The following is a 56,511-nucleotide window of genomic DNA, read 5'->3' as shown; positions in this document are numbered from 1 at the left end:
CGGCGAGCAACTGCCGGTCACCGCCGATGTAACGGGAGACGGTGGCCTTGGAAACGCCAGCGACACGCGCTACTTCGCTGATGGTGACCCGTTCGCGGGCATGGGCAGGCGCGTCGGTCATGGGCTGTCCTTATGATTGTTGTGATAGCGATGAAACCGGTTTCAATACAGCAAAATCGCACGCGTTCGTCAACATGCCGTTGGTCGGGAGTGCGATATTCATGCGTAGTAAATGCAATAAGAATACGCTTTAACTAACTGATACATATAGAAATGTTAACGCGAAACCCTGTGGGAGCGGTTCACCCGCGAATGCGATGTTGAATGTGCCGACGCATTCGCGGGTGAACCCGCTCCCACAGTGGATTGGGGGTGCAGACAGAGGGATGCAGTTAACGGAGGGCTTTCACGTCACTGGCGGTGACGGCATCCCCTTGGTTACCCCAACTGGTGCGAATGAAGTTCACCACCTCGGCAACCTCCTGGTCACTCAGGCGCCAACCGAACGCCGGCATGGTGAAGTTCGACGGTGCCGCGTGCGTCGCCGGCACTGTGCCCCCCGCCAAGACCACGTGGATCAGCGATGTGGCATCCGCCGTCTGCACCACCGGGTTGCCGGCCAGGGCCGGGAACACGCGGGTATAGCCCTGGCCATCGGTACGGTGGCAGGCCGCGCAGTTGTCGATGTACACCGCCGCCCCGGGCTTGCTGTCGTCGCCCTTCCACAGCGCATCCGCCACCTGTTTGTCGTACACGTGCGGCTGGTCGTCAGGGTTGCTCGGCGGCAACGTCTTCAGGTAGCGGGCGATAGCGGTCAGGTCGGCGTCGCTCATGTGTTGCATGCTGTGCTCGACCACGTCGCTCATGCCACCGAACACGGCGCTGCGGTCGCTACGGCCAGTCTTGAGAAACTGCACCAGCTGCTCTTCGCTCCAGCTACCCAGGCCGTCCTTGTGGTCGCCACGCAGGTTCTTGGCAATCCAGCCTTCCAGCGGTGCACTGCCAGCCAGGAACTGCTCGCCATCCTGTGGGCTCAGTGCCTTTTCCTGCATGGTCAGCGCCCGCGGCGTATGGCACGCGCCACAGTGCCCCAGGCCCTCGACCAGGTAGGCACCGCGGTTGACCACCGGGTCGGCAGCCGCCGACGCCTGCCAGGGCTTGGCCTCTGGCGCGAACAACCCGCGCCAGACCGCCAGCGGCCAGCGCATGCTCAGCGGCCAGGGGATGTCGGTGGCCTTGTTCGGCTGCTCGATCGGCTCCACGCCCTTCATGAAGTAGGCATACAGCGCCTGCATGTCCTGCTCGCTGACGCGCGCATAGGACGGGTATGGCATGGCCGGATACAGGGTGCTGCCGTCCTTGCCGATGCCCTTGCGCACCGCCTGGTCGAAGTCTTCGAAGCTGTACTGGCCGATACCACTGGCCGCCGGGGTGATGTTGGTGGAGTACACCGTGCCGATCGGTGTCTCCATCGGCAGCCCACCGGCGAACGGCTTGCCGCCCTTGGCGGTATGGCAGGCGACGCAGTCGCCGGCGCGGGCCAGGTACTCGCCCTGGCGCACCTGCGCATCGTCGTTCGGCGCAGCCTGTGCAGCCACGCTGGCACCCAGCAGGGTTGCGATCAACATTGTCTTCATGCGCATCGCTCCTCAAGCCTGGACCAGCGGGCCAGGGTTTTTCAGGTACTGCTCGCGGATGGCGCGGGCCGACCAGTAGGTCAGCGCAGCCACCAGCCCGGTCGGGTTGTAGCCCAGCCCCTGGGGGAACGCCGAAGCCCCCGGAACGAACACGTTGTGCACGTCCCAGCTTTGCAGATAGCGGTTCAACGCACTGGTTTTCGGGTCGGTGCCCATGATCGCGCCGCCGTTCAGGTGGGTGGTCTGGTAGCTGGCGGTGTTGAAGTGGTCCTTGACCTTCTTGCCCAGCACGGCAATGGTCTTGGGGTTCATCGCCTGGGCGATCTTGCTCAGCTTGTCGACCATGAACTGGTTCATCCTGATGTCGTTTTCCTGCCAGTCGAAGGTCATGCGCAGCAGTGGTTGGCCGTAGGCGTCGCGGTAGGTCGGGTCGAGGTCCAGGTAATTGCCACGGTAGGACTGGTGGGCGCCGTGGGCGTCCATCGACACCTGGTGGGTGTAGTAATCGGCGGTGGCCTTCTTCCAGGCGCTGCCCCAGGCCGGTGTGCCAGGCGGGGTGGCGCCGCCGGCAATCGGCCGTGTACCGGCCTGGTTCACCCACATCGGCGAGCCACCGACGAAGCCGTGCGGGCCATGGTCGAAGTTGTCGGCGTTGAAGTCATCGATGGCAATGCCGTTGCCACCGGCACCGATGAAGTTGTTGGTGTAGGTGTCCTTGTCGAAGAACGCCTTGACCGTGCCCATGTTCTGGTAGGCGAAGTTACGCCCGACCACGCCTTCGTTCTTGATGGGGTCGTACGGTTTGCCGATGCCGGACAACAGCATCAGGCGCACGTTGTTGAACTGGAACGCCGCCAGGATCACCAGGTCCGCCGGCTGCTCCACTTCCCGCCCCTGGGCGTCGATGTAGGTCACCCCGGTGGCCTTGCGCTTGCTGTCGTCCAGGTTCACCCGCAGCACATGGGCATTGGGCCGCAATTCGAAGTTCGGCACCTGGCGCAGCGCCGGCAGGATGTTCACGTTGGGCGAGGCCTTGGAGTACATGTAGCACACGTAGCCGCTGCAGAAACCGCAGAAGTTGCACGGCCCCATCTGCGCCCCGTACGGGTTGGTGTACGAGCCGGAGGTGTTGGCCGACGGCAGGTTGTAGGGCTTGTAGCCCAGGCCGGCCGCCGCTTTTTCGAACAGCCTGGCCGACACCACGTTTTTCTGCGAAGGCAGCGGGAACGGGCTGGAACGGTCCGGCGCATAGGGGTTGCCGCCCTTCCCTTCGCCAACGACCTGACCGTTGACGGTCCAGGCCTGGCCAGAGGTACCGAATACCTTTTCGGCAAAGTCGAAGTGCGGTTCCAGATCCTCGTAGCTGACCCCGAAGTCCTGGATCGTCATGTCTTCGGGGATGAACTTGCGCCCGTAGCGTTCTTCGTAGTGGCTGCGCATGCGCAGCTCCATCGGGTCTACCCGGAAGTGCACGCCAGACCAGTGCAGGCCTGCGCCACCTACACCTTTGCCCGGCAGGAAGGCACCGAGCTGGCGATTGGGCAGTGCCACGTCGTTCATGCCGTGGCGGATGGTGACGGTTTCTTTCGACACATCGACGAACAGCTTCTTGCGCACGCTGTAGGTCAGCTCGTCGATCACCTGCGGGTAGCTGCCTTCCGGGTAGGTGTCCTGCATCGGCCCCCGCTCCAGGGCCACCACCTGCAGCCCGGCCTCGGTCAGTTCCTTGGCCATGATCGCGCCGGCCCAGCCGAAGCCCACGATTACCGCGTCCACTTTCTTCATCACGGTCGCCATGCCTCAGGCCCTCTCGCCACGGATCGAAACAGCCGGGAACGGGTAAGGCTCGTTGCGCTCGACCCAATCCATGAAATCGGCGCGGGCGCCGGGGAAGCCGATCTGGGTCCAGCCGACCATGCCTTTGTTGCCGCCATGGATCGGGTCGCAGAAGAACCCTTCACGGGTGTTCTGCACCAGCAAGCTGAAGAACACCTTGGCCGGCACGGTGTCGAAAACCAGCTCTCCAGCCTCGACCTTGCTGAGAATATGGTCCCGGGTAGCGCTATCTTGCGCAGCAAAAACTTGCCCGGAATTGGCCTTGCACCAGCCGTCCACGGCGGCGATGCCCAGGCGGTAGATCTGTTGCGGGCTGAGTTGCAGCTGGTAACCCAGTTCGGGCGCGGCGTCGGCCTTGAACGGGCCCTGCATGTACCACTGCGCGCCGGTTGCGTAGGGGGTGTTCATCTGCCGGTCGATGAATTCGGCAGCGCCGGCTTCAAGTGCACCAGGACCAAGCTCGTCGGCCGGGATGATGCGCGAGACGGCGGCCTGCACGAAGGCCCACTCCTCGGCAGTGAAGAACGTCGGCTGGTAGTTGCCCGCTGGCGGTGTGGCCGGCACTTTTGGCTCGTGTTGCGGGGCCGCAAGCAGCTGACTGGCACCCATGCCAAGCCCCGTGCTGGCCACGGTGACCACAGGGATCAAGGTCAAGGTCTTGCGCAAAAAGTCCCTGCGCGGGTTGTCTGGGGCATGGTCAGGCATTGCGAATCCTCATCGGCTGTGTGCGGCCTTGAAAAGCGCCATCTGATTTTCAATAGGGAGGGTGGTCTTGATAGGCCATCAAGAAAACAGCCGAATAATTTAGCGTGTTCAGAAATGTTTTGAAACCGGTTTCATGCTTGACGGCTCTACCGTAAGCCAGACCGAACCACTGCGGTAAATCGCATCCGGCCAAGGCAATTTTCACATCCAGGTCACTCTGCGCTGACATCCCGCTCCCTAAAGTGCCGACGCTCGCGAATGGAACGAGCTGACTGGAGTGGCAACATGCTGCAAGGCATCATCGACAAAACCCCGGCCCTGAGGCTGTACCAAACCTTTCGCCTGCCTTCGCGCGGCGTCCTGATCGCAGCACTGTGCATGCTGTTGGCAGTGACCGTGACGGCGGCCTGGGCCCATGCCCGCTTTGCCACCCCCAATCTTGGCAACACACACCATCCGCAACACAGCGAACTCCAGGCCAACTGGTCGAAAGGTTCGGTGATTGTCGTGCTTCGCCATGCCGAGCGCTGTGACCGCTCCCGCGGAGCCTGTCTGGGTGACCCAACCGGTATAACGGTCGCGGGCAGCCGGGTGGCCGCCGATGTAGGTCGCGGCCTGCAACGCCTTGGCCTGGGCAAAGCCGATGTATGGGCCAGCCCCGAGGTGCGTACCCAGCAAACCGCACATGCCATGTTCGGCAAAACCATCACCACGCAGGGCTGGCTCAAGCAGTGTGATGGCCAGTTTGCCGAGACCGCCTTTGCCCACAAGCGAAACGGCCACAACCTGGTGCTGGTCAGCCATAGTGGGTGCATGGAACAGCTGGAGCGCACGCTTGATGTGCCTGGTAGCGCGCGCTCGAACGGCTATGCCAGCGCCCTGTTCATCACTCAGGGCAGCGATGGCAAAGAGAAGCTGCTAGGCCAGATGGCTGCCAGTGAATGGAGCAAACTCGTCGACGCCATGGAACTCTGAACATGCCGCCCCGTACCGCCTACTACCGCAACAACCTGCTGCTGCCTCTGTTGCTGGCCGCTATCGTGTTCATGGCTTTCGACCTCACAGAGCTCGATCGCTGGATCAGCAACCTGCTACTGGACCCGGCGACCGGCCAGTTCCCGCTGTTGCACAACCAGTGGTTCGAGAAAGTCACCCACAAGTGGCCACGGATACTGCCGGATTGGACCGGTGAACTGGCGGTCATCGGCAGCTTGCTGTCGTTCATCTGGCCTCGCTTGGCCAACCGTCCGCAACCGGGCCTGACACGGTTTCTGGAAAATGCCCGAATCGCACCGGCCCTACGCTTTACCACCAACCACCGCCGCGACCTGCTGTTCGTGGTGGTGGCGTTCGCCCTGAGCACCACGGTGATTCACTACCTTAAAAGCCATACCAGTGTGTATTGCCCGGTGGAAACCACGCTGTATGGCGGTACGCAGGCCCAGGTCGAATGGTTCGAAAACTTCTCCTGGTGGGGCAAGGCCGGTGATGGCCGCTGCTGGCCGGGTGGTCATGCTTCCAGCGGGTTTACCTTGTTGGCGCTGTATTTCGTGGCATTGCGTTATCGCTGGGCACATGCCCGCAAGCTACTGGTGGCGATTCTGCTGATCGGGTTCGTATACGGCACTACCCGGGTGTTGCAGGGCTGGCACTACATGTCCCATACGTTCTGGGCCGGTATTTTTGTCTGGTTTACCACCTGGATAACAGCATTATTCTTCTATGGGCGCATCGCTTTGCAAGCGCCTGTGGGAGCGGGCATGCCCGCGAAGAATCCAGCGCGGTGTATGGCACCGGCTTCGCCGGTGCTCGCGAGCATGCCCGCTTGTGCAAAACCTCAGAATTCGAACGTGTAACCCACGATCACCCGGTTTTCATCCGCCGCATCGGCAAAGTTCGAACGCATGCTCGCGTTGCGCCAGCGCAGCGACACATTCCTCAATGGGCCCGACTGCACCACGTAGGCGATATCCGTGGTCCGCTCCCATTCCTGCCCTTCCCCACCTTGGGCTGCCAGCGCCCTGCCCTTGGCGCTGGCGATGCGCTGCGGATCTACCTGGTCGCCCTTCACATATCGCACGTTGAAGGTAAGCCCGGGGATGCCCAAAGCGGCGAAGTTGTAGTCATAGCGCAGCATCCAGGCCCGTTCCTTGGCCAGGGCGAAGGTGCTGACCTGCTGCTCGCTGAACAGGTAGGTATCGGTGCCACCCACGTAGGCATACGCCGTATCGCCGCGGCCCTTCTGATAACCACCACTGAACGTGTGGCCCTGAACGGTATAACCGAAGTTGGTGCTGAGCGTCTGGTTGTCGACCTCGCCAAGCAATGCACGTCCCTGCTCGCGTGCATTGAACCATCGCCACTCGCTGAATACTTCCCCAAGCCCCAGGGCGGCCTTGAACTTGAACCCTGCAAAGTCGCGGTGGAACAGGTCCTCGAGTTCACTGGCGTGCAAGCTCAGCGTCAGGTTGGCCAACAGCTGATAATCGACCCCGGCGTAGTACAACCGGTCACTGGTGACCGTTGCCGAATAGGCCCCCTGTTGCGCCATGGCGGTCAGGTCCTCATAGTCGGTGGAATCGCGCAGCTTGGTGGCATCCACCTGCATCAGGGTGAACGTAAACCGGTCCAGATCCTTGCTGGCCAGGTGCGCGCCGTTGAACCACTGGGGAAACAGGCGGCTGTTGTTGGACGCCAGCAACGGCAACTGCGGGCTCAGGCTACCCACTTTCAACTCGGTCTGCGCCAGCCTGGCCTTGAAGGTGGCCACGGCCTTGGCGTAGGCATCCGCAGCACGTTTGTCGCTGCCGCGCGGCAACAGGCCGGTGCCGCTACGGTCCGGCGAAGAATCGAGCTTGAGCCCCAGCATGCCGGCCGCATCCAGGCCGAGCCCGATCACCCCCTCGGTATAACCGGACTGTACGCGCAGCATGAAGCCCTGGGCCCATTCGCCACGCCGGGATTGCGTGGCGCTGGCGCCGTGAAAGTCGCGGTCGAAATAGAAATTGCGCAGTTCCAGGCTGCCGCTGCCGTCATCGATAAAGGCAGCCTGAGCGGATTGCCAGGCGCAGCAAAGCGCCGCGAGCATCAGCGATGCTCGCCGGGAGAGAATTATCATGGGTGTGCCTTGTTCTTTTTGTTGTTCGAAGACTCAGCGCCAATCAGCTTCTGGGGTTGCGCACGTAGCGCATCACCACCAGGCAGGCGATCAGGATCAGCGGTGCGATGGACAGCATGCCCATGTAGGTGCTGCCGGTGACATCGTTGATCTTGCCCACCATCACCGGTGCGACGATGCCGCTCAGTTGCCCGACCGAGTTGATTGCCGCAGTACCGGTGGCTATCGCAAGGCCCGAGAAGGTCGACTGCGGGATGGTCCAGAAGATCGGGATGGCAATGAAGGTGCCAGCGGTCGCCAGCACCAGCGCAGCCATCATTGCCAGGGACGAATCGGAATACAGGCACGCCAGCAGATAGCCAACGGCAGCGGCGAACAGGCAGTACACCAGGTAGCGCTTGCGTTCGCCGGTGCGGTCGGAGCGACGCGTCAGCAACACCATGCCGATGCAGGCCACCGCGTAGGGCAATGCCGACAGCACGCCGACCCAGAGCATGTCCTGCACCCCCGAGGACTTGATCAGGTGCGGCATCCAGAAGTTCAGGCCATAGGACGCGGTTTTGACCACGTAGTAGATGAACGCCATGATCGCCACTTCACGGGTCAGCAGCACCCGCCAGATCGAGCCGAGCACAGGCTTTTCGGTACGTTTGTCCTGGGCGAGGTTTTCCGCCAGCAAGTCCTTCTCGTCGCGGCTCAGCCATTTCGCGGTTTCAATGTCGCGGTCCAGCTTCCACAGCACCAGCAGGCCCAGCACCACGCACGGCAGGCCGGACATCAGGAACAACCAGTGCCAGCCGGCCAGGCCCAGCACGCCGTCCATCGTCCCCAGCAGGAAACCCGCCGCCGGGCCACCCACCGCGCCAGCCAACGGTACGGCCAGGAACCACAGGCCATTCATCTTCGCCAGGTGCTTGCGGGGAAACCAGCAGGCCAGGTAGAACAGGATCGCCGGCCCGAAGCCGGCCTCCATCACGCCGATCAGAAAGCGCAGGAAGTAGAGGGTGTACTGGGTATAGGCAAATACCAGCGCAGCCGTCGCCAGGCCCCAGGACACCATGATCCGGCAGATCCATGCCGGAGCTCCATAGCGTTTCAGCCCCAGGCTGCTGGGCACTTCGAAGAGTACGTAACCAACGAAGAACATGCTCGCGGCCAGGCCATAGGCGGCATCGCCAAGGCCTAGTTCCTGCTGCATCTGGGCCTTGGCGAAACTGATGTTGATGCGGTCGAAATAAGAGAACAGGAAGCAGATGATGGCCAGCGGCATGATGCGCCAGGCCACGCGACGGTACAGCAGCAGTTCATTGATGTGGCTGTCGTTGCGCTCACGCGCCAGTTGGCCGGTCATGGCAACCATGGTGGATCTCCATTCTTGTAATTATTGGAGAGCAGCGACGCCTCTGCCGGCGCCGCTTGCAGGTTTTTCAGCTGATGCGGACCAGTTTTTCCTTGAAGGCCTGGCCTTTGCCGACGTACTCGGCGGCGTTGCGCTGCATGCCGGCGATGGCCTCAGGGCTCAGTTCACGCACCACCTTGGCAGGGGCTCCCAGAATCAGCGAGTTGTCGGGGAATACCTTGCCCTCGGTGACGATGGCGCCGGCCCCGACCAGGCAATTCTTGCCGATGACCGCGCCATTGAGCACCACCGCCTGGATACCGATCAGCGCCCCATCGCCAATGCTGCAGCCATGCAGCATCGCCTGGTGGCCGATGGTCACACCCTGCCCCACGGTCAGCGCAAAGCCCGGGTCGGCATGCAGCACCGCGCCTTCCTGCACGTTGCTGTGCTGGCCGATGCGGATCGGTTCGTTATCCCCACGCAGCACCGCCTGCGGCCATACACTGACGCCCTGCTCGAGGGTAACGTCGCCAATCACGCTGGCATCTTCGGCGACGAAGGTGTCCGGGTGCAGGTTGGGCGTGAGCCTGTCGTATTGGTAGATCGCCATTTCAACCCCGCCTCAGGCCGCGTCGTCGGTTTTCAGCACACCGGCTGCGCACAGCTCGGCAATGTGCGCATCGCTGTAGCCCAGGTCGCGCATCACCTGACGGGTGTGCTCGCCAATGCGAGCGATCGCCCGGCGTGGCTGCAGGCGCTGGCCGTCCAGTGACAGCGGCAGCAAGGGCATCGGCGTGTGGCTGCCGTCTTCCAGTTGCAAGTCGGCCATTCCGCCGCTCTGCTGCAGGTGCAGATCGTCGAACAGTTCTTCCGGGCGGCGGATCGGTGCAAAAGGAATGCCGTTGGCTTCCAGTTGCAGCGCCAGTTGCCCCGCGTCCAATGGCGCGAACACCTCGGCCAGGTGCGCCAGCAGCCGTGGCCGTTGCAACACGCGGTCGTTGTTGCTGGCCAGCGTCGGGTCATCGAGCAGGGCCATCTGCCCCAGCACCTGGCACAAGGCATGCCACTGCCCTTCTCCGGTGGCAGCGACGAACATCTGCTCGCCGCCAGCAAAGGTGAACACGTCATAGATGGCCCAGGCGCTGATGCGATTGGGCATCGGCGCTGCAGCCTCGCCGGTGACGACGTACTGCTGCATGTGCTGGGCCGCGAGCAGGACGCAGTTCTCGTACAGGGCGCTTTGCACCTCGCGGCCGGTGCCAGTGGTGTGGCGCTCGTTGAGTGCAGCCAGCACGCCAATGGCACCGAACATGCCACCCATGATGTCGTTCACCGAGCTGCCCGCGCGCAGCGGGCGGCCCACTGGCCCGGTCATGTACGCCAGGCCGGCCATCATCTGCACTACCTCGTCCAACGCCAGGCGGTTGTCGTAGGGGCCGCTGAGGAAGCCCTTGTGCGAGGCATAGATCAGCCGCGGGTTGCGCTGGCGCAGCGTTGCGTAGTCCAGGCCCAGCTTGTGCATACGCCCAGGCTTGAAGTTCTCGATGAACACGTCGGCGGTGTCGACCAGTTGCAGCACGGCGTCGCGGCCTTCCGCCGTTTCGACATCGACGGCGATGCATTGCTTGTTGCGGTTGAAGGTGCGAAAGAAGCCCGCCCCCGCGCCCAGCAAGCGGCGCGTGCCGTCACCGCGCACGGGTTCGATCTTGATCACTTCGGCGCCAAGGTCACCGAGGATCATGCCGCAGGTAGGCCCCATGACCATGTGCGAAATCTCGACGACACGGATGCCGTCCAAGGGAAGTCTGGACATCGTGCTACTCCTCGTTCGAGCAGGTCAGGCGTGGCGGGCAGCGCCAGGGAAGTTCAGCGGCAATCCGGCGCGGGCGATGCAGCCGTACAGGGACTCGCCCGGCAGCGCTTCGCTCAGCAGCCGGCGTGATTCGATCAGTGCAGGCAGGTCGATATCGGTGTCGTAGCCCATACTCTGCAGCATGAACACCAGGTCTTCGGTGACCGTGTTGCCGGATGCGCCCGGGGCGAACGGGCAACCACCCAGGCCGGCCAGCGAGGCGTCGAGCTCGCGAATGCCCTGCTGCACGGCAACCAGGCTGTTGGCCAGGGCCAGGCCGCGGGTATCGTGAAAGTGCGCGGCCTTCAGCCGCTCACCGGCAATTGCCCGCACGGCCTGGATCACCGTCGCCACCTGGCCCGGGTTGGCGTAGCCGGTGGTGTCGCCCAGCGAGACCAGGTCGCAGCCCGCTTCGATCACCTGGTGAGTGAGCGCACAGAGGTCGGCCAGAGGCACCTCCCCCTGGCGCGTGCAGCCGAAGGCGACCGACATGCCGGCCATGACCTGCACGTCGTGCAGGCCCATCTCGGTCCGCAATTGGCACATACGCCCCAGCTCCTCGACCATTTCCATGGGCGTGCGGCGTACATTGGCCATGCTGTGCGCCATGCTGACGGAGACGGGGGCAACGATGCGATGAGCGCCGGACTCGAGCGCGTCCCTGGCCCCACGCAGGTTCGGCGCCAATGCGGTGACTTGCAGGCCCGGGTATGTGAGGGCGTGAGCCACTACTTCGCGGGCATCGGCCATTTGTGGCAGCAAGCGCGCCGGCACGAACGAAGCAACTTCCATGTGGCGCACGCCAGCGGCGTAGGCGGCATCGATCCAGCGGCACTTGGCGGCTGTCGGCATGATCGCCTGCAGACTCTGCAGACCATCGCGCATGCCGACTTCGTTGATTGTTATTGTTGTCATCACGGTCTCTCTTTCTCAAGCGTTGCGCCAGACTAAGAGCTGGACGGCGAGCAGAAAAGACGTGTTTCACGGCCTGATCCATCGTCAGCCACGATGGATCAGACCGCCGCCTGCCAAGCCGGTGCGCGCAGCAGCAGGTGGTCCAGCAGGCGCCGCGCCGAAAGCGACAGCGTGTGCCGATCGCGCATGCAGATGACGAACTCGCCCAGTGCCCAGTCGTCGGTCAGCGGTATAACCCGCAGGTCGAACAGCGCCGCATAGCGGGCCACGGCTTCCTGAGGGAACACTGCCAGGCCCAGGCCGAACTGCACCAGGCGGTACGCCGCGTCGAACGACGACACGTAACAGCGAAAGCGCAGCTCATGGCCCGACTGTCCGGCGCTTTTACGCATGAAGGTGTTAAGGGTGGCGAATGCCGACAGGCCCAGGTGGTCGTAGCCCAGGGTTTCCTCAAAGGCAATCTGGCTGCGCCCTGCCAAGGGATGGTCAGCGGCGACGACCACGGCCAGGTGGTCTTGGCGGTACGGCACGAACTCCAGGTCGCCCACCGCCATGGATTTGCGGCAGATGCCCAGGTCTGCGCTGCCCTCAGCCACACCGCGTACCACGTCGGGGCTGAAGCGCTCTTCGATATCGGCCTGGATGAGCGGGTGTTCCAGCATGAACGCCGACAGTTCCTCAGGCAGAAACTCCATGATCGACGAGACATTGGCCAGCACCCGCACATGGCCGCGCGCGCCTTCGGCGTACTCGCTCAGCTCGCTGTCCAGGCGTTCCATGGCCCGGACCATTTCCCGGGCATGGCGCAGCAGAGCCAGCCCTGCCGGGGTCGGCTCCACACCGCGTTTGCTGCGTTTGAGCAAGGCAGTGCCAAAGCGTGCCTCGATGTCGGAAATACGTTTGCTGACCGCAGACGGCGCCATGAACGCGCGCTCGCCGGCGCGGGCGATGGTGCCTTCCTCACAGACGACGATGAACAGGTTCAGGGACAAGTGGTCGAGGGGCTGCATTGCTGGGCTTGCCTGAGAGGATGGAAAGGCCGGTGCAATTTAGCATGGGCGCGCAGGCTTGACTCGCAGACACCGGCGAAGCCGCACAGGAATTCCGTTCACACAGATGTCACGAATGGGTCGGTACCACCTGCCCCACTCCCCAACCTTGGGGGCACGGCGCCCAACGTCAAACGCCTCCCAATACCCTTGCAGGAGAATTGGATCCCTTGCCCTGCAAGGGCTACAGCACTTTTTTTCCGGCTTGGCACGCCTATTGCCGATCTCCTGCCAGACGCCCCAAGTCCATGGGCCCGTTTGCAGGAGGAAATGACTCATGCACCGACCGATACCCCACCCGCTGGCAGTGGCGATTTTCGCCGGCATGCTCCAGCTCCCGGCGCAGGCTGCCTTGAACGCTGTCGATCCAGGCGCCTATGTGCCCGCCAACGGCGGCTTCCCCGCCTGGTACCAGGACAGCCACGGTCGTACCCTCGACCTGTGCCTGACCAAGGCAGTCAGCTCGCGGGTACCTGGCGCGCCCGGCGCACCGTCGTACATGTGCACGCTGCTGCCTACCCCCGGCGTGTTCGACGATACCCAACCCATCGTCTTCCCCACCAACTTCCCTGACGAGGCGTTCTGGTTCACCGCCGACGCCGCCATCGTCGACGCCACTCGCGGCATCGATCTCAGCTTCGGCACCGCGATCGAAGCGGCATTTGCTGCCGAAGAACCGGTCGACGGCGACCAGGTCAGCTTCGCCCGGGTGCGTATCCGGGTCGACGTACCAACCGCCGGCACCTACGTGGTCACTCACCCCTACGGCGTTGAAGTGTTCGACGTACCTGCGGCCGGGCGCCGGGCGATCAACATGACCCGCGACATCGGCATTGCCGGCGCAGGTGATTTCACCGGTGCCCTGAAAGGCGATGTCGGGCCGTTCCTGCGCAGTGTCAACGGCCCCTACACCGAAGGCAGCGAGCGTTTCATCGGCGACCCGAACCTGGAAGAACGGGTGACCGGCAGCCCGTTCAACACCAATTACGTGCGCATCGAAGGCCCCGGCGGCATCGACCTGCGCACCGAGCTGTTCGCGGTTTCGGGCAAGCTTTCCGCAGTGGCCCTGCCAACCCCGCTGATGCCGCAACGCACTACCTACTCGCGGCATACCGAGAACGGCGACCTGCGCGCCCAGCAGGACATCTTCGTGATGGCCCCGCCGCCACCGGCCAGCGTCACCCTGACCAGCCAGACACCCAACCTGAACCTCACCGAGGCCAACGGTACCGGCGCCTGGTACGCCCAGTCGGTGCTCGACCCGGCCGCCGGGACGATCCTGACGCTGACCGCCGACAACAGCGTGGCGATCCCCACCAGCAGCCTGACCACCGCCAACGTGCCGCTGACCGACCTGGTCACCATCACCCAGGCCCAGTACCGCCTGTCCACCGGCGAGCTGACCCTGGTGGCCAGCACCAGCGACGAAACCACGCCGCCAGTGCTCACCGCACATACCGGCAACGGCGCGCTGATCGGCAACCTGAGCGGCACGGGTGCCGTGAAGACGCTGAGCACCAGCCTGTCGCCGATCCCGCCGGCCAAGGTGCAGGTCACCAGTGCCAATGGCGGTAGCGACACCGAAGACGTGGTGCTGGTGCCATGAACAGACAAAGGCTCAGCCTTCAAGGAGGCAGCATGAACACTTGGTCGCGCCGTGCGCTGTTGGCCGCCGGTTTCTCTCTTACCGTTACCAGCGCCGCGTTTGCCGCGCTGTCCGATGTCGACCCGGGGCCCTACACCTTCGCCACTGGTGGCTATCCGATGTGGTACAAGGACAGCCTCGACCAGTCCCTGGAGCTGTGCCAGTCCCGTGCCACCAGTACGCGAGCACCCGGCGCGCCAGGGGCACCCGCCTACATGTGTACCTTGTTGCCCGAGCCGGGCATCTATGACGATGCCCTGCCGTTGGTGTTCCCGGACAACTGGCCGCCAGAGATGTTCTGGTTCCTGGCTGAAACCGACATTCCGCAGGTCGGCAACAGCGGCTACGAGCTGGAGGTCTATGTAGCCGGGGTGGAGGCAGCCTTTGCCGCCGAAAACCCGGTTGATGGTGACCAGCAGAGCTTCGCCCGCATCCGCATCCGTGCTTCGGTCCCAAGTACTGGTACCTACACCATCACCCACCCTTACGGGGTGGAGACGGTCAACGTCACCACGGCTGGGCGCCGGGCGATCAACATCACCCGGGACATAGGCATTGGTGCTCCTGGCAACTTCCGGGGAGCGCTGGCGGGGGCGATCGGCCCTTGGCTGAAAGGTGTTGGCGGGCCTTACACCGCGGTCAACCCCGATACCGGCGCCATCGAAACCTACATCGGCGACCCCAATATCACCGAAGCGGTGACCGGCAGCCCCTTCAATACCAACTTCGTGCGCATTCAAGGCCCCGCTGGCACCATCCAGACCAACACCTTCACTGTTTCAGGCAAAGTACTGGACCAGCGTGCCCAGACCCCGGTCAGCCTGGAACGCGCCACCTACTCGCGCAATGCCACCGGCACCCGCACGGAAGTGTTCGCCAAGGCGCCCAGCGCAGCCAGCCTGTGCATGCGCAATGGCATCGCCCTGGTCGGCACCCCGCCTTCGCCGTGCCAGTACACCCTCACCGCCGACAACAACGGGCTGTTCTTCCACCAGCAGTTCGGCCAGGAAGCACCGCCTGCAGTGGTGGTGGTCACCGCCAGCAACAGCGCCGGCGGCACCCAGCCGACCGCGCTGTCGAGCAAGCTCACCGACGTGGTCAAGGTGAGCACCGCACGCTACGACTGGGCCAACAAGCGCCTGCTGATCGAGGCCAGTTCCAGTGATGAGGTGGCGATCCCCGACCTGCTCGCCCAGGGCTACGGTCGCCTGTCCAAGGCAGGCACGCTGCAGAGCCTGACCGTAAACGACGTGCCGCAGCCACCGGCCACGATCACGGTCAAGTCGGCACGTGGCGGCAGCGATATCGAACCGGTGGTCGTGGTCGGCAACGCACCGGTCGAGGCGGCCAACCAGCCACCGCTGGCCCAGGCCGACATCGGCAGCACCAGCGTCGGCATCCCGATCACCCTCAACCTGCTGCAGAACGACAGCGACCCGGACGGCAACGTACCGCTGACCATCAGCGACCTGACCCAGCCCGGTACCGGCCTTGGCGGCGTGGTGATGAACGGCACCACCTCGGTCACCTACACCCCGCCAGCCGGGGCCACGCAACCCGTGGTGGCCACCTTCAGCTACCGGGCGGTGGACGCCAAGGGCCTGAAGTCGGCACCGGCTACTGTCACCATCAACGTAGCGCCCAACCGGGCACCGACCGCCAACCCGGAAACCGTCGCCACCCTGGGCGTGCCATTGACCATCAACGTGCTGGCCAACGACACCGATCCGGAAGGCAACGTGCCGCTGACTGTCCCCGCTACCTCCCTCACCCAGCCGGCTACCGGTCGGGGCACAGTCAGCACCGACGGCACCACGGTGACCTACACCCCACCGGCCACGGTGACCACCGCCTTCACCACCACCTTCACCTACCAGGCTCGTGACTCGCTGGGGGCGCTGTCCAACCCCACCACCGTCACCGTCAACGTGTCGCCACGGCCAGCCGCCGAAACCTTCGCGGTCACGGCAGCCACGGTCACGGCACGCTCCAACAACCGTTACAACTGGGACCTCAGCGGTACCTCGTCGGTCACCACCGGCAACACCGTCACCGTGCGGGTTACCACCACTACCGGCGTGCAGACCCTTGGCACCGCCACGGTAGCGCTGACCGGCCGCTGGCGCCTGGCGGTGAGCAATAGCACCACGATCATCCCGACTGCGGCACCGACGGCGACGATCACCACCAGCCAAGGCACCACACGCACCGTCAACGTAACCGTGCAGTAAAGGCCGGAGGTTGCAATGAAACGCCTGTACCCCCTGCTGCTCGGCCTGGCCCTGGTGGGCCAGGCCTGCTGGGCCGACGACCTGCTGGACAATGCCGACCTCGCGCCCGGCAACGACCTCGGCGACCCGGTGATCATCCGCCTGCTGCCGGCCGGCGCCGGCCAGGCTGCGGTGATCGAGCAGCAAGGCGCGGGCAACCGCGCTGCACTCGACCAGAACGGCCAAGCCCTGCTGGGCCGCATCGTCCAGGCCGGTGGCGCGCAGGAAGCGTACATCTTGCAGGAAGGTAGTGACCTGATGGCGATCATCAGCCAACAGGGAAATGGCAACAGCGCGTCGATCCGCCAGAGCGGCAGCAGCAACAGCGCGGCCATCGAGCAGATCGGCAACGACAACAGCGCCAGCATCGTGCAGTCCGGCACAGGCCTCAACAGCTCCGTGACCCAGGCCGGCAATGGCCAGCACGTTCAGATCACCCAATACCGATAGCCCTGGAGGCACCCCCATGTACAAGCTCGCTCCGTTAAGTGCCGCTATCGTCCTGGCCCTTGCAGGTCAGGCCATGGCTGCTGACAGCACCTCGTCCCAGACCCAGGACGGCAAGGAAAACATCGCCGAAGTCAGCCAGTCCCTGGCGCCATTAGCCTCGGCCACCCAGACCCAGACCGGCAAGGGCAACAACCACCTGGCGGTGCAATCAGATAGCACCAGCAATATCCAGCAGAGCGCCAACGGCCAGTACAACGCCGGCTACGCCGACCAACTGTTCGAGAACGGCAGCCAGATCACCCAGCACGCCAGCGGCAGCTACAACGATGCCTTCGTCAGCCAGTCGCTGGGCCTGGGCAACCAGTCGCTGCAAACCCAGCAAGGCGCCGAAAACACCTCGACCGTGTGGCAGGACAGCCAGGAAGGCAGCAAGGCCACCACCTGGCAATCCGGCCAGCGCAACGAGGCCTTCATCGAGCAGACCTTTGGTGGCAGCAACAACAGCAGCAGCATCAACCAGACCGGCCAGGACAACTACGCCGCCGCCGAGCACCTGGGCTACGTCGATGGCGATATCCAGGTCTATCAGGATGGCAAAGGCAACTGGGCGTATGGCGACCAGCGCGACGGCACCGGCGGCACCATCGGCATAGGCCAGTACGGTGGCGGCAACTCGGTGGAAGTGTGGCAGGACAACCAGACTGCCAGCCAGGCATCGGTAACCCAGTCCGGCCAGCTGAACGAAGGCTATATCGACCAGAGCTTCGGCATGAACAACAAGGTCAGCCTGTCGCAACAGGGCACGGCCAACGCCAGCTGGTCGGACCAGTTCGAGACCAACAACTCGACCACCACCATCACCCAGACCGGTAGCAACAACCTGCATTTCACCTACCAGAACGGTGAAAACCTCAACCTGACCATCAACACCAAGGGCAATGGCAACAGCGTCACTGCCAGCAACTGGAAAGGCGCCAAGATGGGCGGCCAGTTCGGTACCAACCAGAACGCCACCATCAACCAGAACGGCAATGGCAACGGCGCCAACCTGACCCAGAACGGTGACAACCAGCTGGCCACGCTGACCCAGAAAGGCACCGGCAACCAGATGGAGACCAAGCAGGCCGACATGAACAACGAGCTGTACTTCGAACAGAACGGCACTGACAACATCCTGATCGCCGACCAGCGTGGCACCGAAAACTATGCCTACGGCAACAGCCAGGGCACCGGCAACGTCATCAACCTGGACCAGTCCGGCTACAGCAACCAGAGCTACACCAACCAGCTGTACGGTGGCGGCAACGAAGCCACCATCAAGCAGGTTGACAGTTACAACGTCGCCTACGTGACCCAGGGAGGCCAGGGCAACAAGGCGTACGTCGACCAGAGCGGTGTCACCCAGACCGCGACCATCAGCCAGCTGGGCAGCGCGAACGTGGCCACCGTGACCCAGCAGTAGATCGCTCCCCCCTTGGACCGCGGTGCTCCTCTCCCTGGTGCCGCGGTTCCTTTTTATTCCTGTCAGAACCCCTTTTTCTTGCCGACCTGTTCGCGGGCACGCCCGCTCCCACAGGTGCTCCACCGCCGTCAGAGCCTGCGCCCCCCTGTGGGAGCGGGCATGCCCGCGAATAGGCCAAGCCTGCCAAGCGCATTACAATGGTCCACACCCCAACCGATGCCTGCCCCATGATCCAGTCCGACCTCGACCTGTTCGGCCCCCAGCCGCAACGCCTGGCCAGCGACACCGTGCTGCTGCCCGACTTCGCCCTGGCCGAGATCGAGCCTCTGCTCGATGCCCTGCGCCCGGTGCTGCGTGCCGCGCCGTTCCGGCACATGCAAACCCCGGGCGGCCTGCGCATGGCGGTAGGGTTGACCAACTGCGGCACGCTGGGTTGGGTCAGTGACGAACACGGCTACCGCTACAGCCCCTGCGACCCGCTCAGCGGCAAACCCTGGCCCGCCCTGCCCCCCGTGTTGCTCGAGCTGGCCAACCGCGCCGCGGCCATGGCCGGGTTCGACGGCTTCGTGCCGGATGCCTGCCTGGTCAACCATTACCTGCCGGGCGCCCGCCTGAGCCTGCACCAGGACCGCGACGAGCAGGACTTCGGCCAACCGATCGTGTCGGTGTCGCTGGGCTTGCCGGCGGTGTTCCTGTTCGGTGGCCTGCAGCGCGCCGACAAGACCCAGCGCATCCCACTGAGCCATGGCGATGTGCTGGTCTGGGGTGGCGAGGACCGCTTGCGCTTTCACGGCGTGCTCCCGATCAAGCCCGGCGTGCATCCGCGCCTGGGTGAACGGCGGATAAACCTGACCTTGCGCAAGGCCGGTGGCTGAATCGGACCAACGGCCCGTCACCCGGCGCAAACAGGATGAACGCGCATGAAACACGTTGAACATCTTGGCCAGGCAAGCTTCAAACGATATGCCATGCCCTCTTCAGCCTGGAGCCCGCCATGCCCTGCCAACCTTGTTCCCCTCCCCCTCACAGCGGAGCCGCGCGCCCATGAAAATGCCCTGCCGCGCGCCCAATTCCTCACTGCAACTCGATTACGTACGCGACACCCTGTTCGGCCCGGTGGCACAAAGCGTGGAATGCCAGTGCCAACTCGCTGCCCTCAACCTGCAAGGCCGCCCGGGCCTGCGCCTGCACATCTGCCCGCCGCTGCCCGACAAGGTCGACCGCGCTCACAGCGTGGCCTTCGTCTGGGACGGGCGCAGCTACCACGGAGTGGTCCGCGACCAGGGCAAGTGCGGTGATGGCGGCCTCAACCTGCTGCTGGAACTGCTGTAAGACGATCAACGGCGATCACCCCGGCTGAACCCAGCGGGCGCGGCACGTCTCCATAGCAAAAGGGCCCACATCTGCCGGAGAACGCGGAGAACGCCAATGAACAGTCCGTTGCTCAAGCTCTTCACTCACCCCGCCGACGCCTGGCTGGATATTCGCCGGGCCGAGGAAGACCACCCGCAGCAATATCTGCCGCGCCTGCTAGCCCTGGCACTGATCCCCGCCGTGTGTTTGTTCGTCGGCACCACCACCTTCGGCTGGAGCCTGGCGGCCGAGGAACGGGTGCGCCTGAGCATGGCCAGCGCCGCGCAACTGGCTGGCCTGCTCTATGCCACAACGGTCGTCGGGGTGATGTTGATGGGCACGATGATCCGCTGGATGTCGCGCGGTTTCGATGCGCAGCCCAGCCTCAACCAGTGCATCGGCTTTGCCGCCTACTGCGCCACGCCATGGTTCTTTGCCGGGGTGGTCGGCCTGCTGCCGATCCGCTGGCTGGCGCTGGCGGCGCTGGTGGCAGCCTCGGCCTATGCCAGTGTGTTGCTGTATGGCGGGTTGCAGACCTTCCTGCGCCTGAAGAAGGAACAGGCCATGCTATTCGCGACCTGCGTGTGGGGGGTGGGGTTGCTGCTGCTGGTGACCATCCTGGTGGCGATGATCCTGTTCTGGTTCAACGGCCTGATGCCGGAATATGTGCGCCCGGCCAGCCTGGGCTGACCGGGGCGCGACAGGCGCCTCAGGCAATCGCCTTGAGTGGCGCCGGGTGGCTGTCACGCAGCGCGTGCAGCTGCCCCACCAGGTTGACCAGGTCGCGGCAACTGTTGAGGCTTTGCAGCGGGACCCCGCTCAGGGTCACGCCCTCGTCGAGACTCTGGCCCTGACCCAGGCGGATGGTCAGGTTGGCGCCGTCCGTGCAGCTGACTTCGCAACGGTCGGGCAGGCAGGCCTGCTCGATCATCTGCCGCATTTCTAGCATCGAAACTCCTATCAACGACATGGTACGACCCTCTCTTTGGGATGGCCTGTTGTGTGAGTACGCCTTTGTCGGGCGAGGCGCCAATTGATATTGCGCATGCCGGGGCAGGCGTCCATGCGCCTTGGCAATGATCATGCAGGGAATCCTCTAGCACCTTAGTGGAAGATTGCCTGCGCAGTTCGAGTGTTCGAACGCAATGGCAAACTTAGCGACGAGCGGTGCCGGCAGGCCCCAGCGATGCCCACAGATGCTGCGCCGCATAGGCTCGCCACGGTCGCCAGGCCAGGGCTCGTTGCGCCAGTTGGGCGTCGTCGCCTTCAAGCAGGCGCAACGCCTTGACCAGCGCCACGTCGCCCAGCGGCAAGGCATCGGCCGCGCCGGCCTGGCGCAACGCCAGGTAGTGCGCGCTCCAGGGGCCGATCCCCTTGAGTTGGCACAGGTTGCGCAGCAGTTGATCCAGCACTTGCCCGGGGCGTAGCAGCCGGGGCTCGGCCAGCAAGGCACTGGCCAGCGTGCCCAGGGTGGCGGCGCGCGCCCGCGGCATGCCCATATCCTCGAACTGGGCAGCCGCCAATACCGGCAGCGCCGGAAACACGTGGCTCAGGCCCGGTGCGGGCCAGCGCAGGGGCACGCCGTGGCGTTGCACCAGGCGGCCGGCCAGGGTCATGGCCCCGGCCACACTGACCTGCTGGCCCAGCACAGTGCGCATGGCCTGCTCGCAGGCGTCCCAGCCTTGTGGCACGCGCAGGCCTGGGCGCTCCTGTAGCAGGCGGGCCATCAGCGGATCGCGGGACAGTTCGGCATTGATGCGCGCGGGGTCGGCATCAAGGTCGAAGACCCGCCTCAGCCTGGCGGTCAGGCCGGGTAGCGCGTGGGCCGGGACGCCCTCAAGGCGGACCCGCAGGTACTGGCTACCCGAAGGTGTGGCGTGCAAGACGGCGTGGCGGCCGGCAATTACCAGGGTACGGCGGTAGGTGCCGTCGAGGCAGGTCTCGATGCCGGGGATGCAGCGGGCAGCGAGGAAGGCCAGGGTCGAGGGCCAGTGGTAAGGGGCGCGGTAGCGCAGCCACAAGGTGTGGTGGCCGGGGGTGGGCAATGATCGGCGCACGGCGTGCAAGGGGGTGAGCTTGGGCATGGCTGCATCATGCCAGCAAATGTAATACCTGTACCGGCCCTATCGCCGGCAAGCCAGCTCCCACAGGTACAGCGACAATCTCGAGAGCATCGCTGTACCTGTGGGAGCTGGCTTGCCGGCGATAGGGCCGGACAAGCCATTCAATCAACCAGGATCAATGCGCCGCACCGTCCCGTGCATCCTGCATCTGCCCGAACCGCCCGGCATGGAAATCGTCGAACGACTCGGCAATTTCTGCCTGACTGTTCATCACGAACGGGCCATAGCCCACGATCGGCTCGTCGATCGGCTCACCGCTGAGCAGCAGCAGGCTGGCACCTTCCAGCGCTTCGACGGCAACATCCTCACCGCCGCGGTCAAGCAACACCAGGCTGGATGGGCCGGCTTCGCGCTCGCCGTTGATCCGCACATTGCCGCGCAACACCACCAGCGCCGCATTGCGCCCGGCGGCAACCGGCAGCTGCAAGGTTGCACCGGCATTCAGGCGCATGTCCCAGACATCCATGGCGGTAAAGGTTCGCGCCGGCCCCGAATGCCCACGATATTCACCTGCAATCACCCGCAGGCTGCCGCCCTCGCCGTCCAGCGCCACCACCGGGATGTCCTCGGCCAGCAGCGTCTGGTAGCCAGCCGCTGCGCGCTTGTCGCGTGCCGGCAGGTTGACCCACAGCTGTACCATCTCCAGCGTACCGCCAGTGCGGGCGAAGCCTGGGGAGTGGAACTCTTCATGGATGATGCCGTTGGCAGCAGTCATCCACTGCACGTCACCGGGGCCGATCAAGCCGCCAGCGCCGGTAGAGTCGCGGTGCTCCAGTTCGCCCTGGTAAACGATGGTCACGGTCTCGAAGCCGCGGTGCGGGTGCTGGCCAACGCCGCGCCGCGCACTGGTCGGGGTGAAGTCATGAGGGCCGGCATAGTCCAGCAGCAGGAACGGGCTGATCTTGCTGGCCAGGTTGTCGTAGGTGAACAGGCTGCGCACCGGGAAACCATCACCTACCCAGTGGGCGTGGGGGCTGCGGTGAATACCCAGAATCGTTTTCATGAGAAGGCTCCTCTCTTGGTTGAGATAACCTTATCAATGATGCCAATCAGGCGGTAGCAGGCTTGTTTGGCATTCATCGTTCCACCCATGGAACAGTCAGCCTTGCAAGAAACCGAGCACCTGTTCGGCAGCAATGACCGGGTCTTCCTGCATGAAACAATGCCCACCTGCAACTTGCCTGGCGGTCACCTGAGGGTTGAGCGCCGCCAGGCGGCTCACCGAATGGGGCACGAAGGGGTAGGTGTGCTCGCCGTACAGCACCCGCGTGGGCGTGCGGATCGCCGTCAGGCTTGCCCACATGCGCTTGGGGAAGGAACTGAAGATTTCCACTTCGCGGCTGGGCCGGCACTTGAGCACCACCGCTTCGCCACAGTCGCCGATGGCATGCTCGACGTAGGCCCGCAGCGCCGCATCGGTCCACCCCTTGAAGATACCCCGCCCATGCAGCGAAGCCAGGGCTGCCTCGCGGTCGGGCCAGTGGCTGCGACGGCTGGCGGCCTTGCGCGCCAGGGCGTGACGCTGATGCAAGCCGACCAGGGCTGCCACCCCCATCACACCCAGCATGCGCCGGCTGAACAGTACCGGGTCGAGCAGCACGGCACGCGTGAACAGTTGCGGTTCACTGGCCAGGATCAGGCCGGTGAGCACGCCACCGAAACTGTGCCCGACGGCAAAGCGCGGTACGTCGCCATACTCGCCCCGCCCGGCTGCGAAAGCCTCCACCGCCAGCGCAGCGGTGCGGTTCCAGCCACGAAACACCCCGCCATGGTCGCTGTCACCATGGCCCTGGACATCGCTGAGCCACAGGTCGAAATGTTCGCCCAGGCGCATCAGCAATGGCTGGTAGGCAAGGCAGCAGAAGCCGTTGCCGTGCAGAAAATGCAGCAGCGGCTTGCCACTGGCCGGGGTTCGCCAGCCACGCAGGGTGAAGCCTTCGGCGCATTCGTGGGACCAGGGGATCAACTGCATCGGCTTGCTGTACTCGCGGGGTCAGGAAAACGCCGATTCTACAAACAGCAGCGGGTACAGTGAAATCACCAGCAACAAGGCCATCAGGACATTGAACAGCATCAGCCAGCGCGGGTTCTGCAACAGGTTGCGCAGGGCGCTGCCGAACATCACCCACACCCCCACGCTGGGCAGGTTGACCAGGGCAAACAAGGCGGCGATGACAATGACGTTGGTCACATAGCCTTGCGCCGGCGTGTAGGTGGTGATTGCACCGACTGCCATCACCCAGGCCTTGGGGTTGACCCACTGGAATGCCGCCGCCCCCCAGAAGCCCAGCGGTTTGCGGGCACTGGACGAGGCTGTGCCGACCGGCCCGGAGGTGGCGATCTTCCAGGCCAGGTACAGCAGGTAGGCGGCACCGGTGTAACGCAATACCGTATACAGCGCCGGCCAGGCTTTGAACACCTCGCCCAGGCCCAGGCCGACAGCCAGCACCATAACCATGAAACCGACGCTGATCCCCATGGCGTGCGGGATGGAGCGGCGCACACCGAAGTTGACGCCCGAGGCCAGCAGCATGGTGTTGTTGGGGCCAGGAGTGATGGAAGACACGAAGGCGAACAGCACGAAGGCGGTCAGCAGGTCGGAAGAGGCAAGCATGGCGGGCAATCCACTTTTTTTTATGGGTGCTGTCACACTAACGGAGTCGCCCTCCTCTGCGACCGATACAGTTTCACTAAATTGTGTAGATACACATCGCTGTACCGCTACCATCAGATCAAGGAAGCCGTCCCATGAGCCTCACCATCCGTCCTGCCGTTCGCGCCGACGCCGAGCAGATACTTGCCTTCATCACCGAACTGGCAGAGTACGAACGCGCCCGCCACGAGGTAATCGCGAGCGTTGCCGATATCGAGCACAGCCTTTTTGGCGAGGGCAGCACCGTGCATAGCCTGATGTGCGAGCGCGATGGCCGGGCAATCGGTTTTGCCGTGTATTTCTACAGCTACTCTACCTGGCTCGGGCGCAACGGCATCTACCTGGAAGACCTGTACATAACGCCCGAGCAGCGCGGCGACGGTGCCGGGCGGCAATTGCTGCGGCACATCGCCCGCGAGGCGGTGGCGAAGAATTGCGGGCGGCTGGAATGGAGCGTGCTGGACTGGAACGAGCCGGCGATCGGCTTTTATCAGAAGCTGGGCGCCGAAGCACAGGATGAGTGGGTGCGCTACCGGCTGGATGGGGAGAAACTGGCGGCGTTTGCCCGGGGCTGACCGGGGCCGCTTTGCGGCCCTTCGCGGGCTTGCCCGCTCCCACAGGAACCGCGTATTTTCTGAGCCTAGCGCTAAACCTGTGGGAGCGGGCAAGCCCGCGAAGGGCTGCAAAGCAGCCCCAATAAAGCCGGCAAACGTTATCTGACCGGCATAAGGGCAAGCCCGCTCTCTTTGCACATAACTCAGCCGCTCCCACAGAGTACCCGCAGCGCCCGCAAACTCGATTCTGGCAATTGACGGCAGCCCCGCCCCATGGTCTCCTTATGCCTTGCGTTCAGGTGCCCCCGATGGGGGTGAAACGGGAAACCGGTGCGTCACAGGCCCTCCAGCAGGGCCGGACAAGGCCGGTGCTGCCCCCGCAACGGTAAGCGAGCGAAGCGTCTGTACCACTGTGCCCGATCACCCGGCATGGGAAGGTGACGCCTTCCAGGAGCCTGGCTCCTCCTCGCAAGCCCGGAGACCGGCCTGGCGTTCATGAACACCCCGCGGTGGGCGGGCGCTGTTGCATTCCCCTGGGCTGCCACGCTCGGGGCTGCCGCGCTTGCCCGTTGCCCACAAAAAGCAGAGGAACGCGTCATGCCCGTCACCAGCGCCAAGCAACACAGCATCACCACCCCCGTCACCCTCAGCCAGCGTGTCGTCATCGCCGTCGGCGCCAGCCTGCTTGGCCTGTGCCTGGTGTATTTCGCCGGCTTCTCGCACATCGAAGCCGTGCACAACGCCGCGCACGACACCCGCCACAGCGCCGCCTTCCCCTGCCACTGAGTACGCCCGATGATCACACGCATTGCCCGTACCGCGGGCTTCAGCGGGTTACTGGCGGCCTTGCTGCTGACCTTGCTGCAAAGCTTCTGGGTCGCCCCGCTGATCCTCGAGGCAGAAACCTACGAATCCTCGACCCCGGTCGCCCAGCACGAGCATGCCGGCGAAGTGGCCGCCCATGAACACAGCGCCGAAGCCTGGTCGCCGGAAGACGGCTGGCAGCGGGTGCTGTCCACCACTGGCGGCAACCTGGTGGTCGCGGTCGGCTTCGCCCTGATCCTCACCGCCCTGTACAGCCTGCGCGAACCCAAGCGTGCCGGCACCGGCGCACTGTGGGGCCTGGCCGGCTTCGCCGTGTTCTGCCTGGCCCCGACCCTGGGCCTGCCGCCGGAACTGCCAGGTACTGCAGCCGCCGACCTGGGGCAACGCCAGGCCTGGTGGATCGGCACCGCCAGCGCCACCGCGCTGGGCCTTGCACTGCTGGTGTTCGCCCGCCACTGGGCGCTGAAGGCGCTGGGCGCCGTGCTGCTGGTCATTCCCCATGTGATCGGTGCGCCGCAACCCGAGGTGCACGAGAGCCTGGCCCCCGCCGCACTGGAAACCCAGTTCAAAGTGGCCTCCTGGCTGACCAACGCCGCCTTCTGGCTGGCCCTGGGCCTGCTCAGCGCCTGGCTGTTCCGGCGCTCCAGCCAGGCCTGATGCCTGCCTTTTACGCCGGCTTCGGCTGCCGCCGGGGTTGCCCGGCGGATACGCTGGAAACCTTGCTACGCCAGGCCCTGGCCAACCAGGGCCTGGCGTTGGCCGGCCTGCACGGTATCGCCAGCATCAGCCTGAAGGCCGACGAACCCGGCTTGCAGCAACTGGCCGAACGCCTCGGCGTGCCCTTGGTGTTGTACGATACCGCGCAGTTGCAACCCTACGAACTCCAGCTCAGCCACCGCTCCGCCGCTGCCCATGCCCACTGCGGCTGCTGGGGCGTGGCGGAGAGCGCGGCACTGGCCCTGGCCAGCCAGCGGCTCGGCACGGCCAGGTTGCTGCTGACGCGCCAGGTACTGGGCCCGGCTACCCTCGCCCTGGCCTGTTGAACGTTTCCCCTCTTTCCTGCAAGGACTTTCCATGACGGTCTACTTCATCGGCGCCGGCCCCGGCGACCCGGAACTGATCACAATCAAGGGCCAACGGCTGATCCGCCAGTGCCCGGTGATCATCTATGCCGGTTCGCTGGTGCCGGCCGCCGTGCTCGAGGGCCACCAGGCCGAGACCGTGATCAACAGTGCCGAACTGCACCTGGAACAGATCATCGCCGCCATGCGCAGTGCGCATGAGCAAGGCCTGGATGTGGCCCGGGTACACAGTGGCGATCCCAGCCTGTACGGCGCCATCGGCGAGCAGATCCGCCATCTGCAGGCGCTGGGCATCGATTACCAGATCATTCCCGGGGTCACCGCCACGGCGGCCAGCGCCGCCCTGCTCGGCTGCGAACTGACCCTGCCCCAGGTAGCGCAGACCGTTATCCTTACCCGCTATGGCGACAGTTCGCCGATGCCGCCCGGCGAGCAACTTGGCGACCTGGCGCGCCACGGCAGCACCCTGGCAATTCACCTGGGGGTCAAGCACCTGTCGCGAATCGTCGAAGAACTGCTGCCGCACTACGGCGCGCACTGCCCGGTGGCGGTGGTGCATCGCGCCACCTGGCCGGACCAGGACTGGGTGCGCGGCACCCTCGGCGATATCGTCGAACGCGTCGCGGCCAAGGGCTTCCGGCGCACGGCGCTGATCCTGGTCGGCCATGTGCTGGGCGACACACCGTTTGCCGAATCGGCCTTGTACCGCGCCGGGCATGCCCACCTCTATCGCCCTGGCGACTGAGCATTGCCAGGTTCGCCACGGGCGTAGCAGACTCCGGTTTCCCGCCTGCAAACAGGAGTCATGCCCATGCTGGACCTACGCCCAAACTGCGAGTGCTGCGATACCGACCTGCCGGGTGACAGCCCCGATGCGCTGATCTGCTCCTTCGAATGCACCTTCTGCCGTACCTGCGCCGAAACCCGTTTCCAGGGCCGCTGCCCGAACTGCACCGGCCAGTTGCTGGCACGCCCGACACGGGTCGGCCAGGCGCTGGCCAACAACCCTGCCTCGACCCAGCGCGTGAGCAAAGCACACTCCGCCTGCGCGTAAGCTACTTCAAAACATTCAAAAAACAGACATCGCCGCTTTGCCAGGGTGATGTCTTTCCTATTTTTTGTAGGACTTTTCAACAACAAGTGCGGAGACTTTCAACACTTCTATACTCGGCATTACCAAATTTCGGGAATGGTCGTATCGTGCAGCGCTTCCGATAACCCCACTTGCAGACGTATTCCTGAGTGATCCAGGAAGCGGACCACATCCTGACAGGAGTTTTCTTCATGACTACCGTGCTGATCGTCGACGACCACCCCATCGTCCGGTTGTCCTTGCGCATGTTGCTCGAACGCGAGCGCTTCCGTGTCGTCGGCGAGGTCGCCAATGGCAGCGAGGTGGCGCAAGTAGCCCGAGACCTGCGCCCGGACGTGGTGATTCTCGACATCGGCCTGCCCGGCCTGGATGGCATGGAAGTGATCAAGCGCCTGCAATGCCTGGAGCCGGCGCCCAAGATCATGGTGCTGACCGGTCAGGCCACCGACCTGTATGTGCGGCGCTGTCTGGATGCCGGCATCGGCGCTTTCGTCACCAAGGAAGAAGACCACGAAGCGTTGCTGTTTGCCCTGAAGGCCCTGGTCAAGGGCTACTCGACCTTTCCGCAGATGTCGGTCAACAGCAACTCGCTGGAAAGCGAGCCGGTGCGCCTTGCGAGCCTGTCCAACCGGGAAATGGAAGTGCTGCGACGCCTGGCGCGCGGCGAGAACAACAAGAATATCGGCACCTGCATGAACCTCAGTGCCAAGACCATCAGCACCTACCGGGGCCGCATCATGGAAAAGCTCAAGACCGAATCGCTGGTTGAGATGGTCGACCTGGCCAAGCGCAACAGCGTCTATTGAGCGCTCGGTGGCAATGAAGCGCCTGCTGGCAAGCGCCCTTCTGGTCATCGGCCTGGCCAGTTCCGGCGCGCTGCTGGCCAACAGCGAACCCCGCCAGTTGCTGGCACGCTCGGTCAGCGCCGCCGCCCCGCTGGCGCTGTCCAGCGAAGAGCGGCAATGGCTCCAGCAACGCCAGCACCTGGTGCTTGGCAGCTCGCGGCCCGACTACCCACCGCTGGAAATCAATGTCAGCCAGCGCGACTATGAAGGCCTCAGCGCCGATTACGCTGGCATCATCGCTGAACAGCTGGGCACCACCATCGAAGTACGACGCTACGACAGCCGCCACGAAGCCATCGCTGCGCTACGCGACGGCCGTATCGACCTGCTGGGCAGCTCCAACGCCTTCGAGGCAGCGGATGCCCAGCTCAGCCTCAGTGCGAGCTACGCCGACGACCTGCCGGTCATCGTCACCCGCGAGGGGCACAGCTTGAAGAGCACCCCCGACCTCGCCGGCCTGCGCCTGGCCATGGTCGATCATTACCTGCCGGCCAGCAGCGTCCGCAGCCTGTACCCCAAGGCGCAACTGAGCCTGTATCGCTCGACCCTGGCCGGGCTGGCCGCCGTCGAACTGGGCGAGGCCGACGCCTACCTGGGCGATGCCATCAGTACCGACTTCGCGATTGGCAAGAGTTACCAGGGCACACTGAAGATCGACCACTTCTGCCAGGTTGCCCCCGGGGCGTTTGCCTTTGCCCTGGCCAATGACAACCCGCGTCTGCGCCAGTTGGTCGACAAGGCGCTGGCGCGCATCAGCGAAAGCGAACGCCTGAACATCCTGCGCCGCTGGAGCAGTGGCAACACCAGCCTGCTGCTGCAACGCCACCTCACCGCCCTGACCGCCGAAGAAGAAGCCTGGATCGCCGCCAACCCCAGCATCAGCGTGCTGGTCAACACATCGCTGGCACCACTGACCTTCAATGACGCCCAGCACCGCCCCAGCGGCATTACCCTCGACCTGCTCAAGCAGATCTCGCTGCGCACAGGGCTGCATTTCAAGCCGGTCGAAAGCCCGTCGGCGCAGGCAATGGTCGAGCGCCTGGCGCGCGGTGATGCGCAGATGATCGGCGCATTGGGCTATAGCGCGGACCGTTCGAAACAACTGCGCTATACCCGCCCCTACCTGGTCAGCCCGCGGGTGCTGGTCACCCGTGGCGACAATGCATTACCGGCGCAGGCCATGGCGCTGGATGGCCAGCGCATCGCCCTGGTGCGCGGCTCGCCGCAACGGGCCGTGCTGCAACAACGCTACCCGCAGGCCAGGATGGTCGAAGTGGACAACCCGCTCGGCCTGATGGAAGCCGTGGCCAACGGTGCCGCCGACGTTGCCTTGAGCAGCCATATCAATGCCGCCTACTACATCAGCCATGTGTTCAAGGACCGCCTGCGCATTGCCAGCGTGCTCGACGACGACCCGGCCATCGCCGCCTTCGCCGTGGCCGCCGACCAGCCGCAGCTGCAGGCAATCCTCGACAAGGCGCTGCTGAGCATTCCACCCGAAGAGCTGGACCAGTTGATCAACCGCTGGCGCACCACCACCCTGGTGAGTGACAGCCCTTGGCGCGACTACCGCACCCTGGCCTTGCAGGTGCTGGTGCTGTCGGCCTTGCTGCTGGCCGGGGTGGTGTTCTGGAACAGCTACCTGCGCAAACTGATCAACCAGCGCACCGAGGCCCAGCATGCACTGCAAGCGCAGCTGGCGCTCAGCCGCGGCCTGCTCGAGCAACTGCGCCAGGCCAAGGACGACGCCGAACAGGCCAGCCAGACCAAAAGCACCTTCCTGGCCACCATGAGCCATGAAATCCGTACCCCGATGAATGCCGTGATCGGCCTGCTGGAGTTGGCCCTGGAAGACAGCCGCGGCGGCCGTTGCGACACCCAGACCTTGCAGACCGCCCACGATTCGGCCATCGGCCTGCTTGAGCTGATTGGCGATATTCTCGACATTTCCCGCATCGAATCCGGGCACATCACCCTGCAGCCGGTGCCCACCAACCTGGTCGAACTGGTACGCGCCACCGTACGGGTGTTCGAAGGCAATGCACGGGCCAAAGGCCTGCACTTGCACAGCGAGCTGCCCGCTGCGCCGGCCTGGGTACTGGCTGATCCGCTGCGCCTCAAACAGGTCTTGTCCAACCTGATCAGCAACGCCATCAAGTTCACCGACCGCGGCGAAGTCCAGGCCAGCCTGCTGCTCTCGCCCGCCAACAATGACAGCCTGGCAGTGGAACTGAATGTGCGAGACACCGGTATCGGCATCGGCCCAGCCGACCAGGCCCGGCTGTTCAATGCCTTCGTCCAGGCCGACGGCCCCCGGGCACGCCAGGGTGCCGGCCTGGGGCTGGTCATCAGCCGCACCCTGGCCGAGTTGATGGGCGGCACCTTGAACCTGCAGAGCGTCGAAGGCGTAGGTACCAAGGTGCAGGTCTGCGTGCGGCTGCCCGCGTGCGCAGCACCGGTACAGGTCGAACAGCACGCCCCGGAGCTGGAAAGCAGCAGCGGCCCGCTGAACATACTGGTGGTCGACGACTACCCCGCCAACCTGCTGCTGCTGGAGCGGCAGCTGCATACCCTGGGGCATCGGGTGACGCTGGCGGAGAACGGGGAAATCGCGCTGGCACGCTGGCAGGCAGCGCGCTTCGACCTGGTGATCACCGACTGCAGCATGCCGGTCATGGACGGCCACGAACTGACCCGCCGCATCCGCAGCCTCGAGGGCGAACGCGGCCTGGCGGCATGCCGCATTCTCGGCGTCACCGCCAACGCCCAGGCCGAGGAGCGTACCCGCTGCCTGGCCAGCGGCATGGACGAATGCCTGTTCAAACCCATTGGCCTGCGTACGCTCAAGGCCCACCTGCCCCACGCTCACCCCCGGCAACAGCCGCCAGCGCGCCGCGACAGCGGGTTCAACCTTGGCGAACTGCGGCACCTGACCCAGGACGACGAACAGCTGACGCGGAATCTGCTGGAACAGCTGGCACAAAGCGTCAGCGAAGACCTTGCGACCTTGCGCGCACTGGCAGCCGATGCCCCCGGCGAGGCTGTGCGCGCCCTGGCTCACCGGATCAAGGGCGGGGCGAAGATGCTCAAGGTACGCACACTGGTCCACGATTGCGAAGCCATCGAACAGGCCCACGGCCAAGGCCTGCCAACGGTTGACCTGCGCCTGCAATTGCAGGCCAGCCTGGAGACCCTGCTGGACGAGTTGGGCGATGCGCTCAATGCAATTGCAGCGTCGAACTGATCTGGCTGATGGCGTTTACCACGTGCCGTGAACCCTGCTGGATTTCCATGATCACCGTGCCGGCCTCATTGGCCAGCGCCACGCCATGATCGGTGCGTTTCAGGCTTGACTGCATGCTGGCCACGGCCAACAGCGACAGGTCGTGGTTCTGCCGCACCACGTCGACGATTTCCACGGTGGCCTTGCTGGTTCGCGCCGCCAGGCTGCGCACCTCGTCGGCCACCACGGCAAAACCGCGCCCGTGCTCGCCGGCGCGGGCCGCCTCGATGGCTGCGTTCAAAGCCAACAGGTTGGTCTGGTCGGCAATGCCACGGATGGTCAGCACTATCTGCCCGATTACATCCGACTGCTTGCTCACCGCATCGATACTGCGTGCCGCGTCGTTGAGTTCATGGGAAATCTGCTCGATCACCTGTACCGCCTGCTGTACCACCTCGGTGCCCTTGCGCGCGCAGGCATCGGTCTGTACCGAACTGGCATGGGCAGCATCGGCCGCGCTTTGCTGGGTGCTGACCTGGCGGGTGATGTCGCTGGCGAACTTCACTACCTTGTACAAGCGGCCCTTGCTGTCGAAGATCGGGTTGTAGGAGGCCTCCAGGTAGACCGTCTGGCCATGTTTGTCGACACGCTCGAAACGGTGCGAGTGGTACTCGCCGCGGTTGAGCGATGCCCAGAACTCGCGGTACTCGGCCGATTCGCGCTCATGCGCCAGGCAGAACAGCCCGTGATGGCGACCGACCACCTCGTCCAGGCGATAGCCCATGGTGTCGAGGAAGTTCTGGTTGGCCTTGATCACCCGGCCTTGCGGGGTGAATTCGATCACCGCCATGGAGCGGCTGATGGCCTTGAGCAGGCTTTCGCTCTCGTGCTCCTCCATCACCCGCTGGCTGATGTCGGAAGCCACCTTGATCACGCTGGTGACCTGGAGCTGCTCGTCCAGTACCGGCATGTAGCTGGCTTCCAGCCAGACTTCGCGGCCGGCCTTGTCGATGCGCTCGAAGGTACCGCTGATGGCCTTGCCCTGCCCCAGTTCACGCCACAGTTGCTGGTATTCGGCGCTTTTCGCGTAGCCAGGGTCGCAGAACAGCCGGTGGTGCTTGCCGCGCAACTCCTCGGCGCTGTAGCCCATGGCCTGGCAGAAGCGCTCATTGGCATCGAGGATCGTGCCGTCGGGGGTGAACTCGATCATTGCCATGGAGCGGCTGATCGCCGCCAGCTTGGCCTGCAAGCTGGCCAAGGCCTCATGACTGCGCTGGATCTCGACCAGATCGGACTTGCGGTGGAAATCGAACATGACGCCGGGCTCCTGTATGCGCGGTGTCCTGAGCATAGATCGCCGTTAGCGCCATGCAAGCACAGTGCTATCACCTTGTAATTAATGCATTCATAGTACGAAGCGCGCTTCTTGACCAGGATGGGCAAGCGCCCGGGCTCAGGAACTCTCCCGCACCATCAACTCGAAGCCCAGGTCCTGCTGCGCATTCGGCACCCGCTTGCCATCGAGCAACGCCAGCAACGCCTGCGCAGCACCGCGCCCCACGGCGGCCCGAGGCGTGCGAATCGAGGTCAGCCGCGGCACCATGTGCGCCGAAGCCGGCAGGTCGTTGAAACCGACCATCGCCACCTGCCGCGGCACCTCCACCCCTTGGCGCAATGCCTGCAGCACCGCGCCCTGGGCCAGGTCGTCGTTGCAGAAGAAGATACCGTCAACATCTGGCGCCTGTTGCAGCAGCTGGCTGAACAACGCGCTGCCCAGGGCAATGGAAGAAGGCTCCGGCGCCAGCACTTCCAGCTCGGCCGCCTGCAAGCCGGCCTCGGCCAATGCCTGGCGGAACCCTTCGGCACGCTGCATCACCCGCGGGTCGAGCTGCGCGGCAATGAACGCCAGGCGCTTGCGCCCGCGCTCGATCAGGTGGCGGGCCGCGGCGCGCCCGGCCTGCTGCTGCGAGAAACCGACCGACAACGCCCCGGCCTCGCCATTCAGTTCCATCATGTGCACACAGGGCACACCACTGGCCGCCAGCATCTGCCGCGATGCCTCGCTGCGCTCGAAACCGGTCAGCAGCATGCCGCAGGGCTGGTAGGCCAGGTAGTTGCGGATCAGGTTCTCTTCTTCGGCAAGATCGTAGTGATAGTTGCCGATCAGCACCTCGAGCCCGCGCGGGCGCATGACCTCATGAATGGCTTCCAGCGTATCGATGAACAGCTGGTTGGACAGCGACGGGATCAACACCACCACCGACTGGCTGCGCGCCGACGCCAGGGCACGGGCCGCCGGGTTGGCCACGTAGCCAAGGCTCGCTGCGGCAGCAACGACCTTTTCCACCAGCTCCGGCGCAACCGTGCTGACCCCACGCAGGGCGCGCGAGGCGGTAATCGGGGAAACCCCGGAAAGCCTGGCAACTTCTGCCAGGGTGGGACGACCTGTGGTGCGGGAGCCGGTGCGGGACATGGATGTTGTAATTTTACTACTTGCAAGGAAAGGGAACGGCCACTAAGGTAGCGCTGTCTCAGGACGCAGGCAATGTAATCTTTGGTAGCAGCCACCGCGCGCTCGCCACCAAGCGTCCATACTGCGTAAGGACAAGATCAATAACACCGGGGAGGTGGCTGTTCGTCGACGACGAGACAGCGCTATCTCACCCGCAGGAGGTACTGATGAATTCTCCCCTGTCCGCCATCGTGGTGATGGGCGTGGCCGGTTGCGGCAAAAGCTGCATCGGCGCTGCCATCGCCGCCCGAAGCGGCGGCCGCCTGATCGAAGGCGACGCTTTCCACCCTGCCGAAAACATCCGCAAGATGAGCGCTGGCATCCCCCTGGACGACAGCGACCGTGCCGGCTGGCTGGTGCGTCTCGGTCAGGAACTGCAAGCCACGACCCAGGCCGGGGAACGTCCGATCCTGACCTGTTCGGCCCTCAAGCGCCGCTATCGCGACTCCCTGCGCGATGCCATGCCCGGGCTGGTGTTCGTGTTCCTCGAACTGTCACCCGCCGAGGCGGAAAAACGCGTGCTGGCCCGCCCCGGGCATTTCATGCCGGCGAGCCTCATCGACAGCCAGTTCGCTGCCCTCGAGGCGCCACACGGCGAACCCCTGACTATCGCGCTTGACGCCACCCAGCCCATCGAAGCGCTTGCCGAAGCGGTGGACAGCTGGCTAAAGGGCCGCGGTGAGCCGGGCCTGGCACAAACCGCCTGACCCTGGCGGCTTTTCCGGCTCACCCAAGACAGCGCTACCCTGCCCCATAAGCGCAAGCAAAGTTGCAAAAAAAGCTACGCCAAAACAACGATAAGACCGAGGCCTTCAAACCATGTTCGGACTGGCTACTGATACCTTCCTGCTGCTCGACGCGCTGGTTACCATCGTCGGGCTGATCCTGCTGATCACCCACTTCAAAGTCCACCCCTTCGTCGCCCTGACCATCGCGGCCGGCTTCCTTGGCCTGACCTCCGGCATGCCGGTGGCCAAGGTCATGAAATCGTTCCAGGACGGTTTTGGCGGCGTGCTGGGCTTCGTCGGCATCGTGCTTGCCCTGGGCACCATGCTTGGCAAGCTGATGGCCGACTCCGGGGGGGCCGACCAGATCGCGCAAACCCTCATCCGTGCCTTCGGCAAGAAGAACGTGCACTGGGCGATGATGTTCGCCGCCTTCCTGGTGGGCATTCCGCTGTTCTTCGAAATCGGCTTCGTGCTGCTGATTCCGCTGGTGTTCATCGTCGCCCGGCGCTCCGGCGTGTCGCTGATCAAGATCGGCATTCCGCTGCTGGCCGGCCTGTCGGTGGTGCACGGCCTGGTGCCCCCGCACCCGGGCCCGCTGCTGGCGATCGGCATCTTCCATGCCGACATCGGCAAGACCATCTTCTATGGCCTGATCGTGGCGCTGCCTACCGCCATCATCGCCGGTCCGCTGTTCGGTAACTTCATTTCCCGCTACATCCCGGGCACCCCGTCCCAGGAGCTGATGGACCAGATCGCCAAGGAGTCCGACCAGGGCAACCTGCCGAGCTTCACCATCACCCTGGTCACCGTGCTGCTGCCGGTGGTGCTGATGCTGCTGAAGACCTTCGCCGACGTGGTGCTGCCAGCCGAGCACATCGTGCGCCAGTGGATGGACCTGATCGGCCACCCCATCACCGCCCTGCTCGCTGCCCTGCTGCTGGCCTTCTACACCTTCGGCTCGGCCCGTGGCTTCAACCGCCAGCAGATCATGAAGATGCTCGACCAGAGCCTGGCACCGACCGCGGCGATCGTGCTGATCGTGGGCGCCGGTGGCGGCTTCAAGCAGATGCTGGTAGACACCGGCGTGGGCAACGTGATCGGGCAGATGGCCGTGCAGGCGGAGATTTCGCCGATCATGCTGGCCTGGCTGGTAGCGGCGGTAATCCGCATCGCCACCGGTTCCGCGACGGTCGCCACCATCACCGGCGCGGGCATCGTCGCACCGGTGATCGACCTGGTGCCTGGGGTCAACCGTGAGCTGCTGGTGCTGGCCACCGGCGCCGGCTCGTTGATCCTGTCCCATGTCAACGACGCCGGTTTCTGGCTGGTGAAGCAGTACTTCAACATGACCGTGGCGGAAACCTTCAAGACCTGGAGCATGATGGAGACCATCCTGTCGATCGTCGGCATCATCTTCATCATGTTGCTGTCGCTGGTGGTGTAACCGTTGATCGGGGTAATGGCACCTTGAAGCTTCGGGTAGGGCCGAACGGAAGTATCAGCCCTACCCGAAGCAAAGGAGCCTGCCATGCCCCGCTCAAGCATCCTGCTGATTGCCCTGCTCGCCGCGCCATTGGCCATAGCTGCCGGCACCGGCCCCACCTATCCCGACGACCCGCACAACCCGGCGCCCAAGCCGGGCGCGGACAGCACCCTCAACCCGATCGAAAAGCCCATGCCGCGGGACACCGACCCACGCATAAAAGGCAACGACCCGGACAGCCCGCCCGCTGAACAGAATGACAACCGGGATTTGCCGGGGATGGATGGCAGTGGTTCGGAAGGTACCGAGCGGCAGGGAGCAGCCGATAATCAGCGTTGATCAATGCGCTCAAATTCTAAAAGTTGCCGCAATCCCTGTAGGAGCGGCCTTGTGTCGCGAAAGGGCTGCAAAGCAGCCCCAGCAATTTCAACTGTTGCGCATCAATCCCGGGGCCGCGTTGCGGCCCTTTCGCGACACAAGGCCGCTCCTACAAATGTCGCTCCCACGGGGGCCTCACCACTGGCGCTTGTCCGGCCTGGTCAGCCCCAGTTTCTCGATCCGGTAACGCAGCATGTCCCGCGACAGCCCGAGCATGCGCGCCGACTTGGTCACGTTCCAGTCCGTGCGGTCCAAGGTCTTGCACACCAGGTCGCGCTCCATATCCGGCAGGCTGGTGCCGGGCTCGGGTTCGTGCCGAGGCATTTCGAACACCGCAGGCGCCGCCTGTTGCACCAGCGGCTCGTCGATCAGGGTCATGCACAGGTTGAGCTGATGCGCCTGCACCACCTCGTTCGGTGCCAGCAGCACGGTCTGCTCCAGCATGTTGCGCAGTTCGCGCACATTGCCTGGCCAGCTGTAACCGAGCATCAGGTTTTCCGCCTCGGCGGAAAAGCGCAGGTTCGGCTTGCCATAACGCCGGCCATGATGGGCCAGGAAATGCCGCGCCAGCAGCAACACGTCCTGCCCGCGGGCATACAGGCGCGGTACCTTCAGGGCGATGATGCGCAGGCGGAAGAACAAGTCGCGGCGGAACTTGCCCTGCTGCACCATCTGCTCCAGGTTGCAGTTGGTAGCGCTGATCACCCGCAGGTCGACCTTGCGCTCCTTCACCGCGCCAATCCGGCGGATACTGCGGTCTTCCAGCAACTTGAGCAGCTTGGCCTGCAGCACCAGGTCCATCTCGCCAATCTCGTCGAGGAACAAGGTGCCGCCATCGGCAGCCTCCACCAGGCCCACCCGGCGCTCCTTGGCATCGGTGAAGGCGCCCTTCTCGTGGCCGAACAGCTCGGCCTCCAGCAGGTTGGCCGGGATCGAGGCACAGTTGAACTCGATGAACGGCCCCTTGCTGCGCGAACCATCGAAATGCAGGGCGCGGGCCACCAGCTCCTTGCCGGTACCGGTCTCGCCTTCGATCAGCACCGGTGGCAAGTCGTCGCTGGCCATGCGCCGCTCGGCATCCAGTACCTGGCGCAGGGTGTGCTTGAGGGTGAGCATCGTCGGTGATTCGCCGATCAACGCCTGCAACCCGGACTTCTGCGCCTCGCGCTCCTGGTAGAACGACAACGTGCGTTCCATGCGCTCGGCAGCCAGCGCCTTGTCCAGGGTCAGCTTGAGCTCGGCCAGCACCACCGGCTTGGTCAGGTAATGGAAGGCGCCCTCCTTCATTGCCTGCACGGCATCTTCGACATTGCCGTAGCCGGTCATCATGATCACTTTCAGGTCCGGCACCTGCGCCACCAAGGTACGCAGCAGGTCGTGCCCGCTCATGCCCGGCAGCGAGTTGTCGGTCAGCACCGCATCGGGCTGGCCCCGCTTGATCTGCTCCAGCGCCAGTTCCGCGCTGTGGCACACGGTGACCTCGAAGCCCTTGAGGCTGAGGTAGGTGCGAATGTTGTCGGCGAGAATTTCATCATCCTCGACTACCAGGATGCTGTGCTCCATGGTCCCCTCCCGCTGCGATATTGAATGTGAGGCTGACGCGGGTTCCTTCCTCTTCGCGGCTGCTCAAGCTGACCGAGCCGCCAAAACGTTCCATGATGCGTTTGACCAAGGCCAGGCCTACGCCGAGGCCGCCCTGCTTGGTGGTGTAGAACGGCTTGAACACCATCCGTTCCTGCTGTTGGCTCATGCCCTTGCCGGTATCGCTGAGGACGAACTCGGCACGCTGCCCATCCTGCACATTGACCTGGGCACGCAGCATGCCGCCTTCAGGCATGGCTTCCAGGGCATTGGAGAACAGGGTGTTGAGAATTTGCGTAAGCTGTAGCGGCTGGCTGGCCACCCATTGTGCCCCGGGGCCTTCGTAGCAGAAGCGCACGCCGTTGCGTTCGATCTGCTGGGCGAAGGCCAGGTGGGTGTCCTCGATGGCCGTCACCAGGTCCACGGCCTCGGCGTCGTCACTGGTCGGGCGCAGCGACACCAGCAAGTCACGCACCCAGCGCGACATGCGGTCGACCTGGCTGATGATGTCGGTGATGTTCTTCTGCGCTGCGGGGTTGGCGATTTCCTGGGCCAGTTCTGCGCTGGAGCGGATGTTGGCCAGCGGGTTGCGCAAGCTATGCGCCACCGCCGACGACATCTCGCCCAGGGCCACATAGGTTTCACTGGCCACCAGCCGATCCTGCTGCAGGTGCAGCAGCTGCGCCGCGCGGCGCACGATCCAGAACAGGCCGAAGTAGACCAGCGCCCCGCCCACCAGGGTCGAGGCCCAGATCAGCACGTAGCCGCGCTGGATGCGCCGCACCAGGTCTTGCGGCTCCTTGTAGATCTCCACCATCGCCAGCACCTGCTCGCCCTGGCTGTCGAACAGCGGGATGTAGTTCTCGATGAACAGGTAACGCGGCTCACGCTGGAACTTCTGCTCTTCGCGGTCATCGTCGGCCTGGTGGTAGCTGGCCGACACCGCCTTGCGCGAGCGGAAGGCGCGGTCGAGGTCGCCATCGGCCTCGATGCGCTTGCCGATCAGCTCCCGGTTGGTCGACCAGACGATGGTGCGGTCGCGTGCATAGACATTGGCCAGCAAGGTGTCCGGCAGGTGCTCGACATGGTCGAGGAACTCGACCCGGGTAGATTCAGCCAGGTCCGGGGTGAACTGCAGGTGCTGCTGGTCCAGGCGCGGGTCAAGCAACTCGCCCATGGTGGTGCCCGGCGGCAACTGCGAATGGCGCACTTCGGCCTGGGCCATGGCCTGGATGAACTGGGCGGTGAGCATGGCATCGCGCTCGACGCTGTCGCGCACCACGAAACGCGTCGACACATACCCCAGCCCGCCTGCCACCGAGGCGATGATCAGCAGGCTGATGACCGAGAACCAGCGCAGCAGGTTGAACTCGCGCAATGGCACGGCCACACCGCTGGCGGTAGTACTGGCCTTGCCTGGCACTTCATTATCCAGCATCTGCATCGCGTGCTTCCCGCGCAGGGCGTCCGTTCAGAAATGCATCAAGGCGACGAACAGTAGCCAATTGATAGCACTCCACCCGTGCAGCCGCAGCTGCCATTTGTCGTGTGTTGCGCTCCGCCTGTCACGTTGCAAGAACCCAGCCAGCCACCCGACTGATTTGATTAGTTGTTTATAATCAATAGGTTAATGAATTTTCCTAGATTCGCATGGAGGATGATCCCCCACATTTGGGGATTTTCACCCCAAAAACATAAGTCCTTTATAAACAAGAAGATACGAATATTTATCAATGTAAATCATGAGAATTCCATCAGCCGGAAACTCAACGAAACCCGGGTGCCATGGCCTTCACTGCTGCTGAGCCGGACGCTGCCACCAAAGCGTTCCATGATGCGTTTGACCAACACCAGGCCCACGCCCAACCCACCCTGCTTGGTGGTGAAGAAAGGCCGGAAGGCCATGCGCTGCTGCTCTTCGTTCATGCCTTTGCCGTTGTCGGACAGGCGCAGGGTCAAGTTACGCCGGTCATGGCGCACCACCTCGACACGCAACCGCCCACCCTGCTCCATCGACTCCAGGGCGTTGGCGATCAGGCTACTGAAAATCTGCCGCAGTAACACCGGGTGCCCCAGCACCTGCACCGCCGGTAACGGTTGCAGGTCCACGCTCACGCCGCCACGCGCCAGCAGCACCGCGTAGGTCTGCAGGCTTTCCTGCAATGCCAGCGGCAAATCCACCGCCACTGCCTCATCGTTGAGCGGGCGCAATGACTGCAACATCTGGCGGATCCACTGCGACATGCGGTCGACCTGGCTGATGATGTCGTTGACATTGCGCTGCGCCGGGCCGTCGTCGAACGCCTGGGCCAGCTCGGCACTGGAACGGATGCTGGCCAGCGGGTTGCGCAGGCTGTGGGCTACCGCCGAGGACACCTCGCCCAGTGCCACGTAGGTTTCGTTGCTGATCAGCCGTTTCTGCTGCACCGACAGCAGTCGCGCGGCGCGGTGCATGATGCCGTACAGGCCGACGTAGACCAGCCCGGCACCGACGGTGATCGCCAGCCAGATCAGGATCAGGCCATGCTCGATGCGCACGATCAGGTCATGGGGCTCCTTGTAGATCTCGACCATCGCCGTGACCTGCTCGCCATCGGCATCGAACAGCGGAATGTAGTTCTCGATGAACAACTGCTCGGGTGGGATGACGAACTTCTGCTCGGCGCGGGCCTGTTCGAAGTTGTGGTAGCTGGCCGAGACTCGCATCTTGTATTCGAAGGCCTTCTCCAGATCCTGGTCGCCTTCGATCAGCTTGCCGACCAGCGCCGGGTTGCTGGACCAGATCACCGTACGGTCCGGGGCATAGATGTTGGCCAGCAGCATGTCGGGCAGGTGGGCGATGTGGTCGAGGAACTCGCCACGCGCCCTGCGCCGGGCGTCCGGGTCGACATCGAGCAGGTTGGCGCGGTCGATGCGCGGGTCGAGCAGTTCACCCATGGTGCGCACATTGGGGATCGACACATGGCGCACTTCGGCATCGGCGATGGAGGTAATGAATTGCGCGGTGAGCAAGGCATCGCGCTCGATGCTCTCGTCGATGATGAAACGGCTGGAAATCAACCCCAGCCCGACCGCTACCGAGAGGATGATCGCCAGGCTGACCCAGGCGTACCAGCGCAGCAGGTTGAACGGCTTGCGTGGGGTGGCCAGTTCGTTACCGGCGGGTACTTCAATAGCGTCGGAACGAGGGGCGATGTCCATGGCGGACTCCACAACTGGGCACCTTCAGAAGGTTATAGCCCAGAGTTGGGGAAACCATCGGGTCAGCTTGGTGGCATCCGCCGAAGGGTATTGTTTTGTTTCCCGTACTGAACGCACCTGCCTTGCAAAAATCCAGATGCTCACACGGTCCCTGTGGGAGCGGCTTTAGCCGCGAACACCGGCGCAGCCGGTGCCATGCACCGCGTTGGATTCTTCGCGGCTAAAGCCGCTCCCACAGGGGTCGCGCCAGCTTTGAAAGGGGCTACAGAGGCTAATCACCCGTCAACCCCTGCAACCGGCGGTACTCCCGCAGCACATTCGGTACATAGCGCCGGGTCTCGGCAAACGGCGGTACCGCACCACGGCGCAGCACAGCTTCGGGGCCGGCGTTGTAGGCCGCCACGGCCAGGGTGATGTCATTGTCGAACAAGTTGAGCATGCGCTTGAGGTAGCGGGCCCCGCCCTGCACGTTGTCTTCCGGGTCCAGGCGGTTTTCCACGCCCATCTCGCGGGCGGTATCCGGCATCAGTTGCATCAGCCCCACGGCGCCCGCCGGTGAACGGGCCTTGGGGTTGTAGCCGGACTCGGCCTTGATCACCGCATGCAGCAACGCCGGGGGGACGTCGTGGGTACGCGCCGCGGCGGCGACCAGCTTGGCGTAGGGGCGGCCGGTGATGAGCTGCGCGTTGGCCGGGCCGGCCTGGGCCTTCGGCTCGCTGATCACCGTTTCATAGAGGCGCCCGGGTCGATGGACGTTGGTCAGTATGTAGCTGCCTTTGGCGTCGATGGAAATGTACACATCGGCCTGGGCAGCACCTGCCACCAGCCAGATCAAACCGAGAATGAGTCCACGCATGTCGGTCGCCTCTTCGTGGTACCCCCCAAATTTGGGGGATATACCCCGGAAAACCCGAGGTCGATGACCACGACGCAAGCACTGTGCCGCTTTGCATACCGCATGGTGCAAGGCGCCAGCGCAGGCGTGCACGGCTGTTGCATGGAGCCTGCAAAAGCTTGTCCCCATGCAGCGGAGGGCTTCACCATGCAGCGCAGAACCAACCCTCAACGTGGCTTCACCCTGCTTGAACTCCTGGTGGTGCTGGTGGTGCTCGGCCTGTTGGCCGGTATCGTCGCGCCCAAGTACTTCAGCCAGCTAGGCCGCTCCGAGGCCAAGGTGGCGCGGGCGCAGATAGAGGGGCTGAGCAAGGCCCTGGACCTGTACCGCCTCGAAGTCGGCCACTACCCCAGCAGTGAGCAAGGCCTCCAGGCCCTGGTGATCGCCCCCAGTGGCGAAGCGCGCTGGACCGGCCCGTACCTGCAGAAGGCCGTGCCGCAAGACCCGTGGGGCCGCCCTTACATCTACCGGCAACCTGGCGAGAACGGCGGCGAGTACGACCTGCTGTCGATGGGCAAGGACGGCCAGCCCGGTGGCGACGGGGAAAACGCCGAAATCACCAGTTGGCAGTAGGGAGAACCGCCATGCGCTACAGCCTCAAGGCCCTGGGCAGGCAGGGTGTGGTGCAGTTGCAGATCGACGCCGAGGACGCCGACCAGGCCCGCCGCCAGGCCGAGGACCAGGGCCTGCGCGTGCTCAGCCTGCGCGGCCACGGCGGCGCCTTGCGCGGCATGGCCTGGCGCCGCGAAGCAAGCTTTGACCTGGTGCTGTTCAGCCAGGAACTTTCAACCCTGCTCAACGCCGGCCTGCCGCTGATCGACGCGCTGGAGAGCCTGGCGGAAAAGGCCCCTGCAGCGGCAACGCGCAAAGTGCTCGCCGAACTGGTCCGCCAACTGTACGAAGGCCGCTCGCTGTCTCAGGCCCTGGGCCAGCAGCCACGGGTATTCCCGCCGCTGTACGTGGCGCTGGTGCAATCCAGCGAGCGTACCGGCGCGCTGGGCGACGCCCTCGCCCGCTACATCAGCTACCGCCAGCGCCTGGACCTGGTACGGCAGAAGCTGGTGGGCGCCTCGGTGTACCCGTTGCTGCTATTGCTGGTGGGTGGTGGCGTGGTGCTGTTCCTGCTTGGCTACGTGGTGCCGCGTTTCAGCCAGGTATTCGAGGGCATGGGCACCGAGTTGCCCTGGCTGTCTCGGCTGCTGATGCAGATCGGCCTGTTCCTGCATGCCCAGCAACTGCCACTGGCGTTGGGCACCCTCGGCGTGGTCATGGCGCTGTGGCTGCTGCGCCGCCAGCCACGGGTGCGGCGCTGGGCAGCCTGCCAGCTGCGGCGCCTGCCGGCACTGCACCAACGCCTGATGATGTACGAACTGGCGCGCTTCTACCGCTCGTTGGGCATCCTGCTGCAAGGCGGTATCCCCATCCTCACCGCCATGGGCATGGCCCGCGGCCTGCTCGGCAGCGCGGCGGCCCAGGGCCTGGAGCACGCCAGCCAGCGGGTCGGCGAAGGGTTGCCGCTGTCCGACGCGCTGGAGTCCGGGCAATTGGTCACGCCGGTATCGCTGCGCCTGCTGCGGGCCGGCGAGCAGTCCGGCAACCTGGGCGAGATGCTGGAGCGCTGCGCCGACTTCCATGACCAGGAAATCGGCCGCTGGGTGGAATGGTTCGTCAAGCTGTTCGAACCACTGCTGATGACCTTCATCGGCCTGCTGATCGGCCTGATCGTGATCCTGATGTACATGCCGATCTTCGAACTGGCCTCGAGCATTCACTGAATGGCCAGGCCCAGGCTTTCACGCAGGGTGGTGCCCTCGTAGGCGGTGCGGTATACCCCGCGTTCCTGCAGCAGCGGCACCACTTGCTCGGTAAAGCGGCGGAACTGCCCGGGGTGGCCGATATAGATGTTGAAACCATCCAGCGCCCGCGCCTCGAACCACTCGGCCATTCTGGCCGCTACCGTTGCCGGCGAACCGACGAAGGCCCCCGGCCGCAACTGGCGGCCGAACTCCACCGCCTGGCGCAAGCTCAAGCCCTGCTCCCGTGCCTGGTCGGCAATGCGCCTGGCGTTGGTGAAGAAGCTGCTGCGCGCGTGCTCCAGGCTTTCTTGCGGGAATGGCGCATCGAGGTCGTACTGGCTGAAGTCGTGCCAGCCGAAGTTGCGCCCGAACTCCTTGAGCGCCAGCTCGAAGCTGTGGTCCTGCTGGTGGTAATGGCGCTCGATTTCACGGGCGTGTTCGTCGGTGTCGCCGACATAGATCTCGGCCCCGGGCAATACCAGCAACTGCTCGGGGTCACGCCCCAGTCGCGCGGCGCGGCCCTTCACATCACGGTAGAACGCCTGGCCCTGCTCGATGCTGGCGGCGTGGGTGAAGATCACATCCGCCGTGGCGGCCCCAAGGTCACGCCCCTGCTGCGAATCGCCGGCCTGGAAGATGACCGGCTGGCCCTGTGGCGAGCGCTGGATGTTCAACGGCCCCACCACCGAGAAGTGCTCGCCCTTGTGGTTCAGGGCATGCATCCGGCTGGGGTCGAGGAACTGCCCGGTAGCCCGGTTGCGCGGGAAGGCGCCGTCTTCATAGGAGCGCCACAGGCCCTGCACCACGGCGACGTGCTCCTGGGCGCGGGCATAGCGGGTGTCGTAGTCGTAGTGCTCGTCACGGCCATAGTTGCCGGCGGTGCCGGCGTCGCCACTGGTGACCACGTTCCAGCCGGCGCGGCCCTTGCTGATCAGGTCCAGCGAGGCGAGGCGGCGGGCAACGTTGAAGGGTTCGTTGTAGGAAGTGGTCAGGGTGCCGACCAGGCCGATGTGGCGTGTGCTTACCGCCAGCGCCGAAAGCAGGGTCAGCGGCTCCAGGCGGTTGAGGTAATGGGACGGCGAGCCGGGGGTGATGTACTGGCTGTCGACGATGAACATCAGGTCGAACAACGCCGCCTCGGCCTGGCGGGCGATGTCGATGTACCAGTCGATGTTGACGCTGGCGTCGGCAGGCAGCTCCGGGTCGAGCCACAGGTTGTGCCGGCCAGGGCCGCCGCAGCCCATGGTCAGGGCGCCAAGCTTGATCTTGCGGGTCATGGGAAATCCTCAGTAAAGATGTTGCCAGTACCGGCCTCTTCGCGGGCACGCCCGCTCCCACAGGTACCTCACAGGTCTTGAAAACCATGCAGTCCCTGTGGGAGCGGGCATGCCCGCGAAAGGGCCGGTACAGGCGTAATCAATGCTCGAACGCCGCCGCGAACGAGGTATCGAAAAGGCTGGCCGCCGGGTAGGCCTTGATCAGCCCCAGCCCGGCAAAGAAGTCCACGGTCTTCTGCGCCTCCACGATCACCTGCGGGTTCAGCGCCGCCACATCGGTACGCGCCCTGGCAAACCAGGCCCGGGCAATGTCGCGGTCGGCACGGGTGCGCCTGGCCCAGGCATCGGCATACGCCTCGGTGTGGGCGGGGTCGCTCAGGGTCCAGTCACGGGCCTTCTTCAGGCGCTGGAGAAAATCACTGATCTGCGCCCGCTTGGCCTCCACCGCCTTGGCATTGGCCACCACGAAACTCTGTGCCGGGATCAGCCCTTCGGCCGTGGCCAGCACCCGGGCGCCTTGGCGCTCCTGCTGGGTGACATAGGGTTCCCAGGTGGCGATCACGTCCACCGAACCACCATCCAGGGCATGCGACGCATCCAGGGCGCTGAGGTAGCGCAGCTCCAGGGCGTCACGCGGCACCGCAGCCTTGTCCAGCGCGCTGAACAACAGCTGCTGGCTCCAGGAACCCTTCCAGATCGCCGCACGTTTGCCACGCAGGTCTTCGAGGCGGTGAATGTTCGAGTCCTTGCGTGCCAGGATGGCCACGCCCTCCAGGTTCTGCCGGCTGACCGCAATCACCTTGATCGGCGCACCCAGCGCACCGAGGAACAACGGCGGCGCATCGCCCAGCAGGCCGATGTCCAGGCTGCCCACGTTCAGCGCCTCGGCCACCGGCGAGCCGGCGGTGAACTGCTTCCATTCCAGGGTATAGGGCAGGTCGTCGAGCACGCCGGCCGCTTCCATCACGGCGCGGGCATTGAAGCTCTGGTCGCCAACCACCAGGGTTTGCGCGGCGGCCGCCAGGCTGAGGGAGCTGGCCAGCACACCGGCGGCCAATTGCTTGAGGTATCGCACGTTCGTCTCCAGGTACCGTCGAGGTACATAAGGCCGATCCGCGCGTGCGGTCTCGTGGTGTAGTCGCGGGGCTTGCTGTTCGTTGCGCTCATTTCAAAACAGATCAGCCAAGCTGTAAATGCATTTTTTGCATATTAGCTTATGAATATTTTTACTTTTAAGAATACTCATCGCATTTGCTAGGGTTTAACCAAACCGTCAGCCGAGCCTGAACCATGAGCCAACCCCTGCGCCTCGAGCGCCTGCGTCACTTCATCGACGCACTTTCGCAACTGCTGGACCGGGAAACCGACGAAGCCACCCTCCTCGACCAGGGCCAGGGCCTGCTGCGCAGCCTGGTCGCCCATGACGACTGGCTGCCCGAGGCGCTGGCGCAGCCGGACCCGGCCCGTTACCAGCAATACCTGCTGCATTGCGATTCGCGCCAGCGCTTTTCCATCGTCAGTTTCGTCTGGGGGCCAGGCCAGCAGACGCCGATCCACGACCACCGGGTGTGGGGCCTGATCGGCATGTTGCGTGGCGCCGAATACTCGCAAGGCTTTGTCCGTAGCGAGCACGGTGTGTTGCTACCGGCAGGCGAGCCGGTGCGCATCGACCCTGGCCACGTGGAGGCCGTATCGCCGCGCATCGGTGATATCCACCAGGTCAGCAACGCCTTCGCCGACCAGGTGTCGATCAGCATTCACGTGTATGGCGCCAACATCGGCGCCGTCAGCCGTGCCGTGTACCTGCCCGACGGCAGCGAGAAACCGTTCATTTCCGGCTATTCCAACACCCTTCTGCCCAATATCTGGGACCTGTCCAAAGAGAACCCTGCCCCATGAGTACCGTAGCCACCCGCGCCTTCCACGACATTCGTCGGGCATTGCTGGCCCATGAAGAACTGGCGCTGATCGATGTACGCGAGGAAGACCCGTTCGCCCAGGCACACCCGTTGTTCGCCGCCAACATTCCGTTGTCGAAACTGGAGCTGGAGGTGTTTGCCCGGGTCCCCCGGCGCGACACCGCCATCACCCTGTATGACGACGGCGAAGGCCTGGCGGCCCAGGCCGGCCAGCGTCTGACGGCACTGGGCTACAGCGATGTGGCACTGCTCGAAGGTGGCCTGGCGGGCTGGCGCGCAGCAGGCGGCGAACTGTTCCGCGACGTCAACGTGCCGAGCAAGGCCTTTGGCGAGCTGGTGGAAAGCGTGCGCCACACCCCATCGCTGGCAGCCGAACAGGTGCAGGCGCTGCTGGATGCCAAGGCCGATGTGGTGGTGCTCGACGCCCGCCGCTTCGACGAATACCAGACCATGAGCATCCCGGGTGGCATCAGCGTCCCGGGTGCCGAACTGGTGCTGCGGGTGGCCGAGCTGGCGCCCGACCCTGCCACCCAGGTGATCGTCAATTGCGCCGGGCGCACCCGCAGCATCATCGGCACCCAGTCGCTGGTCAACGCCGGCATCCCCAACCCGGTGGCGGCCCTGCGCAACGGCACCATTGGCTGGACCCTGGCCGGGCAAACCCTGGCCCACGGCCAGCAACGGCGCTTCGCCGAGGTTACCGACAGTACCCGTGCCGATGCCGCACAGCGCGCGCGCGGCGTGGCCGACCGCGCCGGCGTGGCCCGCCTGGAGCGCGAAGGCCTGGCCGCCTGGCAGGCTGATACCAGCCGCACCACCTACCTGTTCGACGTGCGCACGCCCGAGGAATACGCCCAGGGCCACCTGCCGGCCAGCCGCAGCGTACCGGGCGGGCAGCTGGTGCAGGAAACCGACCATGTCGCCAGCGTACGCGGGGCGCGCATCGTGCTGGTGGACGATGACGGCGTGCGGGCCAACATGAGCGCTTCGTGGCTGGCGCAAATGGGCTGGCAGGTGGCAGTGCTGGACGGTTTGTCAGCGGCAGACTTCAGTGCAGCCGGCGAGTGGCAGGCGCCGCAGCCGGCGTTGCCAGTGGTGACCGAAATCGGTGTCGAGCAGCTGGAGGACTGGCTGCAAGCGCCAGGCACCGTGCTGCTGGACTTCACCAGCAGTGCCAACTATGTGAAACGGCACATTCCAGGCGCTTACTGGGCGATCCGCGCGCAGTTGCCACAGGTACTGGAGCGCTTGCCGGTAGCCGAGCGCTATGTGCTGACCTGCGGCAGCAGCCTGCTGGCGCGCTTTGCGGCGTTGGACTTGCAGGCGCTGACGCAAACCCCGGTGTACGTGCTGGACGGCGGCACGGCGCGCTGGATTGCGGCGGGCAAGGCGCTGGAGAGCGGCGAAACGCGCTTGGCCGTGGCGCGTACTGACCGTTATCGCCGGCCTTATGAAGGGACGGACAACCCGCACGAAGCGATGCAGGGGTATCTGGACTGGGAGTTCGGCTTGATTGCCCAGCTGGAGCGCGATGGCACCCATGGGTTCCGCGTATCGAGCTGAGATTGCCGGGGTTAGCAAATGGGGCCGCTTTGCGGCCCTTCGCGGGCATGCCCGCTCCCACAGGGACCGCGCATTCACCAAATCCAGCGCCGTACCTGTGGGAGCGGGCAAGCCCGCGAACACCGGCAAAGCCGGTGCCATACCTAAACCCACTACAACAAGATCATGCCACAAATCGATGAACGCCCCACACATATCATTCATCGTGATAATAACCTTCGCCCCGTTCGATTCGTGCATCACGCGCAAGACACTCACACTCCGCCCACTACTAATACATTGGCGGAGTTCTCCATGGAACAATCACTCAAACCCTTGCGCTTCCCCCTCGCTGCCCTGGCAGTGGTGGTGATCAGCGCTTGCGGTCGAACCCCCGACGCCGTGCAGGCTCCCGCCGCGCCGAAGGTCAGTGTGGCCAAGGTGATCGAGCAACCGATCAACGAATGGGACGAGTTCACCGGCCGCCTCGAAGCCCCGGAAACCGTCGAGGTTCGCCCGCGGGTCTCCGGCCAGATCGACCTGGTGGCCTTCACTGAAGGCGCCCAGGTCAAGAAAGGCGACCTGCTGTTCCAGATCGACCCACGCCCGTTCCAGGCAGACGTCCGCCGCCTCGAAGCCCAGCTACAGCAAGCCAAGGCCACCGCCATCCGCAGCGCCAACGAAGCCCGCCGTGGCGAACGCCTGCGTGACAGCAACGCCATTTCCGCAGAACTGGCCGAATCGCGTAGCAGCGCCGCCGCCGAAGCCCGCGCCGGGGTCGACGCGATCCAGGCCCAGCTCGACCTGGCACGCCTGAACCTCAGCTTCACCCGTGTCACCGCGCCCATCAGCGGCCGCGTCAGCCGCGCCCAGTTCACCGCCGGCAACATCGTCACCGCCGATGTCACCCCGCTGACCAGCGTGGTCTCCACCGACAAGGTCTATGCCTACTTCGACGCCGACGAGCGCGTGTACCTCAAGTACACCCAGCTGGCCCGCGAAGGCCAGCGCGGCCAGAGCACCCCGGTATACCTGGGCCTGACCAACGAAACCGGCAACCCGCACCTGGGCCAGATGAACTTCGTCGACAACCAGGTCAACCCGCGCACCGGCACCATCCGTGGCCGTGCCGTGTTCGACAACAGCGACGGCCAGTTCACCCCAGGCCTGTATGCACGCCTGAAGCTGGTGGGCAGCGCCCAGTACCAGGCCGTGCTGATCAACGACGAAGCCGTGGGCACCGACCTTGGCAAGAAGTTCGTGCTGGTCATGGACAAGGACAACAAGGCCGCCTACCGCGCCGTGGAGCTGGGGCCGAAGCTGGAAGGCCTGCGCATCGTGCGCAGCGGCCTGGGCAAGGAAGACCGCATCGTGGTCAAGGGCCTGCAGCGCGTACGCCCTGGCTCACCGGTCACCCCGGAAGAGACACCGATGGCCAGCGAACAGACCCTCGCCGCCCTCGCCCAGCAGCGCCAGGCCCTGGAGGCCAGCAACCCGGCGCCGAAGGTGGCGGGCAACAACGTGAAAGTCGCCAGCGCCCAGGCGCCACGCGGTTAAGGGACCACACCGATGAACTTCTCGAAATTCTTCATTACCCGGCCAATCTTCGCCGCGGTGCTGTCGCTGGTGCTGCTGATCGCGGGTTCGATCTCGCTGTTCCAGCTGCCGATCAGCGAATACCCCGAAGTGGTGCCGCCCACCGTGGTGGTGCGCGCCAACTTCCCCGGCGCCAACCCCAAGGTCATCGGCGAAACCGTCGCCGCGCCACTGGAGCAGGCGATTACCGGCGTGGAGAACATGCTGTACATGTCCTCCCAGTCCACCGCTGACGGCAAGCTGACGCTGACCATCACCTTCGCCCTGGGCACCGACCTGGACAACGCCCAGGTGCAGGTGCAGAACCGCGTCACCCGTACCCAGCCCAAGCTGCCAGAGGAAGTGACCCGCATCGGTATCACCGTCGACAAGGCCTCGCCCGACCTGACCATGGTCGTGCACCTGACCTCGCCGGACAACCGCTACGACATGCTCTACCTGTCCAACTACGCCATCCTCAACATCAAGGACGAGCTGGCGCGCCTGGGCGGCGTGGGCGATGTGCAGCTGTTCGGCATGGGCGACTACTCGCTGCGCGTGTGGCTGGACCCGAACAAGACCGCTTCGCGCAACCTCACCGCCAGTGATGTGGTGGCTGCGATCCGCGAACAGAACCGCCAGGTGGCCGCCGGCCAGCTGGGCGCCCCACCCGCCCCGGGTTCGACCAGCTTCCAGCTGTCGATCAACACCCAGGGTCGCCTGGTCAATGAGGAAGAGTTCGAGAACATCATCATCCGCGCCGGTGCCGATGGCGAAATCACCCGCCTGAAGGACATCGCCCGGGTCGAACTCGGTTCCAGCCAGTACGCCCTGCGTTCGCTGCTGAACAACCAGCCGGCGGTGGCCATCCCGATCTTCCAGCGCCCAGGCTCCAACGCCATCGAGATCTCCGACGAAGTGCGGGCGAAAATGGCCGAGCTGAAGAAGGACTTCCCCGAGGGCATGGACTACAGCATCGTCTATGACCCGACCGTGTTCGTCCGTGGTTCCATCGAAGCCGTGGTGCACACCCTGTTCGAAGCGCTGGTGCTGGTGGTGCTGGTCGTCATCCTGTTCCTGCAGACCTGGCGTGCCTCGATCATCCCGCTGATGGCCGTGCCGGTATCGCTGATCGGTACCTTTGCCGTGATGCACCTGTTCGGCTTCTCGCTCAACGCGCTGTCATTGTTCGGCCTGGTCCTGGCCATCGGTATCGTGGTGGACGACGCCATCGTCGTGGTGGAAAACGTCGAGCGCAACATCGGCCTGGGCCTGAAACCGTTGGAGGCCACGCAAAAGGCCATGGGCGAAGTGACCGGGCCGATCATCGCCACCGCCCTGGTGCTGTGCGCCGTGTTCGTGCCTGCCGCGTTCATTTCCGGCCTGACCGGGCAGTTCTACAAGCAGTTCGCCCTGACCATCGCCATTTCCACGGTGATCTCGGCATTCAACTCGCTGACCCTGTCGCCGGCCCTGGCTGCCGTGCTGCTGAAGGACCACCATGCGCCCAAGGACCGTTTCTCGCGGTTCCTGGAAAAACTGCTGGGCAGCTGGCTGTTCGCCCCGTTCAACCGCTTCTTCGACCGCGCTTCCAACCGCTACGTCGGCGGCGTGCGTCGGGTCATCCGCTCCAGCGGCATCGCCCTGTTCGTGTATGCCGGCCTGATGGGCCTGACCTACCTGGGCTTCTCGTCCACCCCGACCGGTTTTGTACCGGCCCAGGACAAGCAGTACCTGGTGGCGTTCGCCCAGCTGCCTGACGCGGCCAGCCTCGACCGCACCGAAGCGGTGATCAAGCGCATGAGCGAAATCGCCCTGAAGCAGCCTGGCGTGGCCGACTCGGTAGCCTTCCCTGGCCTGTCGATCAACGGTTTCACCAACAGCCCGAACAGCGGCATCGTGTTCACCCCGCTCAGGCCGTTCGACGAGCGCAAGGACCCGAGCCAGTCGGCGGCGGCCATCGCTGCTGCACTGAATGCCCAGTTCGCCGACATCCAGGACGCCTACATCGCGATCTTCCCGCCACCGCCGGTACAAGGCCTGGGCACCATCGGCGGCTTCCGCCTGCAGATCGAAGACCGTGGCAACCTGGGCTACGAGGCGCTGTACAAGGAAACCCAGAACATCATCGCCAAGAGCCACAACGTGCCGGAACTGGCGGGCCTGTTCACCAGCTACCAGGTCAACGTGCCGCAGGTCGATGCCGCCATCGACCGGGAAAAGGCCAAGACCCACGGCGTGGCGATCACCGACATCTTCGACACCCTGCAGGTCTACCTGGGCTCGCTGTACACCAACGACTTCAACCGCTTTGGCCGTACCTACCAGGTCAACGTCCAGGCCGAACAGCAGTTCCGCCTCGATGCCGAGCAGATCGGCCAGCTGAAGGTGCGCAACAACCTCGGCGAGATGATCCCGCTGGCGACCTTCCTCAAGGTCAGCGACACCTCCGGGCCTGACCGGGTGATGCACTACAACGGTTTCATCACCGCCGAGATCAACGGCGCCGCGGCACCGGGCTACAGCTCCGGCCAGGCCGAAGCTGCAATCGAGAAGCTGCTGAAAGAGGAACTGCCCAACGGCATGACCTTCGAGTGGACCGACCTGACCTACCAGCAGATCCTCTCGGGCAACACTGCGCTGTTCGTGTTCCCGCTGTGCGTACTGCTGGCCTTCCTGGTGCTTGCCGCCCAGTACGAAAGCTGGAGCCTGCCGCTGGCGGTGATCCTGATCGTGCCGATGACCCTGCTGTCGGCCATCACCGGGGTGATCGTGTCGGGTGGTGACAACAACATCTTCACCCAGATCGGCCTGATCGTACTGGTGGGCCTGGCGTGCAAGAACGCGATCCTGATCGTCGAGTTCGCCAAGGACGAACAGGCCAAGGGGCTCGACCCGCTGGCTGCGGTACTGGAAGCCTGCCGCCTGCGCCTGCGGCCGATCCTGATGACCTCGATCGCCTTCATCATGGGTGTGGTTCCACTGGTGTTCAGCTCCGGTGCAGGTTCTGAAATGCGCCATGCCATGGGTGTGGCGGTGTTCTCGGGGATGATCGGCGTGACCGTGTTCGGCTTGTTCCTGACCCCGGTGTTCTTCTTCCTGATTCGCCGTTTCGTCGAGCGTCGCCAGGCCCGCAAGGCCGAACGCGCCCACTCGCTGGAGAGCCATGCATGAACCTGCTCAAACCCTTGACCCCGAGCCTGCTGGCGCTGGCCCTGGCGGCCTGCGCGGTAGGCCCGGACTACCAGGCGCCGGCCACCGAGCCTGCGCAGCTGGCCAGCGATGTACAAGCCAAGGCCTACGACCGTAGCCGTTTCGAGAGCCTGTGGTGGAAGCAGTTCGACGACCCGGTGCTGAACCAGCTGGTGCAGGCTTCGCTGGACGGCAACCGTGACCTGCGCGTGGCCTTCGCCCGCCTGAAGTCGGCCCGTTCGATCCGTGAAGACGCCGAGAACGACCAGTTCCCGGTGGTCACCAGCCGCGCCAGCAGCGACATCGGCAAGGGCCAGATCCCCGGCCAGACCACGCAACGGGTGAACAGCGAGCGCTACGACCTGGGCCTGGACATGGCCTGGGAGCTTGACCTGTTCGGCCGCATCCAGCGCCAGATCGAAGCCAGCGAAGCCCAGGAAGCGGTAGCCGCGGCCGACCTGCAGCAGCTGCAGGTCAGCCTGATCGCCGAGTTGGTCGATGCCTACGGCCAGCTGCGCGGCGCGCAGTTGCGCGAGAAGATCGCCCTGGCCAACCTCAAGACCCAGCAGGAATCGCGGGCCATCACCGAAACCCTGCGCGATGCCGGCGTGGGCAACGACCTTGACGTGGTACGGGCCGACGCGCGCCTGGCCGGGGTCGAAGCCACCGTGCCGCAACTGCAGGCGGAACAGGCGCGGGCCCGGCATCGCATCGCCACCCTGCTCGGCCAGCGCCCCGAGGCGCTCAGCGTCGACCTGTCGCCCAAAGCCCTGCCGGCCATCGCCAAGGCGCTACCGGTGGGTGACCCGGGTGAACTGCTGCGCCGCCGCCCGGACATCCGCAGCGCCGAACGCCAGTTGGCGGCTGCCACCGCCAACGTCGGCGTGGCCACGGCCGACCTGTTCCCCCGCGTCAGCCTCAGCGGCTTCCTCGGCTTTACTGCTGCCCGTGGCTCGCAGATCGGCTCCTCGGCAGCCAATGCCTGGGCGCTGGGCCCGAGCATCACCTGGGCGGCCTTCGACCTGGGCAGCGTGCGCGCCCGCCTGCGCGGTGCCAAGGCCGATGCCGAAGGAGCACTGGCCAACTATGAACAGCAGGTGTTGCTGGCCCTGGAAGAATCGGCCAACGCCTTCAGCGACTACGACAAGACCCAGCAGCGGCTGCTGTCGCTGATGCGCCAGAGCGATGCCAGCCGCAAGGCGGCGGAACTGGCCTCGATTCGTTATCGCGAGGGTACGGTGGACTACCTGGTGCTGCTCGATGCCGAGCGTGAGCGGCTGAGCGCCGAAGATGCACAAGCCCAGGGCGAGGTCGAGCTGTACCGCGGCATCGTCTCCATCTACAAGGCCCTGGGCGGCGGCTGGCAGCCGGAGACTGTAGCCAGCGCGCGCTGATACACCCGTTTCAACGGCTCCTTTGGTTGGCTCCTCCCCCAACCGTTTGCCCCGCAGGCCTTGGTCCGCGGGGCTTTTTTATGCTGATTGAGGGTGTGTGCAGGGTGCATGCCTCTGAATCTTCAGCGCCTATGAGATCGAGCGCCGCCCGCGCGGCGCATCGCCGGCAAGCCAGCTCCCACAGGTACTCCACCGCTTTTGAGACCTGTGGTTCACCTGTGGAAGCTTGCTTGTGCATGCCTTGAAGTTGGTGCGGACCATGTAGGAGCTGGCTTGCTGGCGATCGAGGGCAAAGCCCTCGCCTAGGTTCTAGAGCTGTAAGACATTTCCGAACCAGAAACCAAATGCTTCAGTTCGAACGCTCTGTCGAATTATCCTACAGCACCTGTCGGAAGGTGCTGTCTTGGCTGGGGAGCACACCAGGTTTAATGTCCTCGGCTCGCCTTTTCAGGTGATTTGCCTCACTTCTGTTGCCCATTCCTTTCTGTTTTAGTCGGTGTCGATAATGGACATTTACAGGCTTGATGTTATATCGGTATCGATATAATTTGTGTGCAGGCTCCTGGAATCTGTGCATTGCCATGTACGCCAGAAAGGTGCAGCGGCATGACCAAACACACGGCATGAGGCGCAAGCGCAGCTGGCGATTGGAGCGATGGCGAAGGGGTATGCGAAGTGTAAAGACGGTACTTTTCGCGTGTTCTATGTTGTGAACCGCCCGGAAGCTGTCTATGTCCTGCATGCATTCCGCAAGACAACTGAAAAGACGGATAAGCGCGATATTGATGTGGCGAAAGCCCGTTTCAAGTCGCTGGACTGAGAGGTGATCAACAATGGCGAATGAACGCTCGGCATCTGTATGGGACGCGTTGGCTGATACGCCAGAAGAGGCCGACAACCTTCGGCTGCGCTCGCAGTTGATGCGGATTTTGGTCAAGACGGTGCGTGCCTGGGATCTACCTCAGAAGGATGCGGCGCGTCGGCTACATGTCACTCAACCGCGCTT

50 protein-coding genes, 3 pseudogenes and 1 riboswitch (2 of these 54 only partly in view) are annotated in these 56,511 nt (G+C 64.4%); of the genes and pseudogenes, 29 read left to right on the top strand and 24 right to left on the bottom strand.

Annotated elements, in window-relative coordinates; all coding sequences use genetic code 11:
- The 4 genes from ptxS to CAG44_RS16100 form a co-directional block, all read right to left on the bottom strand.
- Positions 1-121 carry the beginning of a transcriptional regulator PtxS gene (gene ptxS / locus CAG44_RS16115; protein ID WP_025339278.1) on the bottom strand. The gene continues 899 nt to the left of window position 1, outside the view, so the window shows 121 of its 1,020 coding nt (coding positions 1-121); it begins with the start codon at positions 119-121; the stop codon falls past the left edge of the window.
- A 271-nt stretch (positions 122-392) separates the two neighbouring features.
- Entirely contained in the window at positions 393-1,637 is a 1,245-nt protein-coding gene (locus CAG44_RS16110; RefSeq protein WP_085692515.1) for a cytochrome c, read from the bottom strand.
- 12 nt (positions 1,638-1,649) lie between these two features.
- On the bottom strand, positions 1,650-3,434 hold the full coding sequence (locus CAG44_RS16105) for a GMC family oxidoreductase (protein ID WP_085692514.1): 1,785 nt from the start codon (positions 3,432-3,434) through the stop codon (positions 1,650-1,652).
- A gap of 3 nt (positions 3,435-3,437) precedes the next feature.
- Positions 3,438-4,178 carry a gluconate 2-dehydrogenase subunit 3 family protein gene (locus CAG44_RS16100; protein ID WP_085692513.1) on the bottom strand — a complete coding sequence of 247 codons (741 nt, stop codon included), beginning with the start codon at positions 4,176-4,178 and terminating at the stop codon, positions 3,438-3,440.
- Between the two features lie 285 nt (positions 4,179-4,463).
- On the opposite strand from CAG44_RS16100, the gene CAG44_RS16095 reads away from it, so the two are divergent.
- Together CAG44_RS16095 and CAG44_RS16090 are read left to right on the top strand one after the other, a co-directional pair.
- On the top strand, positions 4,464-5,153 hold the full coding sequence (locus CAG44_RS16095) for a histidine phosphatase family protein (RefSeq protein ID WP_085692512.1): 690 nt from the start codon (positions 4,464-4,466) through the stop codon (positions 5,151-5,153).
- A 2-nt stretch (positions 5,154-5,155) separates the two neighbouring features.
- Positions 5,156-6,034 (top strand): phosphatase PAP2 family protein, encoded by an 879-nt coding sequence (locus CAG44_RS16090; protein WP_025339283.1) that lies wholly within the window; start codon positions 5,156-5,158, stop codon positions 6,032-6,034.
- On the opposite strand, the gene CAG44_RS16085 is transcribed toward CAG44_RS16090, so the two are convergent.
- The 6 genes from CAG44_RS16085 to CAG44_RS16060 all read right to left on the bottom strand — a co-directional run bounded on the left by CAG44_RS16085 (position 6,016) and on the right by CAG44_RS16060 (position 12,415).
- Entirely contained in the window at positions 6,016-7,296 is a 1,281-nt protein-coding gene (locus CAG44_RS16085; RefSeq protein WP_025339284.1) for an OprD family porin, read from the bottom strand. The two genes, CAG44_RS16090 and CAG44_RS16085, sit on opposite strands and share 19 nt — an antisense overlap.
- A 43-nt stretch (positions 7,297-7,339) precedes the next feature.
- On the bottom strand, positions 7,340-8,656 hold the full coding sequence (locus CAG44_RS16080; protein ID WP_025339285.1) for an MFS transporter: 1,317 nt from the start codon (positions 8,654-8,656) through the stop codon (positions 7,340-7,342).
- 67 nt (positions 8,657-8,723) lie between these two features.
- Positions 8,724-9,248, bottom strand: a complete 525-nt coding sequence (locus tag CAG44_RS16075; RefSeq protein ID WP_025339286.1) for a gamma carbonic anhydrase family protein — start codon at positions 9,246-9,248, stop codon at positions 8,724-8,726.
- Positions 9,249-9,260: 12 nt separating this feature from the next.
- Complete coding sequence (locus CAG44_RS16070; RefSeq protein ID WP_025339287.1) at positions 9,261-10,451, bottom strand: CaiB/BaiF CoA-transferase family protein; 1,191 nt, start codon at positions 10,449-10,451, stop codon at positions 9,261-9,263.
- A 24-nt stretch (positions 10,452-10,475) separates the two neighbouring features.
- A complete protein-coding gene (locus CAG44_RS16065) occupies positions 10,476-11,405 on the bottom strand; it encodes a hydroxymethylglutaryl-CoA lyase (RefSeq protein WP_085692511.1) in 930 nt (309 codons plus the stop codon).
- A 98-nt stretch (positions 11,406-11,503) separates the two neighbouring features.
- A complete protein-coding gene (locus CAG44_RS16060; protein ID WP_025339289.1) occupies positions 11,504-12,415 on the bottom strand; it encodes a LysR family transcriptional regulator in 912 nt (303 codons plus the stop codon).
- Between the two features lie 316 nt (positions 12,416-12,731).
- On the opposite strand from CAG44_RS16060, the gene CAG44_RS16055 reads away from it, so the two are divergent.
- From CAG44_RS16055 to CAG44_RS16025, 7 genes are all read left to right on the top strand, one after another.
- Positions 12,732-14,060, top strand: coding sequence for a hypothetical protein (locus CAG44_RS16055; RefSeq protein WP_085692510.1), 1,329 nt, complete (start codon positions 12,732-12,734; stop codon positions 14,058-14,060).
- 32 nt (positions 14,061-14,092) lie between these two features.
- Positions 14,093-16,330 carry an Ig-like domain-containing protein gene (locus tag CAG44_RS16050; RefSeq protein ID WP_085692509.1) on the top strand — a complete coding sequence of 746 codons (2,238 nt, stop codon included), beginning with the start codon at positions 14,093-14,095 and terminating at the stop codon, positions 16,328-16,330.
- A gap of 15 nt (positions 16,331-16,345) precedes the next feature.
- Positions 16,346-16,819: a curlin gene (locus CAG44_RS16045; protein ID WP_025339292.1), complete on the top strand. Its 474-nt coding sequence runs from the start codon at positions 16,346-16,348 to the stop codon at positions 16,817-16,819.
- A gap of 16 nt (positions 16,820-16,835) precedes the next feature.
- Positions 16,836-18,281, top strand: a complete 1,446-nt coding sequence (locus CAG44_RS16040; RefSeq protein ID WP_085692508.1) for a curlin — start codon at positions 16,836-16,838, stop codon at positions 18,279-18,281.
- A 227-nt stretch (positions 18,282-18,508) separates the two neighbouring features.
- Entirely contained in the window at positions 18,509-19,156 is a 648-nt protein-coding gene (gene alkB, locus CAG44_RS16035; protein ID WP_085692529.1) for a DNA oxidative demethylase AlkB, read from the top strand.
- 169 nt (positions 19,157-19,325) lie between these two features.
- The gene (locus CAG44_RS16030; RefSeq protein WP_075045331.1) at positions 19,326-19,613 is read left to right on the top strand and encodes a hypothetical protein; all 288 of its coding nucleotides are present in this window, start codon (positions 19,326-19,328) and stop codon (positions 19,611-19,613) included.
- A 96-nt stretch (positions 19,614-19,709) separates the two neighbouring features.
- Entirely contained in the window at positions 19,710-20,324 is a 615-nt protein-coding gene (locus CAG44_RS16025; RefSeq protein ID WP_085692507.1) for a Yip1 family protein, read from the top strand.
- 19 nt (positions 20,325-20,343) lie between these two features.
- Here the strand turns inward: CAG44_RS16025 and CAG44_RS16020 are convergent, their stop codons facing one another.
- The 5 genes from CAG44_RS16020 to CAG44_RS16000 form a co-directional block, all read right to left on the bottom strand.
- Positions 20,344-20,604: a DUF1652 domain-containing protein gene (locus tag CAG44_RS16020; RefSeq protein ID WP_085692506.1), complete on the bottom strand. Its 261-nt coding sequence runs from the start codon at positions 20,602-20,604 to the stop codon at positions 20,344-20,346.
- Positions 20,605-20,788: 184 nt separating this feature from the next.
- Positions 20,789-21,718, bottom strand: a complete 930-nt coding sequence (locus CAG44_RS16015) for a DNA-3-methyladenine glycosylase (protein ID WP_085692505.1) — start codon at positions 21,716-21,718, stop codon at positions 20,789-20,791.
- Between the two features lie 154 nt (positions 21,719-21,872).
- Positions 21,873-22,760, bottom strand: coding sequence for a pirin family protein (locus tag CAG44_RS16010; RefSeq protein ID WP_025339299.1), 888 nt, complete (start codon positions 22,758-22,760; stop codon positions 21,873-21,875).
- Between the two features lie 96 nt (positions 22,761-22,856).
- Positions 22,857-23,729 (bottom strand): alpha/beta fold hydrolase, encoded by an 873-nt coding sequence (locus tag CAG44_RS16005; RefSeq protein WP_085615520.1) that lies wholly within the window; start codon positions 23,727-23,729, stop codon positions 22,857-22,859.
- A 21-nt stretch (positions 23,730-23,750) separates the two neighbouring features.
- On the bottom strand, positions 23,751-24,371 hold the full coding sequence (locus CAG44_RS16000) for a LysE family translocator (RefSeq protein WP_085692504.1): 621 nt from the start codon (positions 24,369-24,371) through the stop codon (positions 23,751-23,753).
- Between the two features lie 134 nt (positions 24,372-24,505).
- Here CAG44_RS16000 and CAG44_RS15995 point away from each other — a divergent pair, with 134 nt between their 5' ends.
- The 8 genes from CAG44_RS15995 to CAG44_RS15960 all read left to right on the top strand — a co-directional run bounded on the left by CAG44_RS15995 (position 24,506) and on the right by CAG44_RS15960 (position 32,053).
- Complete coding sequence (locus CAG44_RS15995; RefSeq protein WP_003260330.1) at positions 24,506-24,985, top strand: GNAT family N-acetyltransferase; 480 nt, start codon at positions 24,506-24,508, stop codon at positions 24,983-24,985.
- Between the two features lie 259 nt (positions 24,986-25,244).
- A riboswitch (cobalamin riboswitch) is annotated at positions 25,245-25,469 on the top strand.
- A 92-nt stretch (positions 25,470-25,561) separates the two neighbouring features.
- Positions 25,562-25,750 (top strand): CbtB domain-containing protein, encoded by a 189-nt coding sequence (locus CAG44_RS15990; protein WP_025339304.1) that lies wholly within the window; start codon positions 25,562-25,564, stop codon positions 25,748-25,750.
- A 9-nt stretch (positions 25,751-25,759) separates the two neighbouring features.
- A complete protein-coding gene (locus CAG44_RS15985) occupies positions 25,760-26,446 on the top strand; it encodes a CbtA family protein (RefSeq protein ID WP_085692503.1) in 687 nt (228 codons plus the stop codon).
- Positions 26,446-26,832: a cobalamin biosynthesis protein gene (locus CAG44_RS15980; RefSeq protein WP_085692502.1), complete on the top strand. Its 387-nt coding sequence runs from the start codon at positions 26,446-26,448 to the stop codon at positions 26,830-26,832. Before CAG44_RS15985 ends, CAG44_RS15980 begins: the two co-directional genes overlap by 1 nt.
- 31 nt (positions 26,833-26,863) lie before the next feature.
- A complete protein-coding gene (gene cobM / locus CAG44_RS15975) occupies positions 26,864-27,616 on the top strand; it encodes a precorrin-4 C(11)-methyltransferase (RefSeq protein ID WP_085615512.1) in 753 nt (250 codons plus the stop codon).
- A gap of 66 nt (positions 27,617-27,682) precedes the next feature.
- A complete protein-coding gene (locus CAG44_RS15970; RefSeq protein WP_085692501.1) occupies positions 27,683-27,925 on the top strand; it encodes a DUF1272 domain-containing protein in 243 nt (80 codons plus the stop codon).
- A 230-nt stretch (positions 27,926-28,155) separates the two neighbouring features.
- Positions 28,156-28,770 (top strand): response regulator transcription factor, encoded by a 615-nt coding sequence (locus CAG44_RS15965; RefSeq protein WP_085692500.1) that lies wholly within the window; start codon positions 28,156-28,158, stop codon positions 28,768-28,770.
- Positions 28,771-28,783: 13 nt separating this feature from the next.
- Positions 28,784-32,053 carry a transporter substrate-binding domain-containing protein gene (locus tag CAG44_RS15960; RefSeq protein ID WP_085692499.1) on the top strand — a complete coding sequence of 1,090 codons (3,270 nt, stop codon included), beginning with the start codon at positions 28,784-28,786 and terminating at the stop codon, positions 32,051-32,053.
- Here CAG44_RS15960 and CAG44_RS29325 read toward each other — a convergent pair.
- The 3 genes and pseudogenes from CAG44_RS29325 to CAG44_RS15950 form a co-directional block, all read right to left on the bottom strand.
- A pseudogene (locus CAG44_RS29325) lies at positions 32,028-32,453 on the bottom strand (methyl-accepting chemotaxis protein); the annotation flags it as partial. The gene CAG44_RS15960 and the pseudogene CAG44_RS29325 overlap by 26 nt on opposite strands.
- Before the next feature lie 111 nt (positions 32,454-32,564).
- Positions 32,565-33,248 (bottom strand): annotated as a pseudogene (locus CAG44_RS29320) (PAS domain-containing protein); the annotation flags it as partial.
- Positions 33,249-33,485: 237 nt separating this feature from the next.
- On the bottom strand, positions 33,486-34,505 hold the full coding sequence (locus CAG44_RS15950; protein WP_025339312.1) for a LacI family DNA-binding transcriptional regulator: 1,020 nt from the start codon (positions 34,503-34,505) through the stop codon (positions 33,486-33,488).
- A gap of 206 nt (positions 34,506-34,711) precedes the next feature.
- On the opposite strand from CAG44_RS15950, the gene CAG44_RS15945 reads away from it, so the two are divergent.
- The 3 genes from CAG44_RS15945 to CAG44_RS15935 all read left to right on the top strand — a co-directional run bounded on the left by CAG44_RS15945 (position 34,712) and on the right by CAG44_RS15935 (position 37,094).
- Positions 34,712-35,251 (top strand): gluconokinase, encoded by a 540-nt coding sequence (locus tag CAG44_RS15945; RefSeq protein WP_085664749.1) that lies wholly within the window; start codon positions 34,712-34,714, stop codon positions 35,249-35,251.
- 112 nt (positions 35,252-35,363) lie between these two features.
- On the top strand, positions 35,364-36,716 hold the full coding sequence (locus CAG44_RS15940; RefSeq protein ID WP_015270532.1) for a GntP family permease: 1,353 nt from the start codon (positions 35,364-35,366) through the stop codon (positions 36,714-36,716).
- An 84-nt stretch (positions 36,717-36,800) separates the two neighbouring features.
- Entirely contained in the window at positions 36,801-37,094 is a 294-nt protein-coding gene (locus CAG44_RS15935) for a hypothetical protein (RefSeq protein WP_085692497.1), read from the top strand.
- Positions 37,095-37,268: 174 nt separating this feature from the next.
- On the opposite strand, the gene CAG44_RS15930 is transcribed toward CAG44_RS15935, so the two are convergent.
- From CAG44_RS15930 to CAG44_RS15915, 4 genes are all read right to left on the bottom strand, one after another.
- Positions 37,269-38,696: a sigma-54 dependent transcriptional regulator gene (locus tag CAG44_RS15930; protein ID WP_025339314.1), complete on the bottom strand. Its 1,428-nt coding sequence runs from the start codon at positions 38,694-38,696 to the stop codon at positions 37,269-37,271.
- Positions 38,665-40,158 (bottom strand): HAMP domain-containing sensor histidine kinase, encoded by a 1,494-nt coding sequence (locus tag CAG44_RS15925; RefSeq protein WP_085588536.1) that lies wholly within the window; start codon positions 40,156-40,158, stop codon positions 38,665-38,667. The genes CAG44_RS15930 and CAG44_RS15925 overlap by 32 nt, the downstream gene beginning before the upstream one ends.
- Positions 40,159-40,454: 296 nt before the next feature.
- Positions 40,455-41,915 (bottom strand): HAMP domain-containing sensor histidine kinase, encoded by a 1,461-nt coding sequence (locus tag CAG44_RS15920; protein ID WP_085588534.1) that lies wholly within the window; start codon positions 41,913-41,915, stop codon positions 40,455-40,457.
- Positions 41,916-42,186: 271 nt separating this feature from the next.
- Positions 42,187-42,771 carry a lytic transglycosylase domain-containing protein gene (locus CAG44_RS15915; protein ID WP_023662492.1) on the bottom strand — a complete coding sequence of 195 codons (585 nt, stop codon included), beginning with the start codon at positions 42,769-42,771 and terminating at the stop codon, positions 42,187-42,189.
- A 186-nt stretch (positions 42,772-42,957) separates the two neighbouring features.
- Here CAG44_RS15915 and gspG point away from each other — a divergent pair, with 186 nt between their 5' ends.
- Positions 42,958-43,383, top strand: coding sequence for a type II secretion system major pseudopilin GspG (gspG, locus tag CAG44_RS15910; protein WP_085588532.1), 426 nt, complete (start codon positions 42,958-42,960; stop codon positions 43,381-43,383).
- A gap of 11 nt (positions 43,384-43,394) precedes the next feature.
- The gene (locus CAG44_RS15905; RefSeq protein ID WP_085692496.1) at positions 43,395-44,585 is read left to right on the top strand and encodes a type II secretion system F family protein; all 1,191 of its coding nucleotides are present in this window, start codon (positions 43,395-43,397) and stop codon (positions 44,583-44,585) included.
- Here CAG44_RS15905 and CAG44_RS15900 read toward each other — a convergent pair.
- Both CAG44_RS15900 and CAG44_RS15895 read right to left on the bottom strand, forming a co-directional pair.
- Positions 44,579-45,883, bottom strand: coding sequence for an LLM class flavin-dependent oxidoreductase (locus CAG44_RS15900; protein ID WP_085692495.1), 1,305 nt, complete (start codon positions 45,881-45,883; stop codon positions 44,579-44,581). The two genes, CAG44_RS15905 and CAG44_RS15900, sit on opposite strands and share 7 nt — an antisense overlap.
- 139 nt (positions 45,884-46,022) lie before the next feature.
- On the bottom strand, positions 46,023-46,958 hold the full coding sequence (locus CAG44_RS15895; RefSeq protein WP_025339320.1) for an ABC transporter substrate-binding protein: 936 nt from the start codon (positions 46,956-46,958) through the stop codon (positions 46,023-46,025).
- Positions 46,959-47,173: 215 nt separating this feature from the next.
- Between CAG44_RS15895 and CAG44_RS15890 the strand changes: the two genes are divergently transcribed.
- From CAG44_RS15890 to CAG44_RS15860, 7 genes and pseudogenes are all read left to right on the top strand, one after another.
- Entirely contained in the window at positions 47,174-47,782 is a 609-nt protein-coding gene (locus CAG44_RS15890; RefSeq protein WP_085692494.1) for a cysteine dioxygenase, read from the top strand.
- Positions 47,779-49,365, top strand: coding sequence for a rhodanese-related sulfurtransferase (locus tag CAG44_RS15885; protein WP_085692493.1), 1,587 nt, complete (start codon positions 47,779-47,781; stop codon positions 49,363-49,365). The genes CAG44_RS15890 and CAG44_RS15885 overlap by 4 nt, the downstream gene beginning before the upstream one ends.
- Before the next feature lie 294 nt (positions 49,366-49,659).
- The gene (mexE, locus tag CAG44_RS15880) at positions 49,660-50,901 is read left to right on the top strand and encodes a multidrug efflux RND transporter periplasmic adaptor subunit MexE (protein ID WP_085692492.1); all 1,242 of its coding nucleotides are present in this window, start codon (positions 49,660-49,662) and stop codon (positions 50,899-50,901) included.
- Between the two features lie 12 nt (positions 50,902-50,913).
- The gene (locus CAG44_RS15875; RefSeq protein WP_085692491.1) at positions 50,914-54,093 is read left to right on the top strand and encodes an efflux RND transporter permease subunit; all 3,180 of its coding nucleotides are present in this window, start codon (positions 50,914-50,916) and stop codon (positions 54,091-54,093) included.
- Positions 54,090-55,505 (top strand): efflux transporter outer membrane subunit, encoded by a 1,416-nt coding sequence (locus CAG44_RS15870; protein WP_085665734.1) that lies wholly within the window; start codon positions 54,090-54,092, stop codon positions 55,503-55,505. The genes CAG44_RS15875 and CAG44_RS15870 overlap by 4 nt, the downstream gene beginning before the upstream one ends.
- A gap of 676 nt (positions 55,506-56,181) precedes the next feature.
- Positions 56,182-56,325: pseudogene (locus CAG44_RS15865) on the top strand (type II toxin-antitoxin system RelE/ParE family toxin); the annotation flags it as partial.
- 13 nt (positions 56,326-56,338) lie between these two features.
- A protein-coding gene (locus CAG44_RS15860; RefSeq protein ID WP_003260206.1) for a helix-turn-helix domain-containing protein crosses the window boundary here: on the top strand, positions 56,339-56,511 show its 5' portion. Its footprint extends 112 nt past the window's final position; the window shows 173 of its 285 coding nt (coding positions 1-173); its start codon is at positions 56,339-56,341; its stop codon lies off the right edge, out of view.

The organism is Pseudomonas sp. B13(2017), assembly GCF_002113245.1.
Lineage (GTDB): Bacteria > Pseudomonadota > Gammaproteobacteria > Pseudomonadales > Pseudomonadaceae > Aquipseudomonas > Aquipseudomonas putida_Z.
This window is presented reverse-complemented; position numbering and strand designations above follow the sequence as displayed.

What these genes read in the sequence shown, in the direction of transcription:
- CAG44_RS16010 (WP_025339299.1), bottom strand. Translation starts at nt 22,760, where the DNA reads ATGAAAACGATTCTGGGTATTCACCGCAGCCCCCACGCCCACTGGGTA.
- CAG44_RS16090 (WP_025339283.1), top strand. Translation starts at nt 5,156, where the DNA reads ATGCCGCCCCGTACCGCCTACTACCGCAACAACCTGCTGCTGCCTCTG.
- CAG44_RS15870 (WP_085665734.1), top strand. Translation starts at nt 54,090, where the DNA reads ATGAACCTGCTCAAACCCTTGACCCCGAGCCTGCTGGCGCTGGCCCTG.
- CAG44_RS15875 (WP_085692491.1), top strand. Translation starts at nt 50,914, where the DNA reads ATGAACTTCTCGAAATTCTTCATTACCCGGCCAATCTTCGCCGCGGTG.
- CAG44_RS16025 (WP_085692507.1), top strand. Translation starts at nt 19,710, where the DNA reads ATGAACAGTCCGTTGCTCAAGCTCTTCACTCACCCCGCCGACGCCTGG.
- CAG44_RS15990 (WP_025339304.1), top strand. Translation starts at nt 25,562, where the DNA reads ATGCCCGTCACCAGCGCCAAGCAACACAGCATCACCACCCCCGTCACC.
- CAG44_RS16080 (WP_025339285.1), bottom strand. Translation starts at nt 8,656, where the DNA reads ATGGTTGCCATGACCGGCCAACTGGCGCGTGAGCGCAACGACAGCCAC.
- CAG44_RS15995 (WP_003260330.1), top strand. Translation starts at nt 24,506, where the DNA reads ATGAGCCTCACCATCCGTCCTGCCGTTCGCGCCGACGCCGAGCAGATA.
- CAG44_RS15915 (WP_023662492.1), bottom strand. Translation starts at nt 42,771, where the DNA reads ATGCGTGGACTCATTCTCGGTTTGATCTGGCTGGTGGCAGGTGCTGCC.
- CAG44_RS16075 (WP_025339286.1), bottom strand. Translation starts at nt 9,248, where the DNA reads ATGGCGATCTACCAATACGACAGGCTCACGCCCAACCTGCACCCGGAC.
- CAG44_RS16055 (WP_085692510.1), top strand. Translation starts at nt 12,732, where the DNA reads ATGCACCGACCGATACCCCACCCGCTGGCAGTGGCGATTTTCGCCGGC.
- CAG44_RS15900 (WP_085692495.1), bottom strand. Translation starts at nt 45,883, where the DNA reads ATGACCCGCAAGATCAAGCTTGGCGCCCTGACCATGGGCTGCGGCGGC.
- CAG44_RS15985 (WP_085692503.1), top strand. Translation starts at nt 25,760, where the DNA reads ATGATCACACGCATTGCCCGTACCGCGGGCTTCAGCGGGTTACTGGCG.
- cobM (WP_085615512.1), top strand. Translation starts at nt 26,864, where the DNA reads ATGACGGTCTACTTCATCGGCGCCGGCCCCGGCGACCCGGAACTGATC.
- CAG44_RS16110 (WP_085692515.1), bottom strand. Translation starts at nt 1,637, where the DNA reads ATGAAGACAATGTTGATCGCAACCCTGCTGGGTGCCAGCGTGGCTGCA.
- CAG44_RS16015 (WP_085692505.1), bottom strand. Translation starts at nt 21,718, where the DNA reads ATGCCCAAGCTCACCCCCTTGCACGCCGTGCGCCGATCATTGCCCACC.
- alkB (WP_085692529.1), top strand. Translation starts at nt 18,509, where the DNA reads ATGATCCAGTCCGACCTCGACCTGTTCGGCCCCCAGCCGCAACGCCTG.
- CAG44_RS15960 (WP_085692499.1), top strand. Translation starts at nt 28,784, where the DNA reads ATGAAGCGCCTGCTGGCAAGCGCCCTTCTGGTCATCGGCCTGGCCAGT.
- CAG44_RS15965 (WP_085692500.1), top strand. Translation starts at nt 28,156, where the DNA reads ATGACTACCGTGCTGATCGTCGACGACCACCCCATCGTCCGGTTGTCC.
- CAG44_RS15925 (WP_085588536.1), bottom strand. Translation starts at nt 40,158, where the DNA reads ATGCAGATGCTGGATAATGAAGTGCCAGGCAAGGCCAGTACTACCGCC.
- CAG44_RS16105 (WP_085692514.1), bottom strand. Translation starts at nt 3,434, where the DNA reads ATGGCGACCGTGATGAAGAAAGTGGACGCGGTAATCGTGGGCTTCGGC.
- CAG44_RS16005 (WP_085615520.1), bottom strand. Translation starts at nt 23,729, where the DNA reads ATGCAGTTGATCCCCTGGTCCCACGAATGCGCCGAAGGCTTCACCCTG.
- CAG44_RS16030 (WP_075045331.1), top strand. Translation starts at nt 19,326, where the DNA reads ATGAAAATGCCCTGCCGCGCGCCCAATTCCTCACTGCAACTCGATTAC.
- CAG44_RS16085 (WP_025339284.1), bottom strand. Translation starts at nt 7,296, where the DNA reads ATGATAATTCTCTCCCGGCGAGCATCGCTGATGCTCGCGGCGCTTTGC.
- CAG44_RS15945 (WP_085664749.1), top strand. Translation starts at nt 34,712, where the DNA reads ATGAATTCTCCCCTGTCCGCCATCGTGGTGATGGGCGTGGCCGGTTGC.
- CAG44_RS15920 (WP_085588534.1), bottom strand. Translation starts at nt 41,915, where the DNA reads ATGGACATCGCCCCTCGTTCCGACGCTATTGAAGTACCCGCCGGTAAC.
- CAG44_RS16060 (WP_025339289.1), bottom strand. Translation starts at nt 12,415, where the DNA reads ATGCAGCCCCTCGACCACTTGTCCCTGAACCTGTTCATCGTCGTCTGT.
- mexE (WP_085692492.1), top strand. Translation starts at nt 49,660, where the DNA reads ATGGAACAATCACTCAAACCCTTGCGCTTCCCCCTCGCTGCCCTGGCA.
- CAG44_RS15940 (WP_015270532.1), top strand. Translation starts at nt 35,364, where the DNA reads ATGTTCGGACTGGCTACTGATACCTTCCTGCTGCTCGACGCGCTGGTT.
- CAG44_RS16070 (WP_025339287.1), bottom strand. Translation starts at nt 10,451, where the DNA reads ATGTCCAGACTTCCCTTGGACGGCATCCGTGTCGTCGAGATTTCGCAC.
- CAG44_RS16040 (WP_085692508.1), top strand. Translation starts at nt 16,836, where the DNA reads ATGTACAAGCTCGCTCCGTTAAGTGCCGCTATCGTCCTGGCCCTTGCA.
- CAG44_RS15970 (WP_085692501.1), top strand. Translation starts at nt 27,683, where the DNA reads ATGCTGGACCTACGCCCAAACTGCGAGTGCTGCGATACCGACCTGCCG.
- CAG44_RS16045 (WP_025339292.1), top strand. Translation starts at nt 16,346, where the DNA reads ATGAAACGCCTGTACCCCCTGCTGCTCGGCCTGGCCCTGGTGGGCCAG.
- CAG44_RS15905 (WP_085692496.1), top strand. Translation starts at nt 43,395, where the DNA reads ATGCGCTACAGCCTCAAGGCCCTGGGCAGGCAGGGTGTGGTGCAGTTG.
- CAG44_RS16100 (WP_085692513.1), bottom strand. Translation starts at nt 4,178, where the DNA reads ATGCCTGACCATGCCCCAGACAACCCGCGCAGGGACTTTTTGCGCAAG.
- CAG44_RS15885 (WP_085692493.1), top strand. Translation starts at nt 47,779, where the DNA reads ATGAGTACCGTAGCCACCCGCGCCTTCCACGACATTCGTCGGGCATTG.
- CAG44_RS16020 (WP_085692506.1), bottom strand. Translation starts at nt 20,604, where the DNA reads ATGTCGTTGATAGGAGTTTCGATGCTAGAAATGCGGCAGATGATCGAG.
- CAG44_RS15930 (WP_025339314.1), bottom strand. Translation starts at nt 38,696, where the DNA reads ATGGAGCACAGCATCCTGGTAGTCGAGGATGATGAAATTCTCGCCGAC.
- CAG44_RS15950 (WP_025339312.1), bottom strand. Translation starts at nt 34,505, where the DNA reads ATGTCCCGCACCGGCTCCCGCACCACAGGTCGTCCCACCCTGGCAGAA.
- CAG44_RS16050 (WP_085692509.1), top strand. Translation starts at nt 14,093, where the DNA reads ATGAACACTTGGTCGCGCCGTGCGCTGTTGGCCGCCGGTTTCTCTCTT.
- CAG44_RS16000 (WP_085692504.1), bottom strand. Translation starts at nt 24,371, where the DNA reads ATGCTTGCCTCTTCCGACCTGCTGACCGCCTTCGTGCTGTTCGCCTTC.
- CAG44_RS15890 (WP_085692494.1), top strand. Translation starts at nt 47,174, where the DNA reads ATGAGCCAACCCCTGCGCCTCGAGCGCCTGCGTCACTTCATCGACGCA.
- CAG44_RS15935 (WP_085692497.1), top strand. Translation starts at nt 36,801, where the DNA reads ATGCCCCGCTCAAGCATCCTGCTGATTGCCCTGCTCGCCGCGCCATTG.
- CAG44_RS16065 (WP_085692511.1), bottom strand. Translation starts at nt 11,405, where the DNA reads ATGACAACAATAACAATCAACGAAGTCGGCATGCGCGATGGTCTGCAG.
- CAG44_RS16095 (WP_085692512.1), top strand. Translation starts at nt 4,464, where the DNA reads ATGCTGCAAGGCATCATCGACAAAACCCCGGCCCTGAGGCTGTACCAA.
- CAG44_RS15980 (WP_085692502.1), top strand. Translation starts at nt 26,446, where the DNA reads ATGCCTGCCTTTTACGCCGGCTTCGGCTGCCGCCGGGGTTGCCCGGCG.
- gspG (WP_085588532.1), top strand. Translation starts at nt 42,958, where the DNA reads ATGCAGCGCAGAACCAACCCTCAACGTGGCTTCACCCTGCTTGAACTC.